The sequence below is a fragment of the Streptomyces sp. NPDC058637 genome, assembly GCF_042717325.1.
Lineage (GTDB): Bacteria > Actinomycetota > Actinomycetes > Streptomycetales > Streptomycetaceae > Streptomyces.
In genome coordinates this window covers 1-57,671 of the sequence record NZ_JBHXRD010000029.1, presented here as the reverse complement: position 1 = coordinate 57,671, position 57,671 = coordinate 1, and the positions used below count along the sequence as shown (strand labels likewise).

The following is a 57,671-nucleotide window of genomic DNA, read 5'->3' as shown; positions in this document are numbered from 1 at the left end:
TGCGCAGGGCCGGCGTCGCCACCGACTTCGCCTTCGGCGGCCGTGGCCTCAAGGGTGCGATGAAGAGCGCGAACCGCTCCGGTGCCCGCTTCACGATCGTGGCCGGCGAGCGTGACCTCGCCGAGGGCACGGTCCAGCTCAAGGACATGGAGTCCGGTGAGCAGCAGGCGGTCGCGCTCGACGAGCTCGTGGCCGTGGTACGGGCCAGGACGGCCTGACCCCGCGCCCGTTCCGCATGGTGCCCGCCCGGTCCGCCCGGGCGGGCACCACGCGTTCCGCGCCCGGCGACCGGCCGCGGGACCCCGCCCGGCGGGCCCTGCGACCTGCCCGTTCATGGCGACGCGCGCGGTTCCGGGCCGACGCGCGTGGCTGCTCCTGGTCACCATGACGGCGGTTCCCGGTCAACGTGACGGCAGCGCATTCATCCTGCCGGACGACCCCGATACGGGAACGCCGCCGGCGGCCCGCGCCGGCGGGGCCCACCCCGGGCGCCGGTCGCATGGCCCCGCCGCGGCCGGAGCGGCTCCACCGCTCTCCGCGACGCCCCTCCACCCGGGGCGGCCCCTACCAGGTGCCGCGAGCACCCGCACAGGCCGGAACCGCAGGTCGGGGCCGTCCGGCGCGGGCCGTGTCGCCGCACCGCGCACACGCGGACCGGCCCCCACCGCACCTTCCGCACCGGCTGTGCGCCTCCCGCCTACCCCCGCGCGACGGGCCTTCCTCCTGCACACATTTATGTTCATCGAACGGCTGACCGAGCTGGCTGTGCGGCACAATGACCCTGCCCGGCTGGCCACTCAGTGATGGAACGGCGATATGACGACTGCAGCGGTAGATCACCCCTCCTCCGACCAGGACGAGGACGGCGGGAAGAGGACCATCGGCGGCAGTCGCGCGTTCGCACTGCTGCTGGTGATCACCGGAGCGGCCGGACTGCTCGCCGCCTGGGTGATCACGATCGACAAGTTCAAGCTGCTCGAGGACCCGAGCTTCACCCCGGGCTGCAGCCTGAACCCGGTGGTCGCGTGCGGCAACATCATGAAGAGCGAGCAGGCGTCCGCCTTCGGCTTCCCCAACCCGATGCTCGGCATCGCCACCTACTCGGTGGTCATCGGCATCGGCACGGCCCTCCTCGCGGGTGCCCGCTTCCGCACCTGGTACTGGATCGGTCTCAACGCGGGCACCCTGTTCGGAGTCGGCTTCTGCACCTGGCTCCAGTACCAGTCGCTGTACAACATCAACTCGCTCTGCCTGTGGTGCTGCCTGGCCTGGGTCGCCACGATCTTCATGTTCTGCTACGTCACCACGCACAACATCAAGCACCGCGTCCTGCCCGCGCCCGCCTGGCTGCGGAACGGGCTCACCGAATTCCACTGGGTGCCGCCCGTCCTGTGGATCGGCATCATCGGCATGCTGATCCTGACCCGCTGGTGGGACTTCTGGACCAGCTGACCGCTCCGTGGTCCCCGGCGCTCCCGGCGGCGTTGTCGGCGGGGTGGCATAGGCTTCCAGCGTGGAGCCCGACCTCTTTACCGCAGCAGCCGAAGACCGCCAGGAGAAGGATCCGTCCAGCAGCCCCCTCGCTGTCCGGATGCGCCCCCGTACGCTGGACGAGGTCGTCGGCCAGCAGCATCTGCTGAAGCCGGGCTCGCCCCTGCGACGACTCGTCGGCGAGGGGAGCGGCGGCCCCGCGGGCCCCTCCTCGGTGATCCTCTGGGGGCCGCCGGGCACCGGGAAGACGACCCTGGCGTACGTGGTCAGCAAGGCCACCAACAAGCGCTTCGTCGAGCTCTCCGCGATCACCGCCGGCGTCAAGGAGGTCCGGGCCGTCATCGAGGGCGCGCGCCGCGCCACCGGCGGCTTCGGCAAGGAGACCGTCCTCTTCCTCGACGAGATCCACCGCTTCTCCAAGGCCCAGCAGGACTCCCTGCTCCCCGCCGTCGAGAACCGCTGGGTGACCCTGATCGCGGCCACCACGGAGAATCCGTACTTCTCGATCATCTCCCCGCTGCTGTCCCGCTCCCTGCTCCTCACCCTGGAACCCCTCACCGACGAGGACCTGCGCGCACTGCTGCGCCGGGCGCTGACCGACGAGCGGGGACTGGGCGGCGCCGTGACCCTGTCCGAGGACGCCGAGGCGCATCTACTGCGGATCGCGGGCGGCGACGCCCGGCGCGCGCTGACGGCGCTGGAGGCGGCGGCCGGAGCGGCGCTGGCCAAGCACGACGCGGAGATCACGCTCACGACGGTCGAGGAGACCGTCGACCGCGCGGCGGTGAAGTACGACCGTGACGGCGACCAGCACTACGACGTGGCGAGTGCCCTGATCAAGTCCATCCGCGGGTCGGACGTGGACGCGGCCCTGCACTACCTGGCCCGGATGATCGAGGCGGGGGAGGACCCGCGCTTCATCGCCCGGCGGCTGATGATCTCCGCCAGCGAGGACATCGGTCTCGCCGATCCGACGGCGCTGCCCACCGCGGTGGCAGCGGCCCAGGCCGTCGCGATGATCGGCTTCCCGGAGGCGGCCCTCACGCTCAGCCACGCCACCATCGCGCTGGCCCTCGCCCCCAAGTCCAACGCGGCGACACTGGCGATCTCCGCCGCGCAGGACGACGTGCGCAGGGGTCTCGCGGGCCCGGTCCCGGCCCACCTGCGCGACGGCCACTACAAGGGCGCCGCCAAGCTGGGCCACGCCCAGGGCTACATCTACCCGCACGACGTGCCCGGCGGGATCGCCGCCCAGGAGTACGCCCCGGACGCCGTCCGCGGCCGGCGCTACTACGAACCCACGCGGTACGGGGCGGAGGCGCGGTACGCGGACGTGGCGGACCGGGTCCGCGAGCGCCTCGGCCGTGGCGGACCGGGCGGTACGACACCGTCGTGACCGGCGGTGCTCAGCAGGACGCCGCTTCGAAGAGCGTGTGCACGGCGCGCCGCAGCCCGCCGATGTCGCGTACGGGACCGGGGAACTCGAAGCGGGCGTCGAAGCAGTCCCCGCCGCTCTCCACGAACCGCACCCGCAGCCCGAAGCGGTCGAGCGCGACCGGTACGGCGGCGGGCCGGTGCGCGCCACAGGTGCACCCGTCCTCCTAGGACCGGTCCCCGAGCAGGGCGGACAGCGTCGCCATCTCCTCGCTGTGGGCGGCGTGCAGATGCTGGAGCAGTTCCGCCTCATGGACGACGAGCGGATCGGCGGCGGCGTCCCGGAAGGCCTCCGGCCCGACCTCCTCCGACCCCCACAGGTCGTCGACCGACGCCTCCCCGATCTCCAGCCTGAGCACCGCCCGGCCCGGCTCCGCCCGGCCCGGCTCCGCCCGGCCGGGGACGGAGGTCAGCCGGCCGGCGATCCGCGCACGGCCCCGGATCCGGTGCGGGACGGAGACCGGTGCCACATCGGTGAGGTCCAGCACAGCGGTCGGTCCGTCGCCCCGGCCGTGCGTCGCGGCCCGCACGACCGGCGAACCGGCGGGGAATTCGAGGAGGAGATCCCCCTCGGGGGTGACGCTCCGGCTGTCGGGCATCAGCTGGTCCGGGTGGATCACTACCAGCCCCGGTACGAGCAGCACGGCGGAGCAGGTACTCTGTACGAGAGTTCGTGTGCGCTCGGCTGCTGACGGCAACCGAGTGTTTTCAAGCCCGCTGGGACGCGGCTGACCACGATCAGATCGGCCTTCCGTCGTAGCAGCACCTTCAGGTGTGCTGCCGCTGTCTGTGCTGTCCGTGACGTGAGTGGTGTTCCCAGGGCGAGACATGCGATCTCCTTGAGTAAGGTAAGCCTAACCTAACCCACAACGGAGGTCTGGAGAACGTGCCTAACCAGTCGCGTCCCAAGGTCAAGAAGTCGCGTGCCCTCGGCATCGCCCTGACGCCGAAGGCTGTCAAGTACTTCGAAGCCCGTCCGTACCCGCCGGGCGAGCACGGCCGCGGCCGCAAGCAGAACTCGGACTACAAGGTCCGTCTGCTGGAGAAGCAGCGTCTGCGTGCGCAGTACGACATCAGCGAGCGCCAGATGGCGCGCGCCTACGACCGCGCCAAGAAGGCCGAAGGCAAGACGGGCGAGGCGCTCGTCGTCGAGCTCGAGCGCCGTCTCGACGCCCTGGTCCTGCGTTCGGGCATCGCCCGCACCATCTACCAGGCCCGCCAGATGGTCGTCCACGGCCACATCGAGGTCAACGGTGGCAAGGTCGACAAGCCGTCCTTCCGCGTGCGCCCCGACGACGTCGTGCAGGTCCGCGAGCGCAGCCGCACCAAGGTCCCCTTCCAGGTGGCCCGCGAGGGTGGTTACGACACCGACGGTGAGACCCCGCGCTACCTCCAGGTGAACCTGAAGGCCCTGGCCTTCCGCCTGGACCGTGACCCGAACCGCAAGGAAATCCCGGTCATCTGCGACGAGCAGCTCGTCGTCGAGTACTACGCCCGCTGATCCAGGCGTAGCTACTGTCCGAGCTCGGGCCCGCCCCTCTCTGTTGTCCGGGAGGCGGCGGGCCTTCGCGTGTCCCCAGGAGCGTCCCCCCGGGGCGCCGCGCCCGGCGCGCGCAGGGCCCGTGCCACCGCGCCCTTCATGTCCAGCCGGCCGCCGGTTCGCCGCTCCGCCTCGTACCGCACGTCGCCGAGTTCCGCCCGGGCCCGCTCCTCGCACCGGGCCCGCGGCCTGCCGTAATGGGCCGAACCGAACAGCGGCAGCCCCACCGAGGGCCAGATCCGCTCCGCGGCCCCCTGCAGCACCGCGGCCTCCGCCGCGTCGCCGTCGGTCACGGTGACCAGGGCCAGCAGCTCCAGCGAGAGCACCGTGCCGAGCAGATCGTGGAAGGTGTGCGCGATCGAAAGGCTCTCGCCGAGCATCTGCCGCGCCCGCCCGCCCTCCCCGCGCTCCAGCGCCGCGTAGGCCAGGACGTACAACGCGTAGGCCAGGGCCCACCGTTCACCGTGGTCCTCGCAGATCTCACGGACCTCTTCGCAGATCTCCGCCGCCCCGTCCACATCCCCCCGGAACGCCACGGCCATCGCCAGCTCGACCTGGGCCATCAGCACATTGCTGTTCAGCTCGCCGATCTCCCGGTAGCGCCCCAGGGCCTCGCGCAGCAACTCCTCGGCGCGGGCCGGATCGTCCGTGACGATGGCGAGACAGCCCCTGCGGTGCACCGCGTACGCCACGGCCGCCGCGTCCCCCGAACGCTCGCCCTCCTCCCGGCACTCCTGAAGGGCGGACACCGCGGCGACCGGATCCCCCTGCAGCACGGCGACGTAGCCGAGCACCCACAGGGCCTTCAGCCGCGACGGATCGTACGGGGACTCCTCCTCCAGGACGAGGTCGAGCCAGTGACGGCCTTCCGCGAGCCGGCCGCAGCCCGCCCAGTAGAACCAGAGCGTGCCCGCCAGGTACTGCGCGAGATGCACCTCGTCGGGACTCTCCATCGAGCACTCCATCGCCTGGCGCAGATTGGGCAGCTCGCAGTCGACACGGGCCGCCGCCTCGGCCTGCCTCGGGCTGAACCAGTCCAGCTCGCACCAGGTCGCCAGCCCCAGGAACCAGTCCCGGTGCCTGCGGCGCAGCCGTTCGGTGTCCCCGGTCGCCCCCAGCCACTCGGCGCCGTACTCCCGCACGGTGTCCAGCAGGCGGTAGCGGCTGCCGGCGAGGGAGTCCTCCCGCAGCACGACGGACTGCGCGAGCAGTTCGTCGAGCACGTCGAGCACCGAGTCGGCGGGAAGACCGGCGCCGCCGCAGACGTACTCCACGGCCTCCAGGTCGAACTGGCCGGCGAACACCGAGAGCCGTGCCCAGAGCAGCCGTTGCTCAGGGGCGCACAGCTCGTGGCTCCAGCCGATGGCCGTACGCAGGGTCTGGTGGCGGGGCAGCGCACTGCGGCTGCCCCCGGTCAGCAGCCGGAACCGGTCGTCGAGACGGTGCAGCACCTGGTCCATGGACAGGGCCCGCAGCCGCCCGGCGGCCAGTTCCAGGGCGAGCGGGATGCCGTCGAGGCGCCGGCACAGCTCCGCGGCGGTCTCCCTGTTGGCGTCCGTCAGCCGGAACCCGGGCTGCACGGCGCGGGCCCGCAGGGCGAAGAGCTCCAAGGCGTCGCCGTCCGCCATCGGCCTCAGCGCAAAGGTGAGTTCCCCGTCGACCTTCAGCGGACGACGCCCGGCGGTGAGCACGCGCACCCGCGGGGCCCGGCGCAGCAACTCCCGTACGAGCTCGGCGCACGCGTCGGTCAGATGCTCGAATCCATCGATCACGAACAGGAGCCGGCGGGGGCCGCAGTGCTCCAGCAGTGTGGCGCGGGTCGGCCTGCTGGTGTGGTCGGTGAGCCCCAGCGCGTCGACCAACGCGTGTTCGAGGAGGCCGGGATCGTGGAGGGACGACAGCTCGGCGAGCCACACCCCGTCGCAGTACCGTTTCTCCATGAGTGCCGCGATCCTGGTGGCGAAACGGGTCTTGCCGACGCCCGCCACCCCGGCCACCGTGACCAGCCTGGACTCGCCCAGAAGCCGCTCGACCTCGGCGAGTTCGTCCTCGCGGCCCACGAAGGTGTTCAGCTCGGCCGGGAGGTTCCCGTGGACGGGGGAGGGCGCGTCCTTCGCCACGGAGGGCACGTCCCTCCCGTCGCCCGGCGCGTGCTCGGCGTCCCCCGCCGCGGGCTCCACGTTGGCGCGCGGGGGCTCCGCGTCGTCGGGGGTGGGGGAGGGGCGCTGAGGGCGTCGCATGAAACACGCAGAGTACTGGCACATAAGCTCTCCGTACAATCTCCCCGCCTCCGGGGTCGCCCCGTCCGCCCGTAATGCGGTACGGGGCCTGACGCCCGGCGCGATAGGGTCGAGGGACGACGATCGGCTGTGGTGGCAGCGCACCGGCCGGTCCGAGAAGGCAGAGACCGAGCCCCGGCAGGGGCGAGCGACGAGCAGAGAGCGGTGCACTGTGTCCGGTGGAGAGGTGGCCGGCATCCTGGTGGCGGTCTTCTGGGCGATCCTGGTTTCCTTCCTCGCCGTGGTGCTGGTGAGGCTGGCCCAGACGCTCAGGGCGACCACCGCGCTGGTGGCGGACGTGACCGAGCAGGCCGTACCACTGCTCGCCGACGCCTCCGCGACCCTGCGCTCCGCGCAGACCCAGCTCGACAAGGTCGACGCCATCGCGAGCGACGTCCAGGAGGTCACCTCCAACGCCTCCGCGCTCTCCACCACCGTCGCGTCGACGTTCGGCGGGCCGCTGGTGAAGGTCGCCGCGTTCGGTTACGGCGTACGCCAGGCGCTCGGCCGCCGGACCGCTCCCGAACCGGAGCCGGCCCCCCGTACCTCCCGCCGTACCGTGATCGTCGGCCGTACCGTGCCGTCCGCCCGCAGGAAGCGGAACGGCCGAAGTTCCCGCGGACAGAAGGACTGACGCAGCGATGTTCCGCCGTACGTTCTGGTTCACCGCCGGCGCAGCCGCCGGTGTCTGGGCCACCACCAAGGTCAACCGCAAGATCAAGCAGCTGACTCCCGAGAGCCTCGCGGCGCAGGCCGCGGACAAAGCGATCGAGGCGGGTCACCGGTTGAAGGACTTCGCCCTCGACGTGCGTGAGGGCATGGTCCGGCGCGAGGCCGAACTGGGCGGGGCGCTGGGCCTCCAGGCGCCCGTCGACCCCGAACTCCCGGTCACCGGCCACATCGCCGTCGACCCGGCCAGGCCCGCCCCCACGCATCGAACACTCCCCTGCAACTCGAACAACCGGAATGAGGACCACTAATGGAGTCGGCTGAAATTCGCCGCCGCTGGCTGAGCTTCTTCGAGGAGCGCGGTCACACCGTCGTCCCTTCGGCGTCGCTCATCGCGGACGACCCGACTCTGCTGCTGGTCCCCGCGGGCATGGTCCCCTTCAAGCCGTACTTCCTCGGCGAGGTCAAGCCGCCCGCCCCGCGCGTCACCAGCGTGCAGAAGTGCGTCCGTACGCCGGACATCGAAGAGGTCGGCAAGACCACCCGGCACGGCACGTTCTTCCAGATGTGCGGGAACTTCTCCTTCGGGGACTACTTCAAGGAAGGCGCCATCCAGTTCGCCTGGGAGGCCCTGACCAACTCCGTCGAGGACGGCGGCTACGGCCTCGACCCCGAGCGTCTGTGGATCACCGTCTACCTGGACGACGACGAGGCCGAGCAGATCTGGCGCGAGAAGATCGGCGTCCCGGCCGAGCGCATCCAGCGCCTGGGCAAGAAGGACAACTTCTGGTCCATGGGCGTCCCCGGTCCCTGCGGCCCGTGCTCCGAGATCAACTACGACCGCGGCCCGGAGTTCGGCGTCGAGGGCGGCCCGGCCGTCAACGACGAGCGCTACGTGGAGATCTGGAACCTGGTCTTCATGCAGTACGAGCGGGGTGCCGGCGACGGCAAGGAGGACTTCCCGATCCTCGGCGACCTGCCGTCGCAGAACATCGACACCGGTCTCGGCCTCGAACGCCTCGCCATGATCCTTCAGGGCGTACAGAACATGTACGAGACCGACACCCTGCGCGTCGTCATGGACAAGGCCACCGAGCTCACCGGTGTGCGCTACGGCGCCGAGCAGGGCTCCGACGTGTCCCTCCGCGTCGTCGCCGACCACATCCGCACCTCGGTGATGCTCATCGGCGACGGCGTCACCCCCGGCAACGAGGGCCGCGGCTACGTCCTGCGCCGCATCATGCGCCGCGCCATCCGCAACATGCGGCTCATGGGCGCCACGGGCCCGGTGGTCGAGGCGCTGGTGGACGTCGTGATCAGCACCATGGGTGAGCAGTACCCGGAGCTCATCACCGACCGCAAGCGCATCGAGACCGTCGCCCTCGCCGAGGAGGCCGCCTTCCTCAAGGCCCTCAAGGGCGGCACGAACATCCTCGAGACCGCGGTCACCGAGACCAAGCAGGCCGGCGGCAAGGTCCTGGCCGGCGACAAGGCGTTCCTGCTCCACGACACCTGGGGCTTCCCGATCGACCTCACCCTGGAGATGGCCGCCGAACAGGGCCTCTCGGTCGACGAAGAGGGCTTCCGCCGGCTGATGCAGGAGCAGCGGGACAAGGCCAAGGCCGACGCCAAGGCCAAGAAGACCGGTCACGCCGACCTGTCCGCCTACCGCGAGGTCGCCGACAACTCCGGCACCACCGAGTTCACCGGCTACGCCTCCACCGAGGGCGAGTCGACGATCGTCGGCCTCCTCGTCGACGGCGTCCCCTCACCGGCCGCCACCGAGGGCGACGAGGTCGAAGTCGTCCTGGACCGCACCCCGTTCTACGCGGAGGGAGGCGGCCAGCTCGCCGACCAGGGGCGCATCCGGCTCGACACCGGCGCCGTCATCCAGATCCGCGACGTGCAGCAGCCCGTCCCGGGCGTCTCGGTCCACAAGGGCTCCGTCCAGGTCGGCGAGGTGACGGTCGGCGCCTCCGCCTACGCCGCCATCGACAACACGCGACGCCGCGCCATCGCCCGCGCCCACAGCGCCACACACCTCACGCACCAGGCGCTGCGTGACGCGCTCGGCCCGACGGCCGCCCAGGCCGGTTCGGAGAACTCACCCGGCCGCTTCCGCTTCGACTTCGGCTCGCCCGCCGCCGTACCCGGCACGGTCCTCACCGACGTCGAGCAGAAGATCAACGAGGTCCTCTCGCGGGAGCTCGACGTCCAGGCCGAGGTCATGTCGATCGACGAGGCCAAGAAGCAGGGCGCCATCGCCGAGTTCGGCGAGAAGTACGGCGAGCGGGTCCGGGTCGTCACCATCGGCGACTTCTCCAAGGAGCTGTGCGGCGGTACGCACGTCAACAACACCTCTCAGCTGGGCCTGGTGAAGCTGCTCGGCGAGTCCTCCATCGGTTCCGGTGTGCGCCGCATCGAGGCCCTGGTCGGCGTGGACGCGTACAACTTCCTCGCCAAGGAGCACACGGTCGTCGCCCAGCTCCAGGAGCTGGTCAAGGGCCGCGCCGAGGAGCTTCCGGAGAAGATCGCCGGAATGCTCGGCAAGCTGAAGGACGCCGAGAAGGAGATCGAGAAGTTCCGCGCGGAGAAGGTCCTGGCCGCCGCCGCCGGGCTGGTCGACTCCGCCAAGGACGTACGGGGCGTCGCCCTGGTCACCGGACAGGTGCCGGACGGCACCTCCACCGACGACCTGCGCAGGCTCGTCCTCGACGTGCGCGGACGCATCCAGGGCGGCCGGCCGGCCGTCGTGGCCCTGTTCACCACGGCCAACGGCCGCCCGCTGACCGTCATCGCCACCAACGAGGCGGCCCGCGAGCGCGGTCTCAAGGCCGGTGACCTGGTCCGTACCGCCGCCAAGACCCTCGGCGGCGGCGGTGGCGGGAAGCCGGACGTCGCCCAGGGCGGCGGCCAGAACCCGGACGCCATCGGCGACGCCGTCGCCGCTGTCGAGCGCCTCGTCACCGAGACGGCGTGACGCCGCAGATGGCACAGATGCGCCGCGGACGCCGACTCGCCGTCGACGTCGGGGACGCCCGTATCGGGGTCGCCTCGTGCGACCCCGACGGGATCCTCGCCACGCCGGTGGAGACCGTGCCGGGACGCGACGTCCCGGCCGCCCACCGGCGGCTCGGCCAGATCGTCCAGGAGTACGAGCCGATCGAGGTCATCGTCGGGCTGCCCCGCTCACTGGGCGGCGGCGAGGGCCCGGCGGCGGCCAAGGTCCGGGCCTTCGCCCAGGTGTTCGCCCGCTCGGTCGCACCCGTTCCGGTGCGGCTGGTGGACGAGAGGATGACCACGGTGACGGCCAGCCAAGGGCTCCGCGCCTCGGGCGTGAAGTCGAAGAAGGGCCGGTCGGTCATCGACCAGGCTGCCGCCGTGGTGATCCTTCAGAACGCCCTGGAGTCCGAACGGGCGTCAGGACGGCCCCCGGGCGAGGGCGTCGAAGTGGTTGTCTGATCGCGATACGGTAACGTTCCGCGCGATGCGTCGGTGTTCGAACAAACACCGCACAGCCAAGCGAAGAGACGGAACGTCGTCTCGCGGCTCTAGGGGATCGATGACTGAGTATGGCCGGGGCCCCGGCTCCGAACCGTGGCATCCCGAGGATCCCCTGTACGGGGACCAGGGATGGGAAGGCCGGCAGGCCGCCCGCGGCCAGGGCCCGCACGAAGGCCAGCAGCAGCCCTACCCGCAGGACCCGTACGCCCAGCAGCAACCGCAGCAGGGCTACCCGCAGGATCCCTATACCCAGCAGCAGGACCCGTACGCGCAACAGCAGCAACAACAGCATCAGCACGACCCGTACGCCCAGCAGTATCAGCAGGATCCTTACGGGCAGCAGCAGCATCAGCAGGATCCGTACGCGCAGCAGCCTCAGTACGGCGCGCCGCAGGACCCGTACGCCCAGCAGCAGCAGCCGACGCAGCAGCAGTACAACGGCGGCTGGGACACCGGCCAGCAGGCCGCGATGCCGTACGAGCCGCAGCCCCAGCCCCCGTACGGCAACGCCCAGGGCGGCTACGGCGAGCAGCCCGACTACTACGGCACGCCCGAGGCCTACCCTCCGCCGCAGCCCCCCGGCCACCGTGAGCAGGCGCCGGAGCCGCAGCAGCACGCCCAGCCCCGGGAACCCCAGCAGCAGAACCCGGACTGGGACCCGGACGTGCCGCAGGAGGAGACGCATCCTTTCTTCACCGGCACGGACGAACCGGCCGGCGACCGGGACTCCCGCGACGGCCGGGACCTCCGGGACGACGAATACGACGACGACCCGCGCGAGTCCCGCCGGGGCGGCGAGCGCCGCGGCAAGGCAAAGAAGAAGAGCCGCAACGGCTGCGCCTGCCTCGGCGTCGCGGTGGTCCTCGTCGGAGGCCTCGGGGGAGTGGGCTACCTCGGCTACTCGTACTACCAGAGCCAGTTCGGCGAAGCGCCCGACTACGCGGGCGGCGGCAGCGGCTCGGTCGAGGTGGAGATCCCGAAGGGCGCGCTCGGGAACGAGATCGCGAGCATTCTGAAGAAGGCCGGTGTCGTGAAATCGGCCGACGCCTTCATCTCTGCGCAGAACGGAAACCCCAAAGGGAAGTCCATCCAGGCCGGTGTGTATCTCCTGAAGGAGGAGATGTCGGCGGACAGTGCCTTGACGATGATGCTCGATCCGAAGAGTCAGAATCCGCTGGTCATTCCTGAGGGAACGAGCACCCTTGGCATCTACGCGCTCATCGACATGCGGCTCGATCTGAAGAAGGGCACCACCGCCGGCGTTGCGAAGACGAAGGCGGAGAGTCTCGGTCTGCCGGAATGGGCCGATGGTGATCCGAAGATCAAGGATCCCCTGGAGGGTTTCCTTTTCCCCGCCGCATATCCCGTCGCCAAGGGCGGGAAGCCCGAAGACACCCTGAAGAGGATGGTGTCCAGGGCGAATGAGGAATACGGCAAGCTCGATCTCGAGAAGAACGCCGAGCGGCTCAAACTCAAGTCGCCTCTCGAGCTGATCACCGTGGCGAGCCTCGTCCAGAAAGAGGGCAAGTACAAGCACGACTTCGACAAGGTCGCGAGGGTTGTGTACAACCGGCTCGAGCCGGACAACCTGGAGACGGTGGGCAGGCTCGAATTCGATTCGACGATCAATTACATTCGGGCGGAGAGCACGTTGGACCTCGGTCCCGTGGACAAGCTCCGGAAGATCGACGATCCGTACAACACGTACAGCATCAAGGGGCTGCCCCTCGGCCCGATCTCCAATCCCGGTACGGACGCACTGAACTCCGCGATCAATCCGGCGTCCGGTCCCTGGTACTACTTCGTCTCCGTGACCGAGGACAAGACGGTGTTCGCGGTGACGAACGAGGAGCACGAGCGCAACCGGCGCGAGTACGAAGCGCAGCAGGCGAGCCAGTGATGCGTCGCGCGGCCGTCCTCGGCTCCCCCATCGCCCACTCCCTGTCCCCGGTCCTCCACCGGGCCGCCTACGCGGACCTAGGCCTCGACCACTGGTCGTACGACCGGTTCGACGTGGACGAGGCGGCGCTCCCCGGTTTCATCGAGGGCCTGGACGCCTCGTGGGCCGGGTTGTCCCTGACCATGCCGCTCAAGCGGGCGATCATCCCGCTGCTCGACGGGGTCAGCGACACGGCCGCGTCGGTCGAGGCCGTCAACACCGTCGTCCTCGCCGAGGACGGCCGCAGGACGGGCGACAACACCGACATCCCCGGAATGATCGCGGCACTGCGCGAGCGCGGCGTCGAGAAGGTGGAGTCCGCCGCGATCCTCGGCGCGGGCGCCACGGCCTCCTCCGCGCTGGCGGCCCTGGCGGAGATCTGCACCGGGCCGGTGACGGCCTTCGTACGCAGCTCCGCACGGGCCGGCGAGATGCGGGCGTGGGGCGAACGCCTCGGCGTCGACGTCCGGATCGCGGACTGGGCGGACGCCGCAGAGGCACTGCACGCGCCGCTGGTCATCGCCACGACACCGGCCGGCACGACGGACGCCCTGGCGGCTGCCGTACCGGACCGGCCGGGCACGCTGTTCGACGTGCTGTACGAGCCGTGGCCCACCGTCCTCGCCACCCGCTGGTCGGCCGTCGGCGGCCCCTTGGTGGGCGGCCTCGACCTCCTGGTCCACCAAGCCGTTCTGCAGGTCGAACAGATGACCGGGTGTGCCGCCGCGCCGCTCGCCGTGATGCGGGCGGCCGGCGAGCGGGCCCTGGCAGGACGACCGGAGTACTAGCCGCGCTGCTCCCCGCCGGCGTCCCGTGCGCGGACAGCGGTCGGCCGCGTCCGCCGTAACCCCGTCCACCCCGGCGCACAGGCCCGGCGCAGGTGGTCCGCCGTCCGTCTGCTGGACCTGCGGCGGATCGGCGCCCCGGGCGTGGGAGGATCGGGGGCGGCGGGCCAGGGCCGCGCACCCGGTCGCGCCGTTGGATTTTCAGGCGCGAGCATGAGGAGCACCGTTGAGCAGGTTGCGCTGGCTGACCGCGGGGGAGTCGCACGGCCCCGCACTGGTGGCGACGCTGGAGGGTCTTCCCGCCGGCATCCCGGTCACCACGGAGATGGTGGCGGACGCGCTCGCCCGGCGACGGCTCGGTTACGGGCGTGGCGCGCGGATGAAGTTCGAGAAGGACGAGGTCACCTTCCTCGGCGGCGTCCGGCACGGGCTCACCATGGGTTCGCCCGTCGCCGTGATGGTGGGCAACACCGAGTGGCCCAAGTGGGAGCAGGTCATGTCGGCCGACCCGGTCGACCCCGACGTCCTGGCCGCCCAGGCCCGTAACGCCCCGCTGACCCGGCCCCGGCCCGGTCACGCCGACCTCGCCGGGATGCAGAAGTACGGCTTCGACGAGGCCCGGCCGATCCTGGAGCGCGCCAGTGCCCGGGAGACCGCGGCCCGGGTCGCCCTCGGCGCGGTCGCCCGCTCCTACCTCAAGGAGACCGCGGGCATCGAGATCGTCTCCCATGTCGTCGAGCTGGCCGCGGCCAAGGCGCCCTACGGCGTCTACCCCAAGCCCTCCGACGTCCAGCGGCTCGACGCCGACCCCGTGCGCTGTCTGGACGCCGACGCGTCGAAGGCGATGGTCGCGGAGATCGACCAGGCCCACAAGGACGGTGACACCCTCGGCGGCGTCGTCGAGGTGCTCGCGTACGGCGTGCCCGTCGGTCTCGGGTCGCACGTGCACTGGGACCGCAGGCTCGACGCCCGGCTCGCCGCCGCGCTGATGGGCATCCAGGCCATCAAGGGTGTCGAGGTCGGCGACGGCTTCGACCTCGCCCGGGTGCCCGGCTCCCGGGCGCACGACGAGATCGTGGCCACCGCGGACGGGATCAGGCGCACCTCCGGCCGCTCCGGCGGCACCGAGGGCGGCCTGACCACCGGTGAACTGCTGCGCGTCCGTGCCGCGATGAAGCCCATCGCCACCGTGCCCCGCGCGCTCGCCACCATCGACGTCGTCACCGGTGAGGCGGCCAAGGCACACCACCAGCGCTCCGACGTCTGCGCCGTCCCGGCCGCCGGGATCGTCGCCGAGGCGATGGTCGCCCTGGTGCTGGCCGACGCGGTCGCGGAGAAGTTCGGCGGCGACAGCGTCGCCGAGACCCACCGCAACGTGCAGTCCTACCTCGCCCACCTGCAGATCCGGTGAGCGGCCCGCTGATCGTCCTCGTCGGCCCGATGGGGGCCGGCAAGTCCACGGTGGGCGAACTGCTCGCCGAGAGCCTCGGCACCACCTACCGGGACACCGACGCGGACGTCGTGGCCACCGCGGGCAAGGAGATCTCCGAGATCTTCTTCGACGAGGGCGAGGAGCACTTCCGGGCCCTGGAGCGGCAGGCCGTACGCGACGCCCTCGCCCTGCACACGGGCGTCCTCTCGCTCGGCGGCGGAGCCGTGCTCGACGAGGAGACCCGCACCCTGCTCGCCGGCCACCCGGTCGTCTACCTCTCGATGGACGTCGACGAGGCCGTCAGACGGGTCGGGCTGAACACCGCCCGCCCGCTGCTCGCCGTCAACCCGCGGCGGCAGTGGCGCGAGCTCATGGACGCCCGGCGTCACCTCTACGAAGAAGTGGCCCGCACGACCGTCGCCACCGACGAACGCACCCCCGAAGAGGTCGCCCGGGCGATCCTCGACGCACTGGAACTGCCGGAGCACACGGGTGACCCCGTGCCGTCCGGCCGGGAGACCACACGCATGACCGAGCAGGGCACCACCCGCATCCAGGTCGCCGGCACGGCGGGCACCGACCCGTACGAGGTGCTCGTCGGCCACCGGCTCCTCGGCGAGCTGCCGCAGCTCATCGGCGACCGCGCCAAGCGGGTCGCCGTCCTGCACCCCGAGGCGCTCGCCGAGACCGGTGAGGCGGTCCGCGAGGACCTCGCGGCCCAGGGCTACGAGGCCATCGCGATCCAGCTGCCGAACGCCGAGGAGGCCAAGACCGTCGAGGTCGCCGCCTACTGCTGGAAGGCGCTCGGCCAGACCGGTTTCACCCGCACCGACGTCATCGTCGGCGTCGGCGGCGGGGCCACCACGGACGTGGCGGGCTTCGTCGCCGCCTCCTGGCTGCGCGGGGTGCGCTGGATCGCCGTACCGACGACCGTGCTCGCCATGGTCGACGCGGCCGTCGGCGGCAAGACCGGCATCAACACCGCCGAGGGCAAGAACCTCGTCGGCGCCTTCCACCCGCCCGCCGGAGTGATCTGCGACCTGGCCGCGCTCGACTCGCTGCCGGTCAACGACTACGTCTCGGGCATGGCGGAGATCATCAAGGCCGGGTTCATCGCCGACCCGGTCATCCTCGACCTGGTCGAGGCCGACCCGCAGGGCGCCCGTACGCCCGCGGGTCCGCACACCGCGGAGCTGATCGAGCGCTCCATCCGGGTCAAGGCCGAGGTCGTCTCCAGCGACCTCAAGGAGTCCGGCCTCCGGGAGATCCTCAACTACGGGCACACCCTCGCCCACGCCATCGAGAAGAACGAGCGCTACAAGTGGCGCCACGGCGCCGCCGTCTCGATCGGCATGGTCTTCGCCGCCGAACTGGGCCGCCTCGCCGGACGCCTGGACGACGCCACCGCCGACCGGCACCGCGCCGTCCTGGAGTCCGTCGGACTGCCGCTCACCTACCGCGGCGACCAGTGGCCCAAGCTCCTGGAGAACATGAAGGTCGACAAGAAGTCCCGCGGCGACCTCCTGCGCTTCATCGTCCTGGACGGCATCGGCAGGCCCACCGTGCTGGAGGGCCCCGACCCGGCCGTGCTGCTCGCCGCCTACGGGGAGGTCTCCGCGTGACGACCCGCAGGGTCCTCGTCCTCAACGGCCCGAACCTCGGCAGGCTCGGCTCCCGCGAGCCCGACGTGTACGGGGCGACGTCCTACGCCGGACTCGTCGAGACCTGCCAAACCCTCGGCAAGGAGCTCGGCTTCGACGTCGACGTCCGCGAGACCAACGACGAGGGCGAGCTGATCCGCTGGCTCCACGAGGCCGCCGACCGATCGATTCCGGTCGTCCTCAACCCGGGTGCCTTCACCCACTACTCGTACGGCATGCGCGACGCGGCGGCGCAGCGCACCGCTCCGCTGATCGAGGTGCACATCTCGAATCCGTACGCACGGGAGGAATTCCGCCACACCTCCGTGGTCGCCCCGGTGGCCACCGGCACCGTGGCCGGATTCGGTATCGGCTCCTACCGCCTCGCGCTGCGGGCCCTCGCCGACGAGCTGGAGAGCTGACGGACCGACAGCGGGCACGTCGTACCTTCCCCGGACGTTCACCGCAGGGTGGCCGGGGAAGGTACGGTTGCCGTCGACCAGCGCCAGTTGCCTGTACGAGACGGAGTGGCACCGGATGCAGCACGCAGTGGGGGCCCCGCTGCCGCCGCCCCAGGGTCCCGGAAACGGACCGTGGGCGCACCAGGCCCAGCACCCAGGCCACCCCGGTCCGCCGGGACCGCCGCCATCGATACCTCCCCTGCCCCAGGGGCAGGGCTGGACCGGCCCCGCGCCCCAGCACGCCCCCGTCCCGCCCTCACGGGAGACCACCGGGCACGTCCAGCTCCCGCCGGGCGGTCCCGTCCCGCTGCCCGCGCCGCCGGCCGAGCCCGGCACCGGCAGCGCGACCCTGGCCGTGCTCCTGATCGGTCCCGCGGGGGCCGGCAAGACGACGGTCGCCGAACTTTGGGCGGCCCGCCGCCGCGTCCCCACCGCGCACGTCTCGCTCGACGACGTCCGCGAGTGGGTCTGCTCCGGCTTCGCCGACCCGCAGGCCGGCTGGAACGACCACTCCGAGGCCCAGTACCGGCTGGCCCGCCGCACCTGCGGTTTCGCCGCCCGCAATTTCCTGGCCAACGGCATCTCCTGCATCCTCGACGACGCGGTCTTCCCGGACCGGCCCGTCGTCGGCCTGGGAGGCTGGAAGCGCCACGTGGGCCCCGGACTGCTGCCCGTCGTCCTCCTGCCCGGCCTGGAGGTCGTCCTGGAGCGCAACGCGGCCCGCAGCGGCAACCGCCGCCTCTCCGACGAGGAAGTCGCCCGGATCCACGGGCGGATGGCCGGCTGGTACGGCTCCGGCCTGCCGATCATCGACAACTCCACGTACGACGTCGAGACGACCGCCCGGGTCCTCGACGACGTCCTGGCCCGGTCCATAGCCAGCCCCCCGGCCTGGTAGCCCCCGCGGCGCCGTCCCCGGTCGGCTGCGCCGGCCGGGCGGTCCACCGCGGGTGCTCGTAGGCTCGGAACATGTCAGAGGTGTACGCCGTCCGACGCGGGCTGCTGCGAGACCGGTACGCCGCCGCCGGATCCGCGGCCGCCCTGGTCTCCCGTCCCGCCAACGTCCGCTATCTCGCGGGCGCGGCCCCGCCCGGCGCCGTGCTGCTGCTCGGACCGGGCGAGGACGTCCTGCTCTGCCCCCGGTCCCCGGCCGGGGACCCCGCCCGGGAACGCCCCGACGAACAGCTGCGGCTGACCGTGCTGCCCGCGCCGGACGGCGATCCGGTCGTCGTCGCCGCGGGCCTGGTCCGTTCCCTGGACGTGGACTCCCTCGCCGTCGAGGAGCACTACCTGACCGTCGCCCGCCACCGCGCCATGACCTCCGTCGCCCCGCACCTGCGCCTGGCCGACCTCGGCCACACCGTGGAGCAGCTGCGCCTGGTCAAGGACGAGGAGGAGCTGGCCTGCCTGCGGATCGCCGCCGAGATCACCGACCAGGCCCTCGGAGAGCTCCTGGAATCGATTCTGGTGGGCCGCACCGAACGCCATCTCGCGCTGGAGCTGGAGCGCCGCCTGGTGGACCACGGCGCGGACGGCCCGGCCTTCGCCACTTCCGTGGGGACGGGCCCCAATTCGGGACAGGGCGGTCACCGGCCCTCGGACCGGAGGGTGGAGGAAGGTGATTTCCTCTCCGTCTGCCTCGGTGCGAACTATCGCGGCTACCGGTGCGAGATCGGGCGGACCTTCGTCATCGGGACCGCTCCGGCGGACTGGCAGATCGAGCTCTACGATCTTGTTTTCGCCGCTCAGCGGGCCGGCCGGGAGGCTCTCGTACCCGGGGCCGCCTGCCGTGACGTGGACCGCGCCGCCCGTCATCTGCTGGACTCGGCGGGGCACGCGGACGGCCTCCAGGCCTGTACCGGGCACGGGGTCGGGCTCGAAATCGACGAGGACCCGCAGCTGGCACCGACAGCCATGGGTAAACTGGACGCTTGTGTGCCGGTCACCGTCGAACCGGGGGTCCACCTCCCGGGCCGGGGCGGTGTCCGGATCGATGACACTCTCGTCGTGCGCCCCGAGGCGGACGGCGGACCCGAGCTACTCACCATTACGACCAAGGAGCTGCTCGCGCTCTAGCGCGCATCCTCGGTCGTCCACCAGCTTCAGTCCAGGAGATTCCGCAACCGTGGCTTCCACGAACGACCTCAAGAACGGCCTGGTGCTCAAGCTCGACGGAGGCCAGCTCTGGTCCGTCGTCGAGTTCCAGCACGTCAAGCCCGGCAAGGGCCCCGCCTTCGTGCGCACCAAGCTCAAGAACGTGCTCTCCGGCAAGGTCGTCGACAAGACGTTCAACGCCGGTGTGAAGGTCGAAACGGCCACCATCGACCGCCGGGACATGCAGTTCTCGTACATGGACGGCGAGTACTTCGTCTTCATGGACATGAACACGTACGACCAGCTCATGGTCGACCGCAAGGCTGTCGGTGACGCGGCCAACTTCCTGATCGAGGGCTTCACCGCCTCCGTGGCGCAGCACGAGGGCGAGGTGCTCTACGTAGAGCTGCCCGCCGCGGTCGAGCTGACCATCCAGCACACCGACCCCGGTGTCCAGGGTGACCGCTCCACCGGCGGCAGCAAGCCCGCCACGCTGGAGACCGGTTACGAGATCGGCGTGCCGCTCTTCATCACCACCGGCGAGAAGATCAAGGTCGACACCCGTACGGGCGACTACCTCGGCCGGGTGAACAGCTAACCGTGGCTGCCCGGAACAAGGCCCGCAAGCGCGCCTTCCAGATCCTTTTCGAGGCCGACCAGCGCGGTGAGTCCGTGCAGACGGTCCTCGCGGACTGGGTCCGGCTCTCGCGGACCGACGACCGTCAGCCGCCGGTCGGCGAATTCACGATGGAGCTCGTCGAGGGGTACGCGCAGTACGCGGACCGCATCGACGACCTCATCGTCACCTACGCGGTGGACTGGGAGATCGACCGGATGCCGGTCGTCGACCGGAGCATCCTGCGGCTCGGTGCGTACGAGCTGATCTGGATGGACTCGACCCCGGACGCCGTGGCGATCGACGAGGCGGTCCAGCTCGCCAAGGAGTTCTCCACGGACGACTCCCCGTCCTTCGTGAACGGCATGCTGGCCCGGTTCAAGGACCTCAAGCCGAACCTCCGCCGGGAGCAGTGATCCGGCGGCTTTCAGCCGAACGAAGGGCCCACGGTCGATGCGACCGTGGGCCCTTCGGCGTACCCGCGTCGTTGCGGGCGGGCCGCACTGTCGCGGCGGGACCAAGCGGGTGACGGAAGCGGACCGGCGGGCGTGCGGGTCAGGACGCCCCCTGCGCCCCGGGACGCCCAGGACGCGGGCCGGAAAGCGGCCCTCGGCGTCCGGTGACAGAGCCGGGGCCGGCCCGCCCCGGGCAACGAAAACGCCGGGCCGGCGGGGCTCAGGGCCCCGCCTACCCGGCGGTACGTTTCTGCGGGGGCGGCTCAGCCCTCGTCGTGAGCCACGGCGCGACGCGCGTCGGCGTCCAGCACGCCCCAGCTGATCAGCTGTTCCGTGAGCACGGACGGCGACTGGTCGTAGATCACGGCCAGGGTGCGCAGGTCGTCCTGGCGGATCGACAGCACCTTGCCGTTGTAGTCGCCGCGCTGGCTCTGGATCGTCGCCGCGTAACGCTGCAGCGGTCCGGCCTTCTCCGGCGGGACGTGGGCGAGGCGCTCCAGGTCCAGGACGAGCTTCGGCGGCGGCTCCGCGGCCCCGCCGGGCGTCGTGCCGGGCAGGAGCTCCTGCACCGGGACGCCGTAGAAATCAGCCAGCTCGGCAAGGCGCTGCACGGTCACGGCACGGTCGCCGCGCTCGTACGATCCGACCACGACGGCCTTCCAGCGGCCCTGGGACTTCTCCTCCACGCCGTGGAGGGAAAGGCCCTGCTGGGTGCGGATGGCGCGGAGCTTGGCCCCGAGCTGTTTTGCGTATTCGCTGGACATAAGGCTCCCCGGACGCTGGAACATTCTGCGGCTCCGCCGCGTGGCTGGTAACTCACTGTGAGGTTACGCAGCGTTACTTGGATGCGTCAAGCTGAAAGGTCCGGACTCCCACCTCCCGGGGGTGCGACCGGGGCCCGTACAAGCCCTGGTAACGTGGATGACGCAAATCCGACGTCCTTTAACGTCCGTCCAGTGAGGCGGAGAAGGAGGTCCGTTTCTTATGGACGCACAGCACGACCACACCGGCAATGCGGCACGCCCCGTTCTCGAGGCTCCCGACATCGCCCGGGTACTGACCCGGATCGCCCACGAGATCGTCGAACGCGCCAAGGGCGCCGACGACGTGGTGCTGCTCGGCATTCCGACGCGCGGTGTCTTCCTCGCCCGTCGACTGGCCGGGAAGCTCGAAGAGATCACCGGCCGGAAGACGCCGGTCGGATCGCTCGACATCACGATGTACCGCGACGACCTGAGGATGCGCCCCGCGCGCGCGCTGGCCCGTACCGAGATCCCCGGTGAGGGCATCGAGGGCAGGCTCGTCGTCCTGGTCGACGACGTGCTCTTCTCCGGCCGCACGATCCGCGCCGCCCTCGACGCGCTCGGCGACATCGGCCGGCCCCGCGCCGTACAGCTCGCGGTCCTCGTCGACCGCGGTCACCGCGAACTCCCGATCCGGGCCGACTACGTCGGCAAGAACCTCCCCACGTCGCTGCGGGAGACGGTCAGGGTGCAGCTCGCCGAGGAGGACGGCCGCGACGCCGTACTGCTCGGCCTCCAGCAGACGGTCCCGGCGGGCGAGCAGTAGCTGCTGTCCCGTCCCGTACGCCTCGTCGGCCGTACGGCCGCTTCTGCACGCCCACATGCCTGATTCCTCCACCATCCACGGAGAACTCCCCAGATGCTGTGCCTTCCCGGTGGAAACCCCCGGACCCCCCGACACCTCATCTCGGCCGCAGACCTCACCCGCGACGACGCCGTCCTGATCCTCGACACCGCCGAGGAGATGGCCCGGGTCGCGGACCGGCCGATCAAGAAGCTGCCCACCCTGCGCGGCCGTACCGTCGTCAACCTCTTCTTCGAGGACTCGACGCGTACCCGTATCTCCTTCGAGGCCGCCGCGAAGCGCCTCTCCGCCGACGTCATCAACTTCTCCGCGAAGGGCTCGTCCGTCTCCAAGGGCGAGTCCCTCAAGGACACCGCCATGACCCTGGAGGCGATGGGCGCCGACGCCGTCGTCATCCGGCACAGCGCCTCCGGTGCCCCCTACCGCCTCGCCACGTCCGGCTGGATCGACGGCGCCGTCGTCAACGCCGGTGACGGCACGCACGAGCACCCCACCCAGGCGCTGCTGGACGCGTTCACGATGCGCCGCCGGCTGGTCGGGGCCGACGCCGGCATCGGCAAGGACCTCGAAGGCCGCAGGATCACGATCGTCGGCGACATCCTGCACAGCCGGGTGGCCCGCTCCAACGTCCACCTGCTCACCACACTCGGCGCGCAGGTCACCCTCGTCGCCCCGCCCACCCTGGTGCCGGTCGGCGTCGAGCAGTGGCCCTGCGAGGTCAGCTACAGCCTCGACGACGCGCTGCCGAACTCCGACGCGGTGATGATGCTCCGTGTGCAGCGCGAACGCATGAACGCCGCGTACTTCCCGACCGAGCGCGAGTACTCCCGCCGCTACGGCCTGGACGGCCTGCGCATGGCGCGCATGCCCGAGCACTCCATCGTCATGCACCCCGGGCCGATGGTCCGCGGCATGGAGATCACCGCCGAGGTCGCCGACTCGGACCGTTGCACCGCCGTCGAGCAGGTGGCGAACGGGGTCTCCACCCGCATGGCCGTCCTGTACCTGCTGCTGGGCGGCTCCGAGACCGCCCTGCCCTCCGCCGCACGCACCGAGGAGAACAAGTAACCATGAGCAAGATCCTTATTCGCGGCGCGAAGATCCTCGGCGGCGAGCCCGGCGACGTCCTCATCGACGGCGAGACCGTGGCCGAGGTCGGCACCGGCATCGAGGCCGGCGACGCCACCGTGATCGAGGCGGCGGGCCAGATCCTGCTGCCCGGCCTCGTCGACCTGCACACCCATCTGCGCGAGCCCGGCCGCGAGGACTCCGAGACCGTCCTCACCGGCACCAGGGCCGCCGCGTCCGGCGGCTTCACCGCCGTGCACGCCATGGCCAACACCTTCCCCGTCGCCGACACCGCGGGCGTCGTCGAGCAGGTCTGGCGGCTCGGCAAGGAGTCCGGCTACTGCGACGTGCAGCCCGTCGGCGCCGTCACCGTCGGCCTGGAGGGCAAGCAGCTCGCCGAGCTCGGCGCGATGCACGACTCCGCCGCCGGGGTGAAGGTCTTCTCCGACGACGGCAAGTGCGTCGACGACGCCGTGATCATGCGGCGCGCGCTGGAGTACGTGAAGGCCTTCGACGGCGTCGTCGCCCAGCACGCCCAGGAGCCCCGCCTCACCGAGGGCGCCCAGATGAACGAGGGCGTCGTCTCGGCCGAGCTCGGCCTCGGCGGCTGGCCCGCCGTAGCCGAGGAGTCGATCATCGCCCGTGACGTCCTGCTCGCCGCGCACGTCGACTCCCGGGTGCACATCTGCCACCTGTCGACCGCCGGCTCCGTGGAGATCGTCCGCTGGGCCAAGTCCAAGGGCTGGAACGTCACCGCCGAGGTCACCCCGCACCACCTGCTCCTCACCGACGAGCTCGTCCGGTCCTACGACCCGGTCTACAAGGTGAACCCGCCGCTGCGCACCGAGGCCGACGTCATGGCCCTGCGCGAGGCGCTCGCCGACGGCACGATCGACTGCGTCGCCACCGACCACGCCCCGCACCCGCACGAGGACAAGGACTGCGAGTGGGCCGCCGCCGCCATGGGCATGGTGGGCCTGGAGACCGCGCTCTCCGTGGTCCAGCAGACGATGGTGGACACCGGACTCATCGACTGGGCGGGCGTCGCCGACCGCATGTCGTTCCGCCCCGCGGCCATCGGCCGGCTCGAAGGACACGGCCGGCCCGTCTCGGCGGGTGAGCCCGCCAACCTCACCCTGGTCGATCCGTCATACCGTGGAGCCGTGGACCCCGCGGGATTCGCCTCCCGCAGCCGCAACACTCCCTACGAGGGTCGCGAGCTGCCGGGCCGAGTGACCCACACCTTCCTGCGGGGCCGTGCCACGGTCGTCGACGGGAAACTCGCGTGACAACACTCACCCCCAGTTATCAGCTGTACCAACTGGCCGCCGAGCAGAAGTCGGCCGAAGTGACGGACTGGTCCGCCCGCATCAGCTGGGTCGTCGGACTGCTCGTCTTCGTCGCCTTCGTCTACTGGCTGATGCGCCAGGGATGGAAGTGGCGGGCGAGCCTCCAGTCCGGACTGCCCGAGCTCCCGACCACGCCGGAAGGGTTCGCGGACGGCGGGACGACGCTGACACTGACCGGCCGCTACCACGCCTCGACGATCGCGGGGCAGTGGCTCGAACGGATCGTCGCCCACGGCCTCGGTACCCGCAGCAGGGTCGAGCTGACCCTCACCGAGCGGGGCCTGGACGTCGTACGCCCCGGCGCGGCCGACTTCTTCGTCCCGGCCGCCGCACTCCGCGAGGCCCGCCTCGACAAGGCCCTCGCGGGCAAGGTCCTCCCCGAGGGGGGCCTCCTGGTCATCACCTGGGCGCACGGCGACCAGCTGATCGACTCCGGTTTCCGCTCCGACCACGCGGCCGAGCACCAGGCCTGGGTCGACGCCGTCAACCACCTCACCAGCACTACGGAAGGCACCGCGCGATGACGATCTCCACCCGGGGGGCCGACAAAGCTCCCGCCGTACTCGTCCTGGAGGACGGCCGCTCCTTCCGCGGCCGCGCCTACGGGGCCGTGGGGGAGACCTTCGGCGAGGCGGTGTTCTCCACCGGCATGACCGGTTACCAGGAGACGCTCACCGACCCCTCGTACCACCGCCAGGTCGTCGTGATGACCGCCCCGCACGTCGGGAACACCGGGGTGAACGACGAGGACGCCGAGTCGAAGCGGATCTGGGTCGCCGGTTACGTCGTGCGCGACCCCGCCCGCACCCCCTCCAACTGGCGCTCCCGGCGCTCGCTGGACGAGGAGCTCGTCAGCCAGGGCGTCGTCGGGATCAGCGGCATCGACACCCGTGCGCTGACCCGCCACCTGCGTGAGCGCGGCGCGATGCGTGTCGGCATCTTCTCGGGGAACGCCGTCCAGGACGAGGGCGTACTGCTCGCCAAGGTGCGCCAGGCACCCGAGATGAGCGGCGCCGACCTCTCCGCCGAGGTCGCCACCAAGGAGACGTACGTCGTCCCCGCGGTCGGCACCAGGAAGTTCACCGTCGCCGCGATCGACCTCGGCATCAAGGGCATGACCCCGCACCGCATGGCCGAGCGCGGCATCGAGGTGCACATCCTGCCCGCCACCGCCGGCCTCGACGAGGTGTACGCGGTGAAGCCCGACGGAGTGTTCTTCTCCAACGGCCCCGGCGACCCGTCCACCGCCGACCACCCGGTCACCCTCATGCGGGGCGTGCTGGAGCGGGGGACCCCGCTCTTCGGCATCTGCTTCGGTAACCAGATCCTGGGCCGCGCCCTCGGCTTCGGCACCTACAAGCTGAAGTACGGCCACCGCGGCATCAACCAGCCCGTGCAGGACCGCACCACCGGCAAGGTCGAGGTCACCGCGCACAACCACGGCTTCGCCGTCGACGCGCCCCTCGACAAGGTCTCCGACACCGAGTTCGGCCGCGCCGAGGTCTCCCACGTCTGCCTGAACGACCAGGTCGTCGAAGGCCTGCAGCTCCTGGACCGGCCCGCCTTCAGCGTCCAGTACCACCCCGAAGCAGCCGCCGGCCCGCACGACGCCGCGTACCTCTTCGACCGCTTCGTATCCCTGATGGAGGACCAGCGTGCCTAAGCGCTCCGATATCCAGTCCGTCCTGGTCATCGGCTCCGGTCCGATCGTCATCGGCCAGGCCGCCGAATTCGACTATTCCGGCACCCAGGCCTGCCGCGTCCTCAAGGCCGAGGGCCTGCGCGTCATCCTGGTGAACTCCAACCCGGCGACGATCATGACCGACCCGGAGATCGCCGACGCCACGTACGTCGAGCCGATCACCCCCGAGTTCGTCGAGAAGATCATCGCCAAGGAGCGCCCCGACGCGCTCCTGCCGACGCTGGGCGGCCAGACCGCGCTCAACACGGCCATCTCCATGCACGAGAACGGTGTCCTGGAGAAGTACGGTGTCGAGCTCATCGGCGCCAACGTCGAGGCCATCAACAAGGGCGAGGACCGCGAGCTCTTCAAGGGTGTCGTCGAGGCCGTCAAGGCGAAGATCGGCTACGGCGAGTCCGCCCGCTCCGTCATCTGCCACACCATGGACGACATCATCGAGGGCGTCGACACCCTCGGCGGGTACCCCGTCGTCGTCCGCCCCTCCTTCACCATGGGCGGCGCCGGCTCCGGCTTCGCCCACGACGAGGAGGAGCTGCGCCGCATCGCCGGACAGGGCCTCACCCTCTCGCCGACCACCGAGGTGCTCCTGGAGGAGTCCATCCTGGGCTGGAAGGAGTACGAGCTGGAGCTGATGCGCGACAGGAACGACAACGTCGTGGTCGTCTGCTCCATCGAGAACTTCGACCCGATGGGCGTCCACACCGGCGACTCGATCACCGTCGCCCCGGCGATGACGCTCACCGACCGCGAGTACCAGCGGCTGCGCGACATCGGCATCGCGATCATCCGCGAGGTCGGCGTCGACACCGGCGGCTGCAACATCCAGTTCGCCATCGACCCCGCCGACGGCCGGATCATCGTCATCGAGATGAACCCGCGCGTCTCCCGCTCCTCGGCGCTCGCGTCGAAGGCCACCGGCTTCCCGATCGCCAAGATCGCCGCCAAGCTGGCCGTCGGCTACACGCTCGACGAGATCCCCAACGACATCACCGAGAAGACACCGGCGTCCTTCGAGCCGACCCTCGACTACGTCGTCGTCAAGGCCCCGCGCTTCGCCTTCGAGAAGTTCCCCTCCGCCGACTCCACCCTCACCACCACCATGAAGTCGGTGGGCGAGGCCATGGCGATCGGCCGCAACTTCACCGAGGCGCTCCAGAAGGCCCTGCGCTCCCTGGAGAAGAAGGGCTCGCAGTTCGCCTTCACCGGCGAGCCCGGCGACAAGGCCGGACTCCTCGCCCAGGCGGTCCGCCCCACCGACGGCCGCATCAACACCGTCATGCAGGCGATCCGGGCCGGAGCCACCCAGGAAGAGGTCTTCGACGCGACGAAGATCGACCCCTGGTTCGTCGACCAGCTCTTCCTCATCAAGGAGATCGCCGACGAGCTGGCCGCCGCCGACAAGCTCGTTCCCGAGCTGCTGGCCGACGCCAAGCGGCACGGCTTCTCCGACGTCCAGATCGCCGAGATCCGCGGCCTGCGCGAGGACGTCGTGCGCGAGGTCCGGCACGCCCTCGGCATCCGGCCGGTCTACAAGACGGTCGACACCTGCGCCGCCGAGTTCGCCGCGAACACGCCGTACTTCTACTCCTCGTACGACGAGGAGAGCGAGGTCGCGCCCCGCACCAGGCCCGCGGTGATCATCCTCGGCTCCGGCCCCAACCGCATCGGCCAGGGCATCGAGTTCGACTACTCCTGCGTCCACGCCTCCTTCGCGCTGAGCGACGCCGGCTACGAGACCGTGATGGTCAACTGCAACCCGGAGACCGTCTCCACGGACTACGACACCTCCGACCGGCTCTACTTCGAGCCGCTCACGCTCGAGGACGTCCTGGAGATCGTGCACGCCGAGTCGCTCGCCGGCCCGATCGCCGGAGTCATCGTCCAGCTCGGCGGCCAGACCCCGCTCGGCCTGTCGCAGGCGCTCAAGGACAACGGCGTGCCGATCGTGGGGACCTCCCCGGAGGCCATCCACGCCGCCGAGGACCGCGGAGCCTTCGGCCGGGTCCTCGCCGAGGCCGGCCTGCCCGCCCCGAAGCACGGCACCGCCACCACCTTCACCGAGGCCAAGGCCATCGCCGACGAGATCGGCTATCCCGTCCTCGTACGCCCGTCCTACGTGCTGGGCGGCCGTGGCATGGAGATCGTGTACGACGAGTCCCGGCTCTCCTCGTACATCGCCGAGTCCACCGAGATCAGCCCCACCCGGCCGGTCCTGGTCGACCGCTTCCTCGACGACGCGATCGAGATCGACGTCGACGCGCTCTACGACGGCACCGAGCTCTACCTCGGTGGCGTCATGGAGCACATCGAGGAGGCCGGCATCCACTCCGGCGACTCCGCCTGCGCGCTGCCCCCGATCACCCTCGGCGGCTACGACATCAAGCGGCTGCGGGCCTCCACCGAGGGCATCGCCAAGGGCGTCGGCGTACGCGGCCTGATCAACATCCAGTTCGCGCTCTCCGGCGACATCCTCTACGTCCTCGAAGCCAACCCCCGCGCCTCGCGGACCGTCCCCTTCACCTCGAAGGCCACCGCGGTCCCGCTCGCCAAGGCCGCCGCCCGCATCTCGCTGGGCGCGACCGTCGCCGAGCTGCGCGCGGAGGGCCTCCTGCCCAAGCACGGCGACGGCGGCACCCTGCCGCTCGACGCGCCGATCTCCGTCAAGGAGGCCGTCATGCCGTGGTCGCGCTTCCGCGACATCCACGGCCGCGGCGTGGACACCGTCCTCGGCCCGGAGATGCGTTCCACCGGGGAGGTCATGGGCATCGACTCGGCCTTCGGCACGGCGTACGCCAAGTCGCAGGCCGGCGCGTACGGCCCGCTGCCCACCAAGGGCCGCGCCTTCATCTCCGTCGCCAACCGCGACAAGCGCTCGATGATCTTCCCGGCCCGCGAACTCGTCGCCCACGGCTTCGAGCTGATGGCCACCTCCGGCACCGCCGAGGTGCTCAAGCGCAACGGCATCAACGCCACCATCGTGCGCAAGCAGTCCGAGGGCGAAGGCCCCGACGGCGAGAAGACCATCGTCCAGCTGATCCACGACGGCCAGGTCGACCTCATCGTCAACACCCCGTACGGAACCGGCGGCAGGCTCGACGGCTACGAGATCCGCACCGCGGCCGTCGCCCGCTCGGTGCCGTGCCTCACCACCGTCCAGGCGCTCGCCGCCGCGGTCCAGGGCATCGACGCGCTCAAGCACGGCGACGTCGGCGTACGTTCCCTCCAGGAACACGCCGAACATCTGACCGCGGCCCGCGACTAGAAGCCGGCAGGGGGACACCGGAAACGGTGTCCCCCTCTTCATGAGGACTGTGTGATGTACAAACTCTTCTTCCAGCTGGTCTTCAAGCGCATGGACCCGGAGCAGGCCCACCACCTGGCCTTCCGCTGGATCCGCCTCGCGGCCCGCGTCCCCGTGCTGCGGACCTTCGTGGCCGCCGTGCTCGCCCCCCGGTACGAGGAGCTGCGCACCGAGGCCCTCGGGCTGCGCATGCACGGACCGTTCGGCCTCGCCGCCGGCTTCGACAAGAACGCGATCGCGATCGACGGCATGTCGATGCTCGGCTTCGACCACGTCGAGATCGGCACGGTCACCGGTGAGCCGCAGCCCGGCAACCCGAAGAAGCGGCTGTTCCGCCTCGTACCGGACCGGGCGCTGATCAACCGCATGGGCTTCAACAACGAGGGCTCCGCGGCCGTCGCCGAACGGCTGGCCACCCGCAACCCCGTCTTCCGCACGACCGTCGGCGTCAACATCGGCAAGACCAAGGCCGTCCCCGAGGCCGAGGCCGTGGGGGACTACGTCAGGTCCACCGAGCGGCTCGCCGCGCACGCCGACTACCTCGTCGTGAACGTCTCCTCGCCCAACACGCCCGGCCTGCGCGACCTCCAGGCCACCGAGGCGCTCCGCCCGCTGCTCACCGCCGTGCGCGAGGCCGCCGACCGCACGGTCACCGACCGGCGCGTCCCGCTGCTCGTCAAGATCGCCCCGGACCTCGCGGACGACGACGTGGACGCGGTCGCCGACCTCGCCGTCGAGCTCGGTCTGGACGGCATCATCGCCACCAACACCACGATCGCCCGCGACGGCCTCGGCCTGAAGTCCGCGGCCCCGCTGGTCGCGGAGACCGGCGGACTCTCCGGCGCGCCCCTCAAGGAGCGGTCCCTGGAGGTCCTGAGCCGCCTGTACGCCCGTGTGGGGACCCAAATCACCCTGGTCGGCGTCGGGGGCATCGAGAACGCCGAGGACGCCTGGCAGCGCGTCCTCGCCGGTGCCACGCTCGTCCAGGGCTACAGCGCCTTCGTCTACGAGGGCCCGTTCTACGCCCGCGCGATCCACAAGGGGCTGGCGGCCCGGCTGGCCGCCTCCCCGTACGCCACCCTCGCCGAAGCCGTCGGCGCCGAGACCCGGAAGGTGACGCGGTGACCCCCGAGCCCTTCGGCGCACGCCTGCGCCACGCCATGGACACCCGCGGGCCGCTCTGCGTGGGCATCGACCCGCACGCCTCGCTGCTCACCTCCTGGGGCCTGAACGACGACATCGCGGGCCTGGAGCGCTTCACCCGCACCGTCGTCGAGGCGCTGGCCGACCGCGTCGCCGTCCTCAAGCCGCAGTCCGCGTTCTTCGAACGGTTCGGCTCGCGCGGCGTAGCCGTCCTGGAGAAGGCCGTCGCGGAGGCGCGCGCCGCCGGGGCTCTCGTCCTCATGGACGCCAAGCGCGGGGACATCGGCTCCACGATGGGGGCCTACGCCGCCACGTACCTCGACAAGGACTCGCCGCTGTTCTCCGACGCGGTCACCGTCTCGCCGTACCTCGGCTTCGGCTCGCTGCGCCCGGCGCTCGACGCGGCCGCGGTCTCCGGCTCCGGCGTCTTCGTGCTCGCCCTCACCTCCAACCCGGAGGGCGCCGAGGTCCAGCGCGCCACCGCCGCGGACGGGCGGTCGCTGGCCCAGGTGATGCTCGACCACATGGCCGCCGAGAACACGGGGGCCACCCCGCTCGGCTCGGTCGGGGCGGTCGTCGGAGCCACGCTCGGGGACGCCGGTGCGAACCTGGCGATCAACGGTCCGCTGCTCGCTCCGGGGATCGGCGCGCAGGGCGCGACGCCCGCGGATCTGCCCGGTGTGTTCGGCGCCTCGGTCGGCAATGTGGTGCCCAGCGTGAGCCGGGGCGTGCTGCGCCACGGACCGGACGCGTCAGGGCTGCGCGAAGCCGCCGGACGGTTCGCGGACGAGGTCCGCGCGGCCGTCTCGGATGGCTGACCATGCCACGTAACAACGCGTTGACGTAATCCTGACCAAAAATCCGGGTTGTTATGACTGAAATGTCCTGGTCGGCTGAGGCTGACCAGGACTTTTCGTCTGTTCTCGCTGACTCAGGCGGCCTTGGCCGCTAGTCTCCGTCGAGGGCCAACGAGCACAGGTTGTTCGTTGCTCACCAGGTGTGGGACCACCAGGTTCCGCACCGGTCCGTATCCGACAGATCGACATCCGAGGTGACGTAGGCGTGGCTCTTCCGCCCCTTACCCCTGAACAGCGCGCAGCCGCGCTCGAAAAGGCCGCCGCGGCTCGCCGGGAGCGGGCCGAGGTCAAGAATCGACTCAAGCACTCCGGCGCCTCCCTCCACGAGGTCATCAAGTCGGGCCAGGAGAACGACGTCATCGGCAAGATGAAGGTCTCCGCCCTGCTGGAGTCCCTGCCGGGCGTGGGCAAGGTCCGCGCCAAGCAGATCATGGAGCGGCTCGGCATCTCCGAGAGCCGCAGGGTCCGGGGTCTCGGCTCCAACCAGATCGCATCTTTGGAGCGTGAGTTCGGCGGCAGCGCCGCCTGACGTTCTCAGGCACTCCTGAGAAGCTGGATAATCGCTCCATGGCTGCAACATCCCGGGGGACGCCCCCCGTACCCCCGGACGTACGTCCGCGGCTGACCGTGCTCTCCGGCCCCTCCGGGGTCGGTAAGAGCACGGTCGTCGCTCATATGCGCAAGGTTCACCCCGAGGTCTGGCTCTCGGTGTCGGCGACGACCCGCAGGCCGCGCCCCGGGGAACGCAACGGAGTCCACTACTTCTTCGTGGACGACGAGGAGTTCGACAAGCTGATCGCCAACGGCGAGCTGCTGGAGTGGGCCGAGTTCGCCGGCAACCGCTACGGCACTCCGCGCCGGGCCGTGCTGGACCGCCTGGAGGCGGGCGAGCCGGTGCTGCTGGAGATCGACCTGCAGGGCGCCCGGCTGGTCCGCCAGTCGATGCCCGAGGCGCAGCTCGTCTTCCTGGCCCCGCCGAGCTGGGACGAGCTGGTGCGCCGGCTCACCGGCCGCGGGACGGAGGCGCCCGACGTGATCGAGCGCCGGCTCGCGGCCGCGAAGGTCGAACTGGCGGCCGAGGCGGAGTTCGATACGACGCTCGTCAACACCGCCGTCGAGGACGTGGCACGTGAGCTGCTAACGTTGATGCTGCAGGCTTCCGGCCTCCGTGGCACCGACGACTGACCTCGCCGGGCTCGCGCGGACGCAGAGCATCACCACTGCGGAACCAGCATGATCAAAGATCTCTTTGATCTCTATCCCCTTCGGAAGGCAGAGAGTGTCCTCTTCCATCACCACGCCCGAGGGCATCATCAACCCGCCGATTGATGAGCTCCTCGAGGCCACCGACTCGAAGTACAGCCTGGTCATCTACGCGGCCAAGCGCGCGCGTCAGATCAACGCGTACTACTCGCAGCTCGGTGAAGGCCTCCTCGAGTACGTCGGTCCGCTCGTCGACACCCACGTGCACGAGAAGCCGCTCTCGATCGCACTCCGCGAGATCAACGCGGGCCTGCTGACCTCCGAGGCCATCGAGGGCCCCGCGCAGTAAGCAGGAATGCACCTTCACCACAGGCCCGGCGGCCAGCACCCGCCGGGCCTGTGGTGTGTCCGGGGCCGGGCCCGCCGAGGGCCGCCCGGCACCGTGAGGCAGCATGGAGTGCGTAGGCCAGAGGGCTGTGCACCGGTCGAGTGCGCGGCGAGACGAGTGCGGGGAGACGCAGTGGAGAAGCCGAAGGTCGTCCTGGGGGTCAGCGGGGGCATCGCCGCCTACAAGGCGTGCGAACTGCTGCGCCGGCTGACGGAGTCCGGCCACGACGTACGGGTCGTCCCGACCGAGGCGTCGCTGAACTTCGTGGGGGCCGCCACCTGGTCGGCGCTCTCCGGCAACCCCGTGTCGACCGAGGTCTGGGACAGCGTGCACGAGGTGCCGCACGTCCGGATCGGCCAGGCGGCCGATCTCGTCGTGGTCGCGCCCGCCACCGCCGACATGCTGGCCAGGGCGGCCCACGGCCTCGCCGACGACCTCCTCACCAACACGCTCCTCACCGCCCGCTGCCCGGTCGTCTTCGCACCGGCGATGCACACCGAGATGTGGGAGCACCCGGCCACCCGGGAGAACGTCGCCACCCTGCGGCGCCGCGGCGCGGTCGTCGTCGAGCCCGCCGTCGGCCGGCTCACCGGCGTCGACACGGGCAAGGGCCGGCTGCCGGATCCCGGGGAGATCTTCGAGGTCTGCCGCCGCGTCCTGGCCCGCGGCGTCGGGACCCCGGACCTCGCCGGACGCCATGTGGTCATCAGTGCGGGAGGCACCCGGGAGCCGCTGGACCCGGTCCGCTACCTGGGCAACCGCTCCTCCGGCAAGCAGGGGTACGCGCTGGCGCGCACGGCCGTCGCCCGGGGCGCCCGGGTGACGCTGATCGAGGCGAACACCGGACTGCCCGACCCCGCGGGCGCCGATGTCCTGCGCGCCGGAACGGCCGTGCAGCTGCGCGAGGCCGTGCTGAAGGCGGCGGCCGACGCCGATGTGGTGGTGATGGCGGCGGCGGTCGCCGACTTCCGCCCCGCCGACTACGCCACCGGCAAGATCAAGAAGAAGGACGGCCAGGAACCGGCGCCCCTCGCCCTGGTCCGCAATCCCGACATTCTCGCCGAGGTCGCCGCGGACCGCGCGCGTCCGGGACAGATCGTCGTCGGATTCGCCGCCGAGACCGACAACGTGCTGGCCAACGGCCGCGAGAAGCTCCGCCGCAAGGGCTGCGACCTTCTCGTCGTCAACGAGGTCGGAGAGCGCAAGACCTTCGGTTCCGAGGAGAACGAGGCCGTGGTGCTCGGAGCCGACGGCGGCGAGACCGCTGTGCCGTACGGGCCGAAAGAGGCACTCGCCGACACCGTCTGGGATCTGGTGGCGGCACGGTTGGGCTAGATTGCGTAAGAGCCGCTCCGGCGGGAAGAAAGCGCAAGATCTTCGGTCATTTCTCGTCGCCGGAAGGAGCGATTGTCGTACCGCCGTCAACAGTGCCGCCGGTCACAGAGCTCCCAAGGGGCGAGACGCGCGGCCCATCCGCCGGAAGCGACCGATAAACTGGTCGACGGAACAAGCCGGGCGCAGCTCCCGGCGGTCCACCAATGATCAGCCAGCAGCCGCTGCAACCCCAGGGAGCGATGTGTCCCGCCGTCTCTTCACCTCGGAGTCCGTTACCGAGGGCCACCCCGACAAGATCGCTGACCAGATCAGCGACACCATTCTCGACGCGCTCCTGCGTGAGGACCCGTCCTCGCGCGTCGCCGTCGAGACCTTGATCACCACCGGTCTGGTGCATGTCGCGGGTGAGGTCACGACCAAGGCCTACGCCGACATCCCCAACCTCGTGCGCAACAAGGTGCTGGAGATCGGCTACGACTCCTCCAAGAAGGGTTTCGACGGAGCCTCCTGCGGCGTCTCGGTCTCCATCGGGTCGCAGTCCCCGGACATCGCCCAGGGTGTCGACACCGCGTACGAGCAGCGGGTCGAGGGTGACGAGGACGAGCTCGACAAGCAGGGCGCCGGCGACCAGGGCCTGATGTTCGGCTACGCCTGCGACGAGACGCCCGAGCTGATGCCGCTCCCGATCCACGTGGCGCACCGGCTCTCGCGCCGCCTGTCCGAGGTCCGCAAGAACGGGACCATCCCGTACCTGCGCCCCGACGGCAAGACCCAGGTCACCATCGAGTACGACGGCGACAAGGCCGTCCGTCTCGACACGGTCGTCGTCTCCTCGCAGCACGCGTCCGACATCGACCTGGACTCGCTCCTCGCACCCGACATCCGCGAGTTCGTCGTCGAGCACGTCCTGGGTCAGCTCATCGAGGACGGCATCAAGCTGGACACCGAGGGGTACCGCCTCCTGGTGAACCCGACCGGCCGCTTCGAGATCGGCGGCCCGATGGGTGACGCCGGTCTGACCGGCCGCAAGATCATCATCGACACGTACGGCGGCATGGCCCGTCACGGCGGCGGCGCCTTCTCCGGCAAGGACCCGTCCAAGGTCGACCGCTCGGCGGCGTACGCCATGCGCTGGGTCGCCAAGAACGTCGTCGCGGCCGGCCTCGCCGCCCGCTGCGAGGTCCAGGTCGCCTACGCGATCGGCAAGGCCGAGCCGGTGGGCCTGTTCGTCGAGACCTTCGGCACCGCCACGGTCGACACCGAGAAGATCGAGCACGCCATCGGCGAGGTCTTCGACCTCCGCCCGGCCGCGATCATCCGTGACCTCGACCTGCTCCGCCCGATCTACGCCCAGACCGCGGCGTACGGTCACTTCGGCCGGGAGCTCCCCGACTTCACCTGGGAGCGCACCGACCGCGTGGAGGCACTGCGCAAGGCCGCGGGCCTCTAGGCACGCTGTTCGTCAGCCCGTAGGCCGGGGCCCGGATGCCGCACGCGGTGTCCGGGCCCCGGCCTACGGGCTGCCCGGGCTGTCAGTGCCGTCTGGTAGGAATTTGGCTGTGAGCAGCGACAACGAGCGGTCCGACGAGCCCGGCGCCGGGGCACCGGAGCAGCTTGCGATCATCCGGGAGACGGTGCGCCGGGCCAAGGTGCCGCGGGCCAAGCCCCGGACCTGGCGGGGCGCCACGCTCGCCGGGGAGCTGCCGGTCGCCCGCGTCCTGGTCAACAAGGGCGCCCTCCACCTCGACCAGTACTTCGACTACGCGGTCCCCGAGGAGCTCGACGCCGACGCGCAGCCCGGCGTCCGGGTCCGGGTGCGGTTCGGGGCCGGGGGGCGGCAGGTCCGCGGCGGCCGGCGCGAGGGCGGCGGCCTCATCGACGGGTTCCTCATCGAGCGCCGTGCCGAATCGGACTACCAGGGGGCCCTGGCGGCCCTCGCCTACGTCGTCTCGCCCGAGCCGGTGCTCGGGCCCGAGCTGCTGGCCCTCTCCCGGGCCGTCGCCGACCGGTACGCGGGCAGCCTCGCCGATGTGCTGCAGCTCGCCGTGCCACCCAGGAACGGCAGGGCCGAGTCCAAGCCATCGCCCGCACCCCTGCCGCCGCCTCCCGTCCCGTCGCCCGGGACCTGGGAGCGGTACGCCCAGGGGTCGGGTTTCCTGCGGGCACTGGTCGAGGGCGGTGCGCCCAGGGCCGTCTGGACGGCGCTGCCGGGGCCGCACTGGCCCCAGGAGATCGCCCGGGCCGTCGCCGCGACCCTGGCCTCGGGCCGTGGCGCGCTCGTCGTCGTACCGGACGGGCGGACCGCGGGGCGGGTGGACGCCGCGCTCACCGAGGTGATGGGCAAGGGGCATCACGCACTGCTGACGGCCGACTCCGGACCCGAGAAGCGCTACCGGGAGTGGCTCGCCGTCCGGCGCGGTTCCGTGCGCGCGGTCGTCGGGACCAGGGCCGCGATGTTCGCCCCCGTCGCCGACCTGGGGCTGGTGGCCGTCTGGGACGACGGGGACTCCAGTCACAGCGACGACAACGCCCCGTTCCCGCACGTCCGGGAGGTGCTGGAGCTACGGGCGACGCACGGCCGGTGCGCGTTCCTGCTCGGCGGGACGAACTGCACCGTGGAGGCCGCCCAGCTCGTCGAGAGCGGCTGGGCGCTGCCCCTGCGCGCGGACCGGGAGCAGCTGCGGATCGCCGCGCCCCTGGTGCGCACCGTCGGCGACGGCGAGCTCGCGCGGGACGGCGCGGCGCGCTCGGCCCGGCTGCCGAGCCTCGCCTGGCAGACCGTGCGGGACGGGCTGCGCAGCGGTCCGGTGCTCGTCCAGGTGCCCCGCCGTGGTTACGCGCCGAGGCTTGCCTGCGAGCGCTGCCGTGAGCCCGCGCGCTGCCGGCACTGCGTGGGGCCGCTCCAGGCCCCGGACCAGCAGGACCTCAACTGCACCTGGTGCGGGCGCGCCGAGACGGCCTGGACCTGCTCCTCCTGCGGAGGGCGGCGGCTCCGGGCACAGATCGTCGGCGCCCGCCGGACCGCCGAGGAGCTGGGGCGGGCGTTCCCCGCCGTCCCGGTGCGCACGTCCGGGCGGGACCACATCCTGGATTCCGTGCCCGGTCAGCCCGCCCTCGTCGTCAGCACCCCCGGGGCCGAGCCCGTGGCCGAGGGCGGCTACGCGGCGGCGCTGCTGCTGGACGGCTGGGCGATGGTCGGCCGGCCCGACCTGCGGGCGGGCGAGGAGGCGCTGCGCCGCTGGACGGCCGCCGCCGCGCTGGTCCGGGGGCAGCCGGAGGGCGGCACGGTGGTGATCGTGGCCGAGCCGACCCTGCGCCCCGTCCAGGCCCTGGTCCGCTGGGACCCGGTCGGCCACGCCCGCCGCGAGCTCGCGGAACGCGCCCAGTTCGGCTTCCCGCCGGTCTCCCGGATGGCCTCGGTGACCGGGCCGCCGGAGGCGATCGCCGCGTACCTCGCCGCCACCGAACTGCCGCCCGAGGCGGAGGTGCTGGGCCCGGTCCCCCTGCCGGGCGCGGTTCCCGGCAGACCCCGCAGACAGGGTGACGCCCCGCCCGGCGTGACCTGGGAACGGGCGCTGGTCAGGGTTCCGCCTGGGCGCGGAGCGGCGCTCGCCGCCGCTCTGAAGGCCTCGCAGGCGGCGCGGACGGCCCGGGGGACCGGCGATCCCGTACGGATCAGGATCGATCCGCCGGACATCGGCTGAGGCGGGGAGGCGGCTCGGGCCGGGGGCGGCTGCGCGTTTCGGCCGTGGCCGGTGTGCCGGGGCGGCCCGGCCGGGTGTGCTGTCCGTCGGCAGAGTACGTCCGGGGGTTCCGGCCGGGTACGTCGGGCCGGGTACGTCGGGCCGGGCACCGGGCGCCTCCGGGTCTGCCACGCCCTTCGGCCGCCGAGCGGGCCCGTGCGGCGGCGACCGGCGGACGGGCCCGGACAGGATCTGCCTCCCCCTCGCCTGACGGCGTCGACCGGCCGGGACGCCCGGGCCGCAGCTCGACGTGTGCCGTACGTGCCCGCCCGCCCCCCGCGTCGACGCGTGCCTACGCACCCCGCCCGCCCTCGCGGCCGACCCGCGCGTCAGCCGTTGCGCGGGCCCGGGAAGGCGCCGGGGCGCAGCTCCTCGCGTGGTGAAGGGCGGTCGGCCGACGGCTGGGGCGGCATGGAGCGGGCCGCGGGCACGACGGGCAGTGCGGGCGAGGAGCCGGACGGTACGGGCAGCGGGCGGGCCACGGTCTCGGTGGTGGCCTCGGCCGTCCCCGGCTGCGGGGCGTTGCGACGGGCGGCACCGTAACGACGGTGCACCGCCTGCTTGGTGACCCCGAGCGCCGAACCCACCGCGTCCCAGGAGAAGCCCAGCGAGCGGTCGAAGTCCACCGCGGCGGTGACCAACGTCTCGACGCTGTCCCGCAGTTCCTGGGCGAGCCGGACCGTCGGGGCCGGGGCCCTGCCGTAGACGACGAAGCCCGCGGACGGGCCGGAGCGGCGCGGACGGTAGACATTGCCCAGCTGCGCAGTGAGGGTGCGCAGCGCGTCCACCTGCCGCCGGACGCGCTCGATGTCCCGCACCAACAGGTGCAGACTGGCACGCGCTTGGGCGTCGTGGGTTGCGTGGTCGGCCATGAACAAGCCTCTCGAACCGGCGTTGAAGTTGAAAGGGATCGGACCGCGCTGGGGCGGCCCACTTCGGTCAATCTCACTTGACCAACGCCTCACCCGTCGATGTGGTCACGCTGTAGGGGCGTATGCGCATATGCGCAGGGCGCACGGACATGCGTACGCCCCCCGCCGGCCGGGCCCACCGGCCCGGCCGCCGACCGCCGCAGTGCGGCAGGCGGTGGTCCCGGGACAGCCCCTAGACTGGTGTGCTGCTCGCCACGCCACCGTACGTTCCGGCCCGAGAGGCAGTCCGCCACCCATGAAGCTCGTCTTCGCAGGCACCCCCGAGGTCGCCGTTCCCGCCCTGGACGCCCTGATCGCCTCCGGCCGCCACGAGGTGGCCGCCGTCGTCACGCGTCCCGACGCGCCCGCGGGGCGAGGCCGCCGGCTCGTCGCCAGCCCGGTGGCCGACCGCGCAGAGGAGGCCGGCATCGAGGTCCTCAAGCCGGTCAAGCCCCGGGACGAGGACTTCCTGGCCCGACTGCGCGAGATCGCGCCGGACTGCTGCCCCGTCGTCGCGTACGGCGCGCTGCTGCCCAAGGCCGCGCTCGCCGTCCCCGCCCGTGGCTGGGTCAACCTGCACTTCTCGCTTCTCCCGGCCTGGCGCGGCGCCGCACCCGTGCAGCACGCGGTGATGGCCGGGGACGAGGTCACCGGCGCGTCGACCTTCCTGATCGAGGAGGGGCTGGACTCCGGACCGGTCTACGGCGTCCTGACCGAGGAGGTGCGCCCCACCGACACGAGCGGAGACCTGCTCACCCGGCTGGCCTTCGCAGGTGCCGGACTGCTCTCCGCGACCATGGACGGCATCGAGGACGGCACCCTGCACGCCGTCCCGCAGCCCGCCGAGGGCATCACCCTGGCACCCAAGATCACCGTCGAGGACGCGCAGGTGCGCTGGTCCGAGCCCGCGCTGCGGGTCGACCGCCTGGTGCGCGGCTGCACCCCCGCCCCCGGGGCCTGGACACTCTTCCGAGGTGAACGCCTCAAGCTGGTCCAGGCCGTACCCGTCCTGGACCGCACCGACCTGGCCCCCGGCGAGCTGTCCGCGGGCAAGAACAGCGTCCACGTGGGCACGGGATCGCACGCCGTGGAGCTCCTCTGGGTCCAGCCGCAGGGCAAGAAGCCGATGAAGGCCGCCGACTGGGCCCGCGGCGTCCGCATCGCCCACGGCGAGCTGCTGGGCCTCTGAGCCGCCCGGGCGGTCCGGAGCCGGAGCGGGGGCGGGCGACGTAGGCTGGGCGGGTTCGCCCCCTCACCATCAGCGGAGCACCTTTCACGTGAACGACCAGCAGCGTCGCCGTCCCGCCAAGCCGCACCGCCGTCCCCAGAAGGACCCCGTGCGGTTCCTCGCCTTCGAGGCGCTCAGGGCCGTCGACGAACGCGACGCGTACGCCAACCTCGTCCTGCCCCCGCTCCTGAAGAAGGCCCGCGCCAAGGGCGACTTCGACGGCAGGGACGCGGCGCTGGCGACCGAGCTGGTGTACGGGACGCTGCGCCGTCAGGGCACGTACGACGCGATCGTCGCCGCCTGCGTCGACCGGCCGCTGCGCGAGGTCGACCCGCCGGTGCTCGACGTGCTCAACATGGGCGTCCACCAGCTGCTCGGCACCCGCATCCCGACCCACGCGGCCGTCTCCGCCAGCGTGGAGCTGGCCCGGGTGGTGCTGGGCGAGGGGCGCGCCAAGTTCGTCAACGCGGTGCTGCGCAAGGTCACCGCGCACGACCTCGACGGCTGGGTGGAGCGGGTCGCTCCCTCGTACGACGAGGACGCCGAGGCGAACCTCTCCATCGTCCACTCGCACCCCCGGTGGATCGTCTCCGCCCTCTGGGACGCGCTGGGCGGCGGCCGTGCCGGGATCGAGGACCTGCTGGAGGCCGACAACGAACGGCCCGAGGTGACGCTGGTCGCCCGCCCCGGCCGCTCCACCACCGACGAACTGCTGGACGCACTGGGGGAGGAGAGCGGCCTTCCCGGCCGCTGGTCCCCCTACGCCGTCCGGATGGCGGAGGGCGGCGAGCCCGGCGCCCTGGCCGCCGTACGGGACGGCAGCGCCGGTGTGCAGGACGAGGGCAGCCAGCTCGTCGCCGCCGCCCTGGCCCTGGCCCCCGTCGAGGGCAGGGACACCAGGTGGCTGGACGGCTGCGCGGGCCCGGGAGGCAAGGCAGCCCTGCTGGCCGCGCTCGCCGCCGGACGCGGCGCGACCCTGCTCGCCGCCGAGAAGCAGCCGCACCGCGCCCGGCTCGTCGAGCGCGCGCTGGCCGGGAACCCCGGCCCCTACCAGGTGATCACCGCCGACGGCACCCGGCCGCCCTGGCAGCCCGGCTCCTTCGACCGGGTCCTGATGGACGTCCCGTGCTCCGGCCTCGGCGCGCTGCGCCGGCGCCCGGAATCCCGCTGGCGGCGCCGCGCGGAGGACCTGGAGAGCTTCGGCCCCCTGCAACGCGGCCTGCTGCGCGAGGCGTTGAAGGCCGTACGGATCGGCGGGGTCGTCGGCTACGCGACCTGCTCGCCGCATCTCGCGGAGACCCGAGTCGTCGTCGAGGACGTGCTCAAGGGGCGCGGCGGAGCACCGTTCGAGGCCGAGTGGGTCGACGCCCGCCCGCTGCTGCCCGGAGTGCCCGCGCTGGGCGACGGGCCGGACATCCAGCTCTGGCCCCACCTGCACGGCACGGACGCGATGTACCTGGCCCTGCTGCGCCGCACGGGCTGACCCCGCCGCCTCGGGGCGCCCGCGGCGGAGCGCGCCCGCCCGGGCCGTCCGTCGGTGTGGACGGTCGCCCGCGATCGCGACCCGCCCGGCCACCCTGCGGTGCGGGGTGTGGTCGTTCACCGCGTAGCTCACCCGGATCTCCGGTTCACCCGAATCGTGGACTCAGGGGAGGGGGCGACCGCCGGTTCACCCGGGGGCGCGGCCGGAAGGCGGGCGGACGATGCCGCACCGTTCGGGAAGCGCCCGGCGCTACCGGTGCAGGCTCGACAGGAGCAGCTGGTCGCACGGCAGAGACCGAGCTGAGGCGCGCCGTCAGGAACTGGTCGCTGATCACGGGCAGTTCTCCCACACGGTCTCATCGCGGGCACCAGGGGCTGTCCGCGCCCTGGGCCGGGCAGGACCGGCAGCCGGGACGGAATCGGGCAGCGGTCCCGACGAACGGGACGCCCCGGCCGCCGGAGCCCCGTCGACCGGCCGGGACCGCTGACGGATTCATGGGGCGAAATGATCGGGATTGTGCGAACCGTAATGATCCCGTGAGGCTTTGGGGCGCACCGGGGTGAGGAAGTGGCGCCAGGCATGGCAGGCTTGGGTGCATGGCCCAGATCAACCCCAGCATTCTGTCCGCCGACTTCGCGCGTCTCGCCGAGGAGGCCAAGGCCGTCGAAGGCGCGGACTGGCTCCATGTCGATGTCATGGACAACCACTTCGTCCCGAACCTGACGCTCGGTGTGCCCGTCGTGGAGGCGCTGAGCAAGGCCACGGACACCCCGCTGGACTGCCACCTGATGATCGAGGACGCGGACCGCTGGGCGCCGCAGTACGTCGAGGCCGGTGCCGGCTCGGTCACCTTCCACGCGGAGGCCACGGCAGCGCCGGTACGGCTCGCCCGGGAGATCAGGGCGAAGGGCGCGCGCGCCTCGATGGCCCTCAAGCCCGCGACGCCCGTCGAGCCGTACGAGGACCTGCTCCCCGAGCTCGACATGCTGCTGATCATGACGGTGGAGCCGGGCTTCGGCGGCCAGGCGTTCCTCGACATCATGCTGCCCAAGATCCGCCGTACCCGTGAGCTGATCTCCAAGCACGGTCTGGAGCTGTGGCTCCAGGTCGACGGCGGGGTCTCCGCCTCCACCATCGAGCGGTGCGCCGAGGCCGGCGCGGACGTCTTCGTCGCCGGATCGGCGGTCTACGGGGCCGCGGACCCCGCCGAAGCGGTGCGGGCACTGCGCGCGCAGGCGGACGCGGTCACAGCCGCGGCCCCCTGGGCATGCGGCCACTGAACGAAGGTCGGATGAACGCGGCCCGACGGGCCGGATCAAGGATCGCCGGATCTGACAGGATGGTCGGCGTACGGAGCGCGTGAACAGCAGTGAGGAGATCGCGGTGTCTGGCATCTCGGCGGGTCGGTCAGCCATGCGGATGGGACCCGCGGAGCTGGTGCAGGCGGCGGCCATGGCCCGCCGGTTCTACCTCGAGGGAAAGTCGAAGATCCAGATCGCCGAGGAGTTCGGCGTGAGCCGCTTCAAGGTGGCCCGGGTTCTGGAGACGGCCCTCGAACGTGATCTCGTACGGATCGAGATCCGGGTTCCGGCGGAACTGGACGCGGAGCGCTCGGACGCGCTCCGGGCCCGCTACGGCCTGCGGCACGCGGTCGTGGTCGAATCACCGGCGGAGGAGCAGGACGACGCCGCCGATCCGGAGAATCTCGGTGAGGTGGCGGCCGATCTGCTCGGCGAGCTGGTCAACGAGGGTGATGTGCTGGGCCTGGCCTGGGGCCGGTCCACCATCCACATGGCGGCAGCGCTCGACCGGCTGCCGCCCTGCACGGTCGTGCAGCTGACCGGGGTCTACGACGCGGGGACGGCCGAGCGCGGCTCCGTCGAGGCGGTCCGCCGCGCGGCCCAGGTGTCGGGCGGCGAGGCGCACCCCATCTACGCCCCGATGCTGCTGCCCGATCCGGCGACCGCGGCGGCGCTGCGGCACCAGACGGGTATCGCCCGCGCCTTCGAGTACTTCGACAAGGTGACGGTCGCCGCGGTCTCCATCGGGTCCTGGGAGCCGGGCATCTCCACCGTTTACGACATGCTGTCGGACGAGGAGCGGGGGCACTACGCCTCGCTCGGCGTGGCGGCGGAGATGTCCGCGCACCTCTTCGACTCCGACGGCCGCCGGGTCGGCCGGGACCTGGGCGAGCGGTGCATCACCGTGCAGGCGGACCGGCTGCGCCGGATCCCCGAGGTGGTGGCCATCGCGGGCGGTCAGCGCAAGGCCGCGGCGATCGGCGCCGTGCTGCGCTCCGGCCTGGTCACCAGCCTCGTCACGGACACGGCGGCGGCCGACTTCCTGCTGACGGAGTCCGCCGCGGGACAGCGCCCGGCGCTGGAGCGGGCCGACCCCGACAACTGACCGTACCGGGCCGCACACGACGGAGGCCGGCACGGGCGGGGGACGCCCACGCCGGAGGCCGTACGCGGCAGAGACTGCGCGCACGACGGAGACGGCGCGCGCCACAAGGACGGCACGCAGGACAGGATCGGCACACGGCAGAGGCCGCACATGCCGGAGGCCGGGCACCCGTACAGGTGCCCGGCCTCCGTCGTGTTCAGCCCCGGCGCGCCGGGGCCGGACCCTTTCCCAGGTCCGCGTGTTCCGTGGCCACGCCGAGGACGGTCTCCTCCAGGTACTCCCCGGGCTGGGCGTACTGGCTGACGTCCGCCGGGTTGTAACGGGGCGTCTGCCGCGACCAGTCCAGATTGCCGCGCATCCAGCTCCGCATGCCGTCGAGATAGGGCGTGAGCATGCCGGACAGCTGCGGATACATGCCGAGCAGCTCCTCCTCGGCCCGGAGGAACCGCTCGGTCTCGGCGGCAATCTCGGCGCAGACGTGATCGAGTGCCTGCTGCTCCCCGTAGCCCCGGTGGTGGCGGACCAGGTGCACGAGGTTGTGGATCTCACCGAGCACCTGCTCCTTCTCGAAGGAGTAGACGTCGTTGGCCCAGCACACGACGTTGCAGGAGGTCTCCAGCGCCGTGATGAAGCGCGGGTCGTTGTGGATCGACTCGGGGGCCTCGATGCCCGCCACGATCTCGATCAGGTCCATGCACACATGGATCGCCCCGGTGTGCCGCCGCTTGGCGATGTACGTCGCCTCCGAGGGCACCGCTCCGTCGGCCCGGTTCCCCGCCTCCCAGGCGGTGGCGGTCGTCAGGTACGTCATGAGGTGCCACGCGAAACGTGTGCGCCAGTGCGGGGCGGCCCGGGGGACCGTACGTTCCCACAGATCGGCCAGGGCGACGACGGCGGCGGGGAGCTCCTCGCCCGGCAGCGGGCCGGAGTCCTTCCCCTCGACGACAGATCGCATTCTGGCCACGACACTCTGTATTCGTTCCGGGGTGCGGCCCAGGTGCCCGTCGTCCAGCTGGTCGTCGACGAGGAAGAGCCAGACGAACCAGTCGGCGACCAGGTCCAGGTGTTCGGAGTTCGCCGTCGGATAGACCATGCCGACGAACGCGCCGAAGTCGGCCTGCTCGAAACGGCGTCTGGCGGACTCGCGGTGAACCAGTCCGGTCTGACGCGTCCAGGTGGTGAGGTGCTCGCGGGTGTGCTCCACATGCGGATTGCTCCGCTGCGGGAACGGGCAGTAGATGTCCGGCAGTTCGCTCTCCACAGGCGGATCTGGATCCTCTCCGGTCAAACGTGTGGCGGCTGTTCCTGACGCTCGCGGAAGCGTGGCGGCTACCACGGCGACCTGCAAATTTTCAAGCTACCTGACCCTTCGTCACCCGGTCCAGGGATAGTGATCACCAATGGTTGAATCCTGTTCGGGTAAGGTCCCTGGGTAAGGCAGGTTCCACTTGCCCGGGCCCCGAGCACCTCCTTTCGGAGGAACGAACGAACATCGGGGCCCATTGCTGTGTCTTCGTGGAAACGACCTGCACCGTTTCGTATGAAAACATGAGTGATATGCGTTTTCTTGAGCCCGGCACGGGTCGTCACACGGCCTCCCCCTCGGTCCCCTACGACCTCACGTACGACGACGTCTTCATGGTCCCCGGCCGCTCCGCGGTCGGCTCCCGGCAAGCCGTGGACTTGTCCTCGCCCGACGGCACCGGCACCACCATCCCACTCGTCGTCGCGAACATGACCGCGATCGCGGGCCGCCGGATGGCTGAAACCGTCGCCCGGCGTGGCGGCCTGGTCGTCATCCCGCAGGACATCCCGATCGACGTCGTCACCGAGGTCATCGGCTGGGTCAAGACGCGCCACCTCGTGCTCGACACGCCGATCGTGCTCGCCCCGGGCCAGACCGTCGCGGACGCCCTGTCCCTGCTGCACAAGCGGGCCCACGGGGCGGGCGTCGTCGTCGACGCGGACCACCGGCCCGTCGGCGTCGTCACCGAACACGACCTGTCCGGGGTCGACCGCTTCACCCAGCTGTCCGAGGTCATGTCCAGGGACCTGGTGGTGCTCGACGCGGACATCGACCCGCGTGACGCGTTCAACAAGCTCGACGGCGCCAACCGCAAGCTCGCCCCCGCGGTCGACGCGGACGGCCGGCTCGTCGGCATCCTCACCCGGAAGGCCGCGCTGCGCGCCACGCTGTACACTCCGGCGACCGACGCCGCAGGCAAGCTGCGCATCGCCGCTGCCGTCGGCATCAACGGCGACGTCGCCGGCAAGGCCGCGCAGCTCATCGCGGCCGGTGCCGACACCCTCGTCGTGGACACCGCGCACGGTCACCAGGAATCCATGCTCAGCGCGGTCGCGGCCGTCCGGGCGCTGGACCCCGGCGTGCCGATCGTCGCGGGCAACGTCGTGGCCGCCGAGGGCGTGCGCGACCTGATCGAGGCGGGCGCCGACATCGTCAAGGTCGGCGTCGGTCCCGGCGCGATGTGCACCACCCGGATGATGACCGGGGTCGGCAGGCCGCAGTTCTCCGCCGTGCTGGAGTGCGCCGCCGAGGCGAGGAAGCACGGCAAGCACGTATGGGCCGACGGTGGCGTCCGGCACCCGCGCGACGTCGCCATGGCGCTCGCCGCCGGTGCGTCGAACGTGATGATCGGATCCTGGTTCGCCGGCACGTACGAGTCGCCCGGCGACCTCCAGCAGTCCGCCGACGGCCGCTCGTACAAGGAGTCCTTCGGGATGGCCTCGGCGCGCGCGGTGAAGAACCGCACCTCGGAGGAGTCCGCCTACGACCGGGCCCGCAAGGGCCTCTTCGAGGAGGGCATCTCCACGTCGCGGATGTTCCTGGACCCGGCCCGTCCCGGGGTCGAGGACCTGGTCGACTCGATCATCGCCGGTGTCCGTTCCTCCTGCACGTACGCGGGCGCGGCCTCGCTCGAGGAGTTCGCCGAGAAGGCGGTCGTGGGCGTGCAGAGCGCCGCCGGTTACGCGGAGGGCAAGCCCCTGCACGCCAGCTGGAACTGACCTCGCGGTCCTCGCGTCATCGGTGCCCCTCCCGGGTGTTCTTTCCGGGAGGGGCACCGGTGTGTGCCGGTGTGACAGGTGACCAGCTGAGTCCGTTTGCAGGCAACTGTTGAGCGTTTGGTTTCGTCTTCAACTCGGTTGCGTTGTAAGTAATATGAACCGCAATCAGCTGCCTGCCTCTCTGCGGTAAGGGATCTCATGTCCTCCTTCTTCACTGACCTGGCCCATCAGTACATCGACGGCGAGTGGAGGCCGGGGAAGGGGTCCTGGGACATCATCGACTTCAACCCGTACGACGGGGAGAAGCTCGCGTCGATCACCGTCGCCACGGCCGACGAGGTCGACCAGGCCTACCGGGCGGCCGAGCAGGCGCAGCAGGCGTGGGCCGACACCAACCCGTACGGCCGCCGGGCCGTCCTGGAGAAGGCACTGCGGATCGTCGAGGAGCGCGAGGCCGAGATCGGCGACGCGATCGTCGCCGAGCTCGGTGGCACCCGGCTGAAGGCCGCCTTCGAACTGCACCTGGCCAAGGAGTTCCTCCGCGAGGCGGTCCAGCTCGCCCTGCGGCCCACCGGCCAGATCCTCCCGTCGCCCACCGAGGGCAAGGAGAACCGCGTCTACCGCGTGCCGGTCGGCGTCGTGGGCGTCATCAGCCCCTTCAACTTCCCCTTCCTGCTGTCCCTCAAGTCGGTCGCGCCCGCACTGGCCCTCGGCAACGCCGTGGTCCTCAAGCCGCACCAGAACACGCCGGTCTGCGGCGGCACGCTGATCGCCAAGGTCTTCGAGGACGCCGGCCTGCCCGCCGGACTGCTGAACGTCGTGGTCACCGACATCGCCGAGATCGGCGACGCGCTGCTGGAGCACCCCATCCCGCAGCTCATCTCCTTCACCGGTTCGGACAAGGTCGGGCGCCACGTCGCGACCGTGTGCGCGGCCAACCTCAAGCAGACCGTGCTGGAGCTCGGCGGCAACAGCGCGCTGATCGTCCTCGACGACGCGGACGTGGACTACGCCGTCGACGCGGCCGTCTTCAGCCGTTACGTCCACCAGGGCCAGGTCTGCATGGCCGCCAACCGGATCCTGGTCGACCGCGCCGTCGAGAAGGAGTTCACCGAGAAGTTCGTCGCCAAGGTCGCCTCCCTGCGGGTCGGCGACCCGGCCGACCCCTCGACCCAGATCGGCCCCCTGATCAACTCCTCGCAGGCCGACGCGGTGTCCAAGCTCGTCGACCAGACCGTGGCCGACGGCGCCACCGCCCTGCTGCACGGCGGCGTCGAGGGCAATCTGGTGAGCCCGTCCGTGCTGACCGGGATCGCCCCCGATTCCCCCGTCCTGCACCAGGAGATCTTCGGCCCCGTGGCTCTGCTGGTGCCCTTCGACGGCGAGGACGAGGCGGTCCGGATCGCCAACGACACCCCGTACGGGCTCAGCGGGGCCGTCCACACCGGCAACATCGAACGCGGTGTACGGGTGGGGCAGCGGATCCGTACCGGCATGATCCACATCAACGACGGCACGGTCCACGACGAGCCCATCGTCCCGTTCGGCGGCGAGAAGAACTCCGGTCTCGGACGGCTGAACGGCGAGGCGACCGTAGAGGCCTTCACCACCCAGAAGTGGATCTCGGTGCAGCACGGCCGCTCGCAGTTCCCCTTCTGACCCTGCCGCGCCCTCTGCGGTGAGCACGCCCCGCGGGGCGTCATGGTCTACTTCGGGGGCGGTCCGCGCCGCCCCCGAATCCGTCCACCGCAGAGAAGTGATCCACCCGACGTGCGCCTGAACGACCTCGACGAACGCATCGTCCACGCCCTCGCCGAAGACGCCCGCCGCTCCTACGCCGACATCGGCGCGCTCATCGGCCTGTCCGCCCCCGCGGTGAAACGCCGGGTGGACCGGCTACGCGCCGAGGGCGCCATCACGGGCTTCACCGTGCGGGTCGACCCGGCGGCACTCGGCTGGGCCACCGAGGGCTTCATCGAGATCTACTGCAGCCGCAACACCGCCCCCGAGGCGATCAGGAAGGGCCTGGCCCGCTACCCCGAGGTCGCGTCCGCCTCCACGGTGACGGGCGAGGCCGACGCGATCGTGCAGGTCTTCGCCGCCGACATGCGGCACTTCGAGCAGGTGCTCGAACGGATCGCGGGCGAGCCGTACGTCGAGCGCACCAAATCGGTGCTCGTCCTGTCCCCGCTGCTGCGCCGGTACTCCTCCGGCACGCCGGGCTGACAGCGCGCGCGACCACCCCCGCTCCGGGACGCCGGCCCGGCGGGAGCCCCCAGCGGCCCCGGTCCGGGAGCTTCCCGTCCGAGACCCAGATCACCCTCCTGACCTGCAAGGACGACCTGCGCAACGAATCGCCGTCCGGAGGGCGTTGCGCGCAACGGATCGACGGTGCACGCGCAACACTCGCGCCTTGTCGGGCCCGAGGGGCGCCCCGTACCGTCAATACGTCCCCGCCCCGCCCGCACCGCCCGAGGTCAGCCATGCCGCCGTTGCGCACCGCCCTGCTCCAGAGCTCCGGCCGCCCCGGTTCCCCGGACGAGAACATCAAGGTGCTCGACGAGGCCGCCGGGCGGGCCGCCGCCGCGGGCGCACGGCTGCTGGTCGCCCCGGAGCTGTTCCTCACCGGCTACGCCGTCGGTGACGCCGTGGCCGAGCTCGCCGAACCCGCGGACGGCCCCGGCGCGCAGGCCGTCGCCGACCTCTGCGTACGACACGGCATCGCCGTCCACTACGGCTACCCGGAGCGCGCGGGCGCCGCGGTCTTCAACACCGCGCAGCTCATCGGCCCCGACGGGACGACACTCGCCGGCTACCGCAAGACCCACCTCTTCGGCCCCTTCGAGCGGGAGTGGTTCACCCCCGGCGAGCAGGCCGTGGTGCAGGCCGAACTGGACGGCGTCCGGATCGGCCTGCTGATCTGCTACGACGTGGAGTTCCCGGAGAACGTACGGGCGCACGCCCTGGCCGGGACCGACCTCCTGCTGGTGCCCACCGCGCTGATGCACCCCTTCCCGTTCGTCGCGGAATCCGTCGTGCCGGTCCGCGCGTTCGAGAGCCAGATGTACATCGCCTACGTCAACCGGACCGGTCCGGAAGGCGAGTTCGAGTTCACCGGACTGAGCTGTCTGGCCGGACCCGACGGCACCGTCCGGGCCCGCGCAGGACGAGGCGAGGAACTCGTCATCGGCGAGGTGGACCCGGAGTTCCTGACCGGCTCACGCGCCGCCAACCCGTATCTCGCCGACCGCCGCCCCGGTATGTACGGCTCCCTCACCTGAGCCCTGAGTTTTGGGCCCTGAGTTTTGAGCAGCCCTCCGCCCCCGCTCTTCCGCGCTTTCCTCCAAGGAGTCCGCAGCCCATGACGTCCACGGTGCCCAACGCCGTCCAGCACACCGACGCGCAGCCGCCGATCACCATGTTCGGGCCGGACTTCCCCTACGCCTACGACGACTTCCTGGCCCATCCCGCGGGCATCGGGCAGATACCCGCCACCGAGCACGGATCCGAGGTCGCCGTCATCGGCGGCGGGCTGTCCGGGATCATCGCGGCGTACGAACTCATGAAGATGGGCCTGAAGCCCGTCGTCTACGAGGCGGACCGCATCGGCGGCCGGCTGCGCACCGTCGGCTTCGAGGGCTGCGACCCGTCGCTGACCGCGGAGATGGGCGCCATGCGCTTCCCGCCCTCGTCCACCGCGCTCCAGCACTACATCGACCTGGTGGGCCTGGAGACCAGGCCGTTTCCCAACCCGCTCTCCCCGGCCACCCCGTCCACCGTCGTCGACCTCAAGGGCGAGTCCCACTACGCTACGACCGTCGACGACCTGCCGCAGGTGTACCGCGACGTCATGAACGCCTGGAACGCCTGTCTGGAGGAGGGCGCCGACTTCTCCGACATGAACCGCGCGATGCGTGAGCGCGACGTGCCCCGCATCCGGGAGATCTGGGCGGAGCTCGTCGAGAAGCTCGACAACCAGACCTTCTACGGCTTCCTCTGCGCCTCCGACTCCTTCAAGTCCTTCCGGCACCGCGAGATCTTCGGGCAGGTCGGCTTCGGCACCGGCGGCTGGGACACCGACTTCCCGAACTCCATCCTGGAGATCCTGCGGGTCGTGTACACCGAGGCCGACGACCACCACCGCGGCATCGTCGGCGGCAGCCAGCAGCTGCCGCTGCGCCTGTGGGACCGTGAACCGCGGAAGATCGTCCACTGGCCGCTCGGTACGTCGCTGGCCTCCCTGCACGGCGGGCAGCCGCGTTCCGCCGTGACCCGGCTCGACCGCACCGCCGGGAACCGGATCACGGTCACCGACTCCACCGGAGACATCCGCACCTACCGGGCCGCCGTCTTCACCGGGCAGTCCTGGCTGCTGCTCTCCAAGATCGCCTGCGACGACGCGCTGTTCCCCATCGACCACTGGACGGCGATGGAGCGCACCCACTACATGGAGTCGTCCAAGCTGTTCGTGCCCGTCGACCGGCCGTTCTGGCTGGACAAGGACGAGGTGACCGGGCGCGACACCATGTCGATGACGCTCACGGACCGGATGACCCGGGGGACGTACCTCCTGGACGAGGGGCCCGACCGGCCTGCCGTCATCTGCCTCTCCTACACCTGGTGCGACGACAGCCTGAAGTGGCTGCCGCTCTCCCCGAACGAGCGCATGGACGTCATGCTCAAGTCGCTCGGCGAGATCTATCCCGACGTCGACATCCGCAAGCACGTCATCGGCAACCCGGTCACCGTCTCCTGGGAGAACGAGCCCTACTTCATGGGCGCGTTCAAGGCCAATCTGCCCGGCCACTACCGCTACCAGCGCCGCCTGTTCACCCACTTCATGCAGGACCGCCTGCCCGCCGACAAGCGGGGCCTGTTCCTCGCCGGTGACGACATCTCGTGGACGGCCGGCTGGGCCGAGGGCGCCGTGCAGACCGCGCTCAACGCCGTGTGGGGCGTCATGAGCCAGTTCGGCGGCAGCACCGATCCGACCAACCCCGGCCCCGGTGACGTCTTCGACGACATCGCCCCGGTCGAACTCCCGGAGGACTGAGCGAAGGGGGCCGCAACCCCGGGGGCCCGGCTCCCGGGGCCGGCGAAACGTATCAGCGGCACGGGGTGAGCAGAAAGCGCCCCACCAGGCCGATCCCCGCGTCCATCCGGGTGCGGAACTCCTCGGCCAGCGGCGGCACCCCGCGCAGCAGCCACAGCACCCGCGCCGCCGACCACGACGCCTCACGGGCCCGCTCCAGGCTCCAGGCGCTCGCCAGATGGGTGAGCGGGTCGGCCACCTCCAGCAGGTCGGGACCCGGCATCAGATCATCGCGGATCCGCTCCTCCAGCATCACGAGGAGGTCGCCCACCCGCTCGAACTCCTCCTCCAGGTCCGTCGGCGCGCAGCCGAGCGTACGACAGGTGTCCACCACGGCCAGGGCGAGATCGTGGCCGATGTGGGCGTTGATACCGGCGAGCGCGAACTGCAGCGGGCGTACGCCGGGGTGGTGCCGGAACTGGAACAGCGGACGCCAGCAGTCGGGCGGCCGCCCGCCCGCCGCGTGTGTGTCGACCGCCCTCAGATAGTGCTCGGCGAACCGCACGTCCAGCTCCGACACGGCCTCCCGGTCGGGGAACACGCCGTCAGCGAGCCCCCCGCCGACGGCCTCGGTGACCGTCAGATAGACCTGGTGACACCGTCCCCGGGCGGCCAGTCGGAGCGGAACGTGCGCATCCGCTCGATCACCGCGCCGACGTCGGTCACCGCGCCGGCCGGACCGGCCGGTTCTGCCAACTGCTCGAACTGGGACATGCGGGCAGGGTCCCAGCCCTGGGCTCGCAGCGGCGTCGACGGGCCGGAGCGTTCATCGGAACGGGCGAACACCGGGCGCCGGGGGAGGGAACGCACCGTGCCTGGCGTACACGCACGACGCGGGGCGGGTCCACGGGAGGGCGGGCGGGCCGCACACCGTCACGCCATGGCCGCGGTGGCACCGACCGTCGTGGCCGTCGCGACGGCGGCCGGGGTGCTCGCCGCCGCCTCGCGACCGGAGCACCGCGCGCCCCGACACGACCGTCTCCCCGGCAGGCGCTCGGCCGGGGCGTGACGACGGACACGGGCCTGGCCGGGATCGACTACGCGCCGGCCACCGGCCGAGGGAGGTGCCGGGTCAGGACCTACCTGAGGCGGCCGGCGGCTCCTCGTCGTCGTACGCCGACGTCCCCGAGTCCAGGAGGGGCTCCTGGGTCTTGAGGTGCGCCGGGGCGAACGCCCGCAGCGCGTGGTAACCGGTGATCACGACGAGGGTGCCGAGCGCGATACCACCCAGCTCGAAGTTGTCGGTGACCTTCAGGCTGACCCCGCCGACGCCGATGATGATGCCCGCCGCGGCCGGTACGAGGTTGAGGGGGTTACGCAGGTCGACCTTCGCGTTCAGCCAGATCTGGGCGCCCAGCAGGCCGATCATGCCGTACAGGATGACGGTGATGCCGCCGAGCACACCCCCGGGGATCGCCGCGACGACCGCGCCGAACTTGGGGCAGAGACCGAACAGGAGGGCGAAGCAGGCGGCGGCCCAGTACGCGGCGGTGGAGTAGACCCGGGTCGCCGCCATCACGCCGATGTTCTCGGAGTACGTGGTGTTGGGCGGCCCGCCCACGGCGGTGGACAGCATCGACGCGGCGCCGTCGGCCGCGATGGCGGTGCCCAGCTTGTCGTCGAGCGAGTCCCCGGTCATCTCGCCGACGGCCTTCACATGCCCGGCGTTCTCGGCGATCAGCGCGATGACGACGGGCAGCGCCACCAGGATCGCCGACCACTCGAAGGCCGGGGCGTGGAAGGACGGCAGCCCGATCCAGTCGGCGTCCCCCACGGCGGACAGGTCCAGCCGCCAGTGGTCGACGGCCTCGGCGCCACCGGCCGGGGAGTGGATCTTCCCGAAGACCAGGTCGAGCACCCAGGACAGCACGTACCCGAAGACGAGTCCGAGGAAGATCGCGATCCGGGAGAAGAAGCCCCGCAGGCACACCACGGCCAGCCCGGTGAACAGCATGACCAGCAGGGCCGTCCACTGGTCCTGCGGCCAGTACGTCGACGCGGTGACCGGCGCCAGGTTGAAACCGATCAGCATGACGACGGCCCCGGTGACCACCGGAGGCATCGCGGCGTGGATGATCCGCGCGCCGAACCGCTGCACCAGGAGGCCCACCAGGAACAGCACGGTGCCCACCACCAGCACCGCGCCGGTGACCGTGGCACTGCTGCCGCCACTGGCCCGGATCGTGGCGGCGACCCCCACGAAGGAGAGCGAGCAGCCCAGATAGCTGGGCACCCGGCCGCGCGTCGCCAGCAGGAAGATGGCGGTCGCGACACCGGACATCATGATCGCGAGGTTCGGGTCCAGGCCCATCAGCACCGGCGCGACGAAGGACGCGCCGAACATCGCCACCACGTGCTGCGCGCCGAGCCCGAACGTACGGGGCCAGGAGAGCCGTTCGTCGGGGCGCACGACAGCCCCCGGTGCGGGGGTCTTCCCGTCGCCGTGCAAGGTCCAGCGCACGCCGAGGCCGCCCATGGTTTCGCTCCCTGTTCTGTGTGCGGTGTGCCCACGGAGGTGTCCGGGTGTCTCCACCCGCGTCTCCACCCGTGCGGTCACCCGCGGAAAGGATCAGCGCCATGTTAGTGCCGCACGCCGGTGACCTCGCGTGCGGCCCCGTGGGCGTACCCCCGCGGCGGGCCGTCAGCTTCCCGTCGTGCTCCCGGTGGGCGCGGGCGCGGGCACGCCCCCGTCCGCGACCTTGCGGTCGCCCGCCCGGAGCACCCCGGCGCCGAGCACCAGCCCGAACGCCAGCACCGTCACCAGGCCGAACGACGCGAGCAGCGAGGTCGCCTCCGCCAGCGAGCCGACGGCGGACGGGGCGATGAGCCCGGAGGTGTACGTGATGGTGGCGACGCCCGCGATGGCACGGCTCGGGTTGTCCCCGCTGCGCCCGGCCGCGGCGAACGTCAGCGGGACGACGACCGCGACACCCAGCCCGAGCAGTCCGAAGCCGCACAGCGCCGCCGCCGGTCCGGGAGCCAGGACGACCAGCAGCCCGCCGGCCGTGGCCATGAAGCCACCGACCCGCACGGTCCGTACGGCGCCGAAGCGGTCGACGATCCGGTCGCCGGCGATCCTGGCGATGGCCATCATCAGGGCGAACGCCGTGGTGGACGCCGCCGCGAGCCCGGCGGAACTGCCCATGACGTCCCTGAGGTACACCGCCGACCAGTCCATGCTGGCCCCCTCGGCGAACACCGCGCAGAAGCCCACCGCACCGATGAGCAGCGCCGACCTCGGCGGCAGTGTGAAGCGCGGCGGCGGCTCCTCGTCCGGTTCGCTGCGCAGGTCCAGCACGTGCCGGCAGGCGAACAGGCCGAACGCGGTGAGCACCAGCGCCGCGACCGTGTGGTGCAGCCGCGCGTCGGTACCCGCGTGGGCGGCGACCGTGCCGGCCGCCGAACCGATCAGCGCGCCCACGCTCCACATGCCGTGCAGCCCGGACATGATCGACTTGTCGAGCCGGTTCTCCACCTCGACGCCCAGCGCGTTCATCGCCACGTCCGACATACCGGCGCTCGCCCCGTACACGAAGAGCGCCGCGCAGAGCGTCAGCAGATCCGGGGCCAGCGCCGGCAGGATCAGCGCCAGGGTCCACAGGGCGAGCAGACCGCGCAGGGCCGTCCGGGCACCGAACCGGTGGCTGACCCGGCCGGCCAGCGGCATGGCCAGCGAGGCCCCGATGGCGGGGAAGGCGAGGGCGAGACCGAGCTGCCCCGCGCTCACCGAGGCGTGGTCCTGGATCCAGGGGACCCGGGTCGCGAAGCTCCCGGTGACCGCTCCGTGCACGGTGAAGACCGCGGCGACGGCGTAGCGCGCCCGCCGTACCTGGTCCGTGCCGAAACCGGTGGCCGTGGGTTTCGTGGTCATGCGCCCTGCCCTCCCCTGCGATGACGGCTCGCCGGTGCCTCCGGCGGCCGCGTTCGCGATGCGGGCAGTAAACTATCAGGAACCCTGCCTGATAAATAGCGCATGAAGGCGGGTCCGCAGTGATCTGGAAGGATCCCGGCATGCCCGCATCCCCGAGCACCGCCCGGGCCATCAACGACCGGCTCGCCCTGCGACTGCTCCAGCAGGACGGCCCGCTGACGGCCACTCAACTGAAGACCCTGACCGGACTGTCCCGCCCCACGGTCGCCGACCTGGTGGACCGGCTCCAGGAGGCCGGGCTGGTCCGGGTCGTCGGCGAGAGCGGTTCGGACCGGCGAGGCCCCAACGCCCGGCTGTACGGGATCGTCGCCGACCGGGCGCACCTGGCCGCCCTCGACGTACGTACCGACAGCGTCGCCGTGGTCGTCGCCGACCTGCTCGGTGCCACGCTCGCCGAGGCCACCCTGCCGATCGGCAGCGACACCGGGACGCAGTCGGCCGTGGAGCGGGCCGTCGCGCTCCTGGAGCGCACCGCCCGCAGCGCGGGCACGGCCCCGCTGCACAGCGTCGGCGTCGGCGCCCCCGGCCTGATCGACCCGGTCTCCGGAGAGCTCCGCGACACCACCGGACTCCCGGCATGGCACCGGGGCCTGGTCAGGGAACTCCAGCAGCGGCTGCCGGCGACCGTCCTCGTCGAGAACGAGACCAACCTCGCCGCCGTCGCCGAACACCGCCTCGGAGCCGCCCTCGACCGCGACACCTTCGTCCTGCTCTGGCTCGGCCACGGCATCGGCGCCGCAGTGATGCTGGACGGGAAGCTGCGCCGCGGCGCCTCGGGAGGCGCGGGCGAGATCGGCTTCCTGCCGGTACCGGGAACCACGGGGGTGCCGTCCGCGCTCAACTGCGACGGCGGGTTCCACTCGCTGGTGGGCTCCGTGGCCGTCTGCGAACTGGCCGCCGACCACGGCATCAAGGCGCGCGGGCCCGCGGGGGAGGGGGCGCAGGAGCAGGATCCCGCCGCCGCGTTCGCCGTCCGGGCGGCGCTCGCCGACGGAGGGCCGGACGCTGAGGCGTTCCTCGCGGCGCTCGCCGACCGCCTCGCGCTCGGTGCCGCCTCCGTCGTCGCGGTACTCGACCCCGGCTGCCTCGTCCTGGCGGGCGAGGTCGGCCGCGCCGGGGGTGACGCCCTCGCCGCCCGCGTCGAGGAGCGGCTCGCCCGCATGTCACCGCTGCGTACGGAGGTCAGGGCCGGGACCCTGGGCGGCGGCGCGGTCCTGCGCGGCGCGCTGCTCTCCGCCCGCGAGGCCGCACAGGACGCGCTGTTCGCGCCGGGCGGCGCCGGCGGCGAGCGGGCGTAGGCGGACCCCGGCGGGCACGGGGCACCGGCGGCCTTGCCGGGCGCCCCGCGCCCGCCGGGGCCGGGAGGCCGATCAGGCGCCCGCCCGGGCAGGGAGCCGATCAGGCGGTCCCGCACAGCGAAGTTCCTCTACGGCGGAAGGTCCCGCACGCGTCGAGCCCGGCGGGGTCCCGGCGGGTTGGGGGGACCCCCGGGGGGTGGGCCCCCGGGTGAGCAGGGGGCGGGGTACGGCCAGTCACCCCCCTCACAGGGGGGTCGCGGCG

Annotated in this window: 48 protein-coding genes and 2 pseudogenes (1 of these 50 running past the window's edge); 42 read left to right on the top strand and 8 right to left on the bottom strand. The window is 71.6% G+C overall.

Translation table 11 applies throughout. The features are described from left to right. From hisS to ACFWVP_RS25995, 3 genes are all read left to right on the top strand, one after another. Window positions 1–218 carry the final stretch of a histidine--tRNA ligase gene (gene hisS / locus ACFWVP_RS26005; protein ID WP_384500169.1) on the top strand. Its footprint begins 1,045 nt before the window's first position, so the window shows 218 of its 1,263 coding nt (coding positions 1,046–1,263); its start codon lies beyond the left edge, outside the window; its stop codon occupies window positions 216–218. A gap of 598 nt (window positions 219–816) precedes the next feature. Further along, window positions 817–1,452 (top strand): vitamin K epoxide reductase family protein, encoded by a 636-nt coding sequence (locus ACFWVP_RS26000; protein ID WP_384500167.1) that lies wholly within the window; start codon window positions 817–819, stop codon window positions 1,450–1,452. 61 nt (window positions 1,453–1,513) lie between these two features. Next, window positions 1,514–2,887, top strand: a complete 1,374-nt coding sequence (locus tag ACFWVP_RS25995) for a replication-associated recombination protein A (RefSeq protein WP_384500165.1) — start codon at window positions 1,514–1,516, stop codon at window positions 2,885–2,887. 10 nt (window positions 2,888–2,897) lie between these two features. Here ACFWVP_RS25995 and ACFWVP_RS25990 read toward each other — a convergent pair. Continuing rightward, window positions 2,898–3,623 (bottom strand): annotated as a pseudogene (locus ACFWVP_RS25990) (DUF2470 domain-containing protein). Between the two features lie 188 nt (window positions 3,624–3,811). On the opposite strand from ACFWVP_RS25990, the gene rpsD reads away from it, so the two are divergent. Then, on the top strand, window positions 3,812–4,426 hold the full coding sequence (gene rpsD / locus ACFWVP_RS25985) for a 30S ribosomal protein S4 (protein WP_015607373.1): 615 nt from the start codon (window positions 3,812–3,814) through the stop codon (window positions 4,424–4,426). 11 nt (window positions 4,427–4,437) lie between these two features. Here the strand turns inward: rpsD and ACFWVP_RS25980 are convergent, their stop codons facing one another. Next, window positions 4,438–6,705 carry an ATP-binding protein gene (locus tag ACFWVP_RS25980; RefSeq protein ID WP_384500163.1) on the bottom strand — a complete coding sequence of 756 codons (2,268 nt, stop codon included), beginning with the start codon at window positions 6,703–6,705 and terminating at the stop codon, window positions 4,438–4,440. A gap of 226 nt (window positions 6,706–6,931) precedes the next feature. Between ACFWVP_RS25980 and ACFWVP_RS25975 the strand changes: the two genes are divergently transcribed. From ACFWVP_RS25975 to nusB, 13 genes are all read left to right on the top strand, one after another. Further along, the gene (locus ACFWVP_RS25975) at window positions 6,932–7,378 is read left to right on the top strand and encodes a DUF948 domain-containing protein (RefSeq protein WP_384500228.1); all 447 of its coding nucleotides are present in this window, start codon (window positions 6,932–6,934) and stop codon (window positions 7,376–7,378) included. Window positions 7,379–7,385: 7 nt separating this feature from the next. Further along, complete coding sequence (locus ACFWVP_RS25970; protein WP_384500161.1) at window positions 7,386–7,724, top strand: DUF6167 family protein; 339 nt, start codon at window positions 7,386–7,388, stop codon at window positions 7,722–7,724. Further along, window positions 7,724–10,393: an alanine--tRNA ligase gene (gene alaS, locus ACFWVP_RS25965; protein ID WP_384500159.1), complete on the top strand. Its 2,670-nt coding sequence runs from the start codon at window positions 7,724–7,726 to the stop codon at window positions 10,391–10,393. The genes ACFWVP_RS25970 and alaS overlap by 1 nt, the downstream gene beginning before the upstream one ends. Before the next feature lie 8 nt (window positions 10,394–10,401). After that, the gene (gene ruvX, locus ACFWVP_RS25960; protein ID WP_384500227.1) at window positions 10,402–10,875 is read left to right on the top strand and encodes a Holliday junction resolvase RuvX; all 474 of its coding nucleotides are present in this window, start codon (window positions 10,402–10,404) and stop codon (window positions 10,873–10,875) included. Between the two features lie 100 nt (window positions 10,876–10,975). Continuing rightward, window positions 10,976–12,817, top strand: coding sequence for an endolytic transglycosylase MltG (gene mltG / locus ACFWVP_RS25955; RefSeq protein WP_384500226.1), 1,842 nt, complete (start codon window positions 10,976–10,978; stop codon window positions 12,815–12,817). Beyond that, complete coding sequence (locus ACFWVP_RS25950) at window positions 12,817–13,644, top strand: shikimate dehydrogenase (protein ID WP_384500158.1); 828 nt, start codon at window positions 12,817–12,819, stop codon at window positions 13,642–13,644. Before mltG ends, ACFWVP_RS25950 begins: the two co-directional genes overlap by 1 nt. Window positions 13,645–13,867: 223 nt before the next feature. Further along, window positions 13,868–15,052: a chorismate synthase gene (gene aroC, locus ACFWVP_RS25945; protein WP_384500156.1), complete on the top strand. Its 1,185-nt coding sequence runs from the start codon at window positions 13,868–13,870 to the stop codon at window positions 15,050–15,052. After that, a complete protein-coding gene (gene aroB, locus ACFWVP_RS25940) occupies window positions 15,049–16,695 on the top strand; it encodes a 3-dehydroquinate synthase (RefSeq protein WP_384500154.1) in 1,647 nt (548 codons plus the stop codon). Before aroC ends, aroB begins: the two co-directional genes overlap by 4 nt. After that, window positions 16,692–17,135 (top strand): type II 3-dehydroquinate dehydratase, encoded by a 444-nt coding sequence (gene aroQ, locus ACFWVP_RS25935; protein ID WP_384500152.1) that lies wholly within the window; start codon window positions 16,692–16,694, stop codon window positions 17,133–17,135. The genes aroB and aroQ overlap by 4 nt, the downstream gene beginning before the upstream one ends. Before the next feature lie 115 nt (window positions 17,136–17,250). After that, window positions 17,251–18,072 (top strand): Pro-rich N-terminal domain-containing protein, encoded by an 822-nt coding sequence (locus tag ACFWVP_RS25930; protein WP_384500150.1) that lies wholly within the window; start codon window positions 17,251–17,253, stop codon window positions 18,070–18,072. Between the two features lie 71 nt (window positions 18,073–18,143). Then, window positions 18,144–19,250, top strand: a complete 1,107-nt coding sequence (locus ACFWVP_RS25925) for a M24 family metallopeptidase (protein WP_384500148.1) — start codon at window positions 18,144–18,146, stop codon at window positions 19,248–19,250. Window positions 19,251–19,299: 49 nt separating this feature from the next. Beyond that, window positions 19,300–19,866 (top strand): elongation factor P, encoded by a 567-nt coding sequence (efp, locus tag ACFWVP_RS25920; protein WP_031097761.1) that lies wholly within the window; start codon window positions 19,300–19,302, stop codon window positions 19,864–19,866. 2 nt (window positions 19,867–19,868) lie between these two features. Then, window positions 19,869–20,300, top strand: coding sequence for a transcription antitermination factor NusB (gene nusB / locus ACFWVP_RS25915; RefSeq protein ID WP_384500146.1), 432 nt, complete (start codon window positions 19,869–19,871; stop codon window positions 20,298–20,300). 302 nt (window positions 20,301–20,602) lie between these two features. On the opposite strand, the gene bldD is transcribed toward nusB, so the two are convergent. After that, a complete protein-coding gene (gene bldD, locus ACFWVP_RS25910; RefSeq protein WP_014157378.1) occupies window positions 20,603–21,103 on the bottom strand; it encodes a transcriptional regulator BldD in 501 nt (166 codons plus the stop codon). Window positions 21,104–21,323: 220 nt separating this feature from the next. Between bldD and pyrR the strand changes: the two genes are divergently transcribed. The 14 genes from pyrR to ACFWVP_RS25840 all read left to right on the top strand — a co-directional run bounded on the left by pyrR (window position 21,324) and on the right by ACFWVP_RS25840 (window position 37,997). Further along, window positions 21,324–21,908, top strand: coding sequence for a bifunctional pyr operon transcriptional regulator/uracil phosphoribosyltransferase PyrR (gene pyrR, locus ACFWVP_RS25905; RefSeq protein WP_056787026.1), 585 nt, complete (start codon window positions 21,324–21,326; stop codon window positions 21,906–21,908). Between the two features lie 93 nt (window positions 21,909–22,001). After that, a complete protein-coding gene (locus tag ACFWVP_RS25900) occupies window positions 22,002–23,015 on the top strand; it encodes an aspartate carbamoyltransferase catalytic subunit (protein WP_384500144.1) in 1,014 nt (337 codons plus the stop codon). 2 nt (window positions 23,016–23,017) lie between these two features. Continuing rightward, window positions 23,018–24,304, top strand: coding sequence for a dihydroorotase (locus ACFWVP_RS25895; protein ID WP_384500142.1), 1,287 nt, complete (start codon window positions 23,018–23,020; stop codon window positions 24,302–24,304). Continuing rightward, window positions 24,301–24,888 (top strand): hypothetical protein, encoded by a 588-nt coding sequence (locus ACFWVP_RS25890; RefSeq protein ID WP_384500140.1) that lies wholly within the window; start codon window positions 24,301–24,303, stop codon window positions 24,886–24,888. The genes ACFWVP_RS25895 and ACFWVP_RS25890 overlap by 4 nt, the downstream gene beginning before the upstream one ends. Next, a complete protein-coding gene (carA, locus tag ACFWVP_RS25885) occupies window positions 24,885–26,027 on the top strand; it encodes a glutamine-hydrolyzing carbamoyl-phosphate synthase small subunit (protein WP_384500139.1) in 1,143 nt (380 codons plus the stop codon). Before ACFWVP_RS25890 ends, carA begins: the two co-directional genes overlap by 4 nt. After that, on the top strand, window positions 26,020–29,328 hold the full coding sequence (gene carB, locus ACFWVP_RS25880) for a carbamoyl-phosphate synthase large subunit (RefSeq protein ID WP_384500137.1): 3,309 nt from the start codon (window positions 26,020–26,022) through the stop codon (window positions 29,326–29,328). Before carA ends, carB begins: the two co-directional genes overlap by 8 nt. 54 nt (window positions 29,329–29,382) lie before the next feature. After that, a complete protein-coding gene (locus tag ACFWVP_RS25875; protein WP_384500135.1) occupies window positions 29,383–30,492 on the top strand; it encodes a quinone-dependent dihydroorotate dehydrogenase in 1,110 nt (369 codons plus the stop codon). Next, a complete protein-coding gene (pyrF, locus tag ACFWVP_RS25870; protein ID WP_384500133.1) occupies window positions 30,489–31,328 on the top strand; it encodes an orotidine-5'-phosphate decarboxylase in 840 nt (279 codons plus the stop codon). Before ACFWVP_RS25875 ends, pyrF begins: the two co-directional genes overlap by 4 nt. 244 nt (window positions 31,329–31,572) lie before the next feature. Further along, window positions 31,573–31,896: an integration host factor gene (locus ACFWVP_RS25865; protein ID WP_018524251.1), complete on the top strand. Its 324-nt coding sequence runs from the start codon at window positions 31,573–31,575 to the stop codon at window positions 31,894–31,896. Between the two features lie 38 nt (window positions 31,897–31,934). Continuing rightward, window positions 31,935–32,552, top strand: a complete 618-nt coding sequence (gene gmk, locus ACFWVP_RS25860) for a guanylate kinase (protein ID WP_384500131.1) — start codon at window positions 31,935–31,937, stop codon at window positions 32,550–32,552. A gap of 94 nt (window positions 32,553–32,646) precedes the next feature. Further along, the gene (gene rpoZ / locus ACFWVP_RS25855; protein WP_003970369.1) at window positions 32,647–32,919 is read left to right on the top strand and encodes a DNA-directed RNA polymerase subunit omega; all 273 of its coding nucleotides are present in this window, start codon (window positions 32,647–32,649) and stop codon (window positions 32,917–32,919) included. A 171-nt stretch (window positions 32,920–33,090) separates the two neighbouring features. Continuing rightward, complete coding sequence (gene coaBC, locus ACFWVP_RS25850; RefSeq protein ID WP_384500128.1) at window positions 33,091–34,293, top strand: bifunctional phosphopantothenoylcysteine decarboxylase/phosphopantothenate--cysteine ligase CoaBC; 1,203 nt, start codon at window positions 33,091–33,093, stop codon at window positions 34,291–34,293. 241 nt (window positions 34,294–34,534) lie between these two features. Then, window positions 34,535–35,743: a methionine adenosyltransferase gene (gene metK / locus ACFWVP_RS25845; protein WP_056787082.1), complete on the top strand. Its 1,209-nt coding sequence runs from the start codon at window positions 34,535–34,537 to the stop codon at window positions 35,741–35,743. Window positions 35,744–35,852: 109 nt separating this feature from the next. Then, window positions 35,853–37,997: a primosomal protein N' gene (locus tag ACFWVP_RS25840; protein WP_384500126.1), complete on the top strand. Its 2,145-nt coding sequence runs from the start codon at window positions 35,853–35,855 to the stop codon at window positions 37,995–37,997. A gap of 368 nt (window positions 37,998–38,365) precedes the next feature. Here ACFWVP_RS25840 and ACFWVP_RS25835 read toward each other — a convergent pair whose 3' ends face one another. Then, window positions 38,366–38,908, bottom strand: coding sequence for a hypothetical protein (locus ACFWVP_RS25835; RefSeq protein ID WP_384500124.1), 543 nt, complete (start codon window positions 38,906–38,908; stop codon window positions 38,366–38,368). 295 nt (window positions 38,909–39,203) lie between these two features. On the opposite strand from ACFWVP_RS25835, the gene fmt reads away from it, so the two are divergent. From fmt to ACFWVP_RS25815, 4 genes are all read left to right on the top strand, one after another. Then, window positions 39,204–40,136 carry a methionyl-tRNA formyltransferase gene (gene fmt / locus ACFWVP_RS25830; RefSeq protein ID WP_384500122.1) on the top strand — a complete coding sequence of 311 codons (933 nt, stop codon included), beginning with the start codon at window positions 39,204–39,206 and terminating at the stop codon, window positions 40,134–40,136. A gap of 88 nt (window positions 40,137–40,224) precedes the next feature. Further along, window positions 40,225–41,658, top strand: coding sequence for an RsmB/NOP family class I SAM-dependent RNA methyltransferase (locus ACFWVP_RS25825; RefSeq protein WP_384500120.1), 1,434 nt, complete (start codon window positions 40,225–40,227; stop codon window positions 41,656–41,658). 596 nt (window positions 41,659–42,254) lie between these two features. Further along, the gene (rpe, locus tag ACFWVP_RS25820) at window positions 42,255–42,938 is read left to right on the top strand and encodes a ribulose-phosphate 3-epimerase (RefSeq protein ID WP_384500118.1); all 684 of its coding nucleotides are present in this window, start codon (window positions 42,255–42,257) and stop codon (window positions 42,936–42,938) included. A 139-nt stretch (window positions 42,939–43,077) separates the two neighbouring features. Beyond that, window positions 43,078–44,064 (top strand): sugar-binding transcriptional regulator, encoded by a 987-nt coding sequence (locus ACFWVP_RS25815; protein ID WP_384500224.1) that lies wholly within the window; start codon window positions 43,078–43,080, stop codon window positions 44,062–44,064. Window positions 44,065–44,260: 196 nt separating this feature from the next. Here the strand turns inward: ACFWVP_RS25815 and ACFWVP_RS25810 are convergent, their stop codons facing one another. Next, complete coding sequence (locus ACFWVP_RS25810) at window positions 44,261–45,325, bottom strand: terpene cyclase (protein ID WP_384500116.1); 1,065 nt, start codon at window positions 45,323–45,325, stop codon at window positions 44,261–44,263. 296 nt (window positions 45,326–45,621) lie between these two features. On the opposite strand from ACFWVP_RS25810, the gene ACFWVP_RS25805 reads away from it, so the two are divergent. The 5 genes from ACFWVP_RS25805 (at window position 45,622) to ACFWVP_RS25785 (ending at window position 52,141) form a co-directional block, all read left to right on the top strand. Continuing rightward, window positions 45,622–47,088, top strand: a complete 1,467-nt coding sequence (locus tag ACFWVP_RS25805) for a GuaB1 family IMP dehydrogenase-related protein (protein WP_384500223.1) — start codon at window positions 45,622–45,624, stop codon at window positions 47,086–47,088. Between the two features lie 198 nt (window positions 47,089–47,286). Then, window positions 47,287–48,747, top strand: coding sequence for an aldehyde dehydrogenase family protein (locus ACFWVP_RS25800; protein ID WP_384500115.1), 1,461 nt, complete (start codon window positions 47,287–47,289; stop codon window positions 48,745–48,747). 111 nt (window positions 48,748–48,858) lie between these two features. Then, a complete protein-coding gene (locus ACFWVP_RS25795; RefSeq protein ID WP_384500113.1) occupies window positions 48,859–49,314 on the top strand; it encodes an Lrp/AsnC family transcriptional regulator in 456 nt (151 codons plus the stop codon). A 257-nt stretch (window positions 49,315–49,571) separates the two neighbouring features. Continuing rightward, entirely contained in the window at window positions 49,572–50,369 is a 798-nt protein-coding gene (locus ACFWVP_RS25790; protein WP_384500112.1) for a carbon-nitrogen hydrolase family protein, read from the top strand. An 80-nt stretch (window positions 50,370–50,449) separates the two neighbouring features. Continuing rightward, window positions 50,450–52,141, top strand: coding sequence for a flavin monoamine oxidase family protein (locus ACFWVP_RS25785; RefSeq protein WP_384500111.1), 1,692 nt, complete (start codon window positions 50,450–50,452; stop codon window positions 52,139–52,141). Between the two features lie 52 nt (window positions 52,142–52,193). Here the strand turns inward: ACFWVP_RS25785 and ACFWVP_RS25780 are convergent. Continuing rightward, a pseudogene (locus ACFWVP_RS25780) lies at window positions 52,194–52,894 on the bottom strand (DUF5995 family protein). Window positions 52,895–53,060: 166 nt separating this feature from the next. On the opposite strand from ACFWVP_RS25780, the gene ACFWVP_RS25775 reads away from it, so the two are divergent. Next, window positions 53,061–53,189 carry a hypothetical protein gene (locus ACFWVP_RS25775; RefSeq protein WP_384500110.1) on the top strand — a complete coding sequence of 43 codons (129 nt, stop codon included), beginning with the start codon at window positions 53,061–53,063 and terminating at the stop codon, window positions 53,187–53,189. 63 nt (window positions 53,190–53,252) lie between these two features. Here ACFWVP_RS25775 and ACFWVP_RS25770 read toward each other — a convergent pair whose 3' ends face one another. Further along, on the bottom strand, window positions 53,253–54,656 hold the full coding sequence (locus ACFWVP_RS25770) for a uracil-xanthine permease family protein (RefSeq protein ID WP_384500108.1): 1,404 nt from the start codon (window positions 54,654–54,656) through the stop codon (window positions 53,253–53,255). 165 nt (window positions 54,657–54,821) lie between these two features. Further along, complete coding sequence (locus tag ACFWVP_RS25765) at window positions 54,822–56,051, bottom strand: MFS transporter (RefSeq protein ID WP_384500106.1); 1,230 nt, start codon at window positions 56,049–56,051, stop codon at window positions 54,822–54,824. Window positions 56,052–56,191: 140 nt separating this feature from the next. Between ACFWVP_RS25765 and ACFWVP_RS25760 the strand changes: the two genes are divergently transcribed. Further along, window positions 56,192–57,409 (top strand): ROK family transcriptional regulator, encoded by a 1,218-nt coding sequence (locus tag ACFWVP_RS25760; protein ID WP_384500105.1) that lies wholly within the window; start codon window positions 56,192–56,194, stop codon window positions 57,407–57,409. Window positions 57,410–57,671 lie beyond the last annotated feature (262 nt).

Bases quoted from the DNA above. Each gene is read 5' to 3' on its own strand.
- gmk (WP_384500131.1), top strand. From the start codon at position 31,935: ATGGCTGCAACATCCCGGGGGACGCCCCCCGTACCCCCGGACGTACGT.
- ACFWVP_RS25805 (WP_384500223.1), top strand. From the start codon at position 45,622: ATGCGTTTTCTTGAGCCCGGCACGGGTCGTCACACGGCCTCCCCCTCG.
- fmt (WP_384500122.1), top strand. From the start codon at position 39,204: ATGAAGCTCGTCTTCGCAGGCACCCCCGAGGTCGCCGTTCCCGCCCTG.
- ruvX (WP_384500227.1), top strand. From the start codon at position 10,402: ATGGCACAGATGCGCCGCGGACGCCGACTCGCCGTCGACGTCGGGGAC.
- ACFWVP_RS26000 (WP_384500167.1), top strand. From the start codon at position 817: ATGACGACTGCAGCGGTAGATCACCCCTCCTCCGACCAGGACGAGGAC.
- ACFWVP_RS25970 (WP_384500161.1), top strand. From the start codon at position 7,386: ATGTTCCGCCGTACGTTCTGGTTCACCGCCGGCGCAGCCGCCGGTGTC.
- ACFWVP_RS25875 (WP_384500135.1), top strand. From the start codon at position 29,383: ATGTACAAACTCTTCTTCCAGCTGGTCTTCAAGCGCATGGACCCGGAG.
- ACFWVP_RS25980 (WP_384500163.1), bottom strand. From the start codon at position 6,705: ATGCGACGCCCTCAGCGCCCCTCCCCCACCCCCGACGACGCGGAGCCC.
- mltG (WP_384500226.1), top strand. From the start codon at position 10,976: ATGACTGAGTATGGCCGGGGCCCCGGCTCCGAACCGTGGCATCCCGAG.
- ACFWVP_RS25950 (WP_384500158.1), top strand. From the start codon at position 12,817: ATGCGTCGCGCGGCCGTCCTCGGCTCCCCCATCGCCCACTCCCTGTCC.
- alaS (WP_384500159.1), top strand. From the start codon at position 7,724: ATGGAGTCGGCTGAAATTCGCCGCCGCTGGCTGAGCTTCTTCGAGGAG.
- ACFWVP_RS25770 (WP_384500108.1), bottom strand. From the start codon at position 54,656: ATGGGCGGCCTCGGCGTGCGCTGGACCTTGCACGGCGACGGGAAGACC.
- ACFWVP_RS25760 (WP_384500105.1), top strand. From the start codon at position 56,192: ATGCCCGCATCCCCGAGCACCGCCCGGGCCATCAACGACCGGCTCGCC.
- ACFWVP_RS25930 (WP_384500150.1), top strand. From the start codon at position 17,251: ATGCAGCACGCAGTGGGGGCCCCGCTGCCGCCGCCCCAGGGTCCCGGA.
- ACFWVP_RS25815 (WP_384500224.1), top strand. From the start codon at position 43,078: ATGGGACCCGCGGAGCTGGTGCAGGCGGCGGCCATGGCCCGCCGGTTC.
- ACFWVP_RS25765 (WP_384500106.1), bottom strand. From the start codon at position 56,051: ATGACCACGAAACCCACGGCCACCGGTTTCGGCACGGACCAGGTACGG.
- ACFWVP_RS25790 (WP_384500112.1), top strand. From the start codon at position 49,572: ATGCCGCCGTTGCGCACCGCCCTGCTCCAGAGCTCCGGCCGCCCCGGT.
- ACFWVP_RS25785 (WP_384500111.1), top strand. From the start codon at position 50,450: ATGACGTCCACGGTGCCCAACGCCGTCCAGCACACCGACGCGCAGCCG.
- ACFWVP_RS25900 (WP_384500144.1), top strand. From the start codon at position 22,002: ATGCTGTGCCTTCCCGGTGGAAACCCCCGGACCCCCCGACACCTCATC.
- pyrR (WP_056787026.1), top strand. From the start codon at position 21,324: ATGGACGCACAGCACGACCACACCGGCAATGCGGCACGCCCCGTTCTC.
- ACFWVP_RS25835 (WP_384500124.1), bottom strand. From the start codon at position 38,908: ATGGCCGACCACGCAACCCACGACGCCCAAGCGCGTGCCAGTCTGCAC.
- ACFWVP_RS25775 (WP_384500110.1), top strand. From the start codon at position 53,061: ATGGCCGCGGTGGCACCGACCGTCGTGGCCGTCGCGACGGCGGCCGGG.
- rpe (WP_384500118.1), top strand. From the start codon at position 42,255: ATGGCCCAGATCAACCCCAGCATTCTGTCCGCCGACTTCGCGCGTCTC.
- ACFWVP_RS25895 (WP_384500142.1), top strand. From the start codon at position 23,018: ATGAGCAAGATCCTTATTCGCGGCGCGAAGATCCTCGGCGGCGAGCCC.
- bldD (WP_014157378.1), bottom strand. From the start codon at position 21,103: ATGTCCAGCGAATACGCAAAACAGCTCGGGGCCAAGCTCCGCGCCATC.
- ACFWVP_RS25800 (WP_384500115.1), top strand. From the start codon at position 47,287: ATGTCCTCCTTCTTCACTGACCTGGCCCATCAGTACATCGACGGCGAG.
- carA (WP_384500139.1), top strand. From the start codon at position 24,885: ATGACGATCTCCACCCGGGGGGCCGACAAAGCTCCCGCCGTACTCGTC.
- ACFWVP_RS25925 (WP_384500148.1), top strand. From the start codon at position 18,144: ATGTCAGAGGTGTACGCCGTCCGACGCGGGCTGCTGCGAGACCGGTAC.